Annotated in this window: 53 protein-coding genes (1 of these 53 cut by a window edge); 30 read left to right on the plus strand and 23 right to left on the minus strand. The window is 70.5% G+C overall.

Features of this window, described 5'->3' with window-relative positions; genetic code table 11:
* The first annotated feature begins 44 nt into the window (after window positions 1-44).
* The 7 genes from T9R20_RS03550 (at window position 45) to T9R20_RS03580 (ending at window position 5,190) form a co-directional block, all read left to right on the plus strand.
* Window positions 45-572, plus strand: a complete 528-nt coding sequence (locus tag T9R20_RS03550) for a hypothetical protein (protein WP_322411167.1) — start codon at window positions 45-47, stop codon at window positions 570-572.
* Between the two features lie 83 nt (window positions 573-655).
* Window positions 656-1,045, plus strand: coding sequence for an ImmA/IrrE family metallo-endopeptidase (locus T9R20_RS03555; RefSeq protein ID WP_322411168.1), 390 nt, complete (start codon window positions 656-658; stop codon window positions 1,043-1,045).
* Window positions 1,042-2,049, plus strand: coding sequence for a hypothetical protein (locus tag T9R20_RS03560; protein ID WP_322411169.1), 1,008 nt, complete (start codon window positions 1,042-1,044; stop codon window positions 2,047-2,049). Before T9R20_RS03555 ends, T9R20_RS03560 begins: the two co-directional genes overlap by 4 nt.
* 17 nt (window positions 2,050-2,066) lie before the next feature.
* Window positions 2,067-3,203, plus strand: coding sequence for an alpha/beta hydrolase family protein (locus T9R20_RS03565; protein WP_322411170.1), 1,137 nt, complete (start codon window positions 2,067-2,069; stop codon window positions 3,201-3,203).
* A gap of 263 nt (window positions 3,204-3,466) precedes the next feature.
* Window positions 3,467-4,360: a hypothetical protein gene (locus T9R20_RS03570; RefSeq protein WP_322411171.1), complete on the plus strand. Its 894-nt coding sequence runs from the start codon at window positions 3,467-3,469 to the stop codon at window positions 4,358-4,360.
* Window positions 4,361-4,507: 147 nt separating this feature from the next.
* Complete coding sequence (locus tag T9R20_RS03575) at window positions 4,508-4,735, plus strand: hypothetical protein (protein ID WP_322411172.1); 228 nt, start codon at window positions 4,508-4,510, stop codon at window positions 4,733-4,735.
* Window positions 4,702-5,190 (plus strand): hypothetical protein, encoded by a 489-nt coding sequence (locus tag T9R20_RS03580; protein ID WP_322411173.1) that lies wholly within the window; start codon window positions 4,702-4,704, stop codon window positions 5,188-5,190. The genes T9R20_RS03575 and T9R20_RS03580 overlap by 34 nt, the downstream gene beginning before the upstream one ends.
* 112 nt (window positions 5,191-5,302) lie before the next feature.
* Here T9R20_RS03580 and T9R20_RS03585 read toward each other — a convergent pair whose 3' ends face one another.
* From T9R20_RS03585 to T9R20_RS03600, 4 genes are all read right to left on the minus strand, one after another.
* The gene (locus T9R20_RS03585) at window positions 5,303-5,653 is read right to left on the minus strand and encodes a hypothetical protein (protein WP_322411174.1); all 351 of its coding nucleotides are present in this window, start codon (window positions 5,651-5,653) and stop codon (window positions 5,303-5,305) included.
* Window positions 5,654-5,668: 15 nt separating this feature from the next.
* On the minus strand, window positions 5,669-5,932 hold the full coding sequence (locus T9R20_RS03590) for a hypothetical protein (protein WP_322411175.1): 264 nt from the start codon (window positions 5,930-5,932) through the stop codon (window positions 5,669-5,671).
* Between the two features lie 10 nt (window positions 5,933-5,942).
* Window positions 5,943-6,353 carry an integrase core domain-containing protein gene (locus T9R20_RS03595; RefSeq protein ID WP_322411176.1) on the minus strand — a complete coding sequence of 137 codons (411 nt, stop codon included), beginning with the start codon at window positions 6,351-6,353 and terminating at the stop codon, window positions 5,943-5,945.
* Window positions 6,354-7,063: 710 nt separating this feature from the next.
* Window positions 7,064-8,758: a DEAD/DEAH box helicase gene (locus T9R20_RS03600; RefSeq protein WP_322412096.1), complete on the minus strand. Its 1,695-nt coding sequence runs from the start codon at window positions 8,756-8,758 to the stop codon at window positions 7,064-7,066.
* 187 nt (window positions 8,759-8,945) lie between these two features.
* Here T9R20_RS03600 and T9R20_RS03605 point away from each other — a divergent pair, with 187 nt between their 5' ends.
* On the plus strand, window positions 8,946-9,602 hold the full coding sequence (locus T9R20_RS03605) for a hypothetical protein (RefSeq protein ID WP_322411177.1): 657 nt from the start codon (window positions 8,946-8,948) through the stop codon (window positions 9,600-9,602).
* Window positions 9,603-9,619: 17 nt separating this feature from the next.
* Window positions 9,620-10,333, plus strand: a complete 714-nt coding sequence (locus tag T9R20_RS03610) for a hypothetical protein (protein WP_322411178.1) — start codon at window positions 9,620-9,622, stop codon at window positions 10,331-10,333.
* Here T9R20_RS03610 and T9R20_RS03615 read toward each other — a convergent pair whose 3' ends face one another.
* The 7 genes from T9R20_RS03615 to T9R20_RS03645 form a co-directional block, all read right to left on the minus strand.
* Window positions 10,334-12,013, minus strand: coding sequence for a thiamine pyrophosphate-binding protein (locus T9R20_RS03615; RefSeq protein WP_322411179.1), 1,680 nt, complete (start codon window positions 12,011-12,013; stop codon window positions 10,334-10,336). It lies immediately after the preceding gene.
* 184 nt (window positions 12,014-12,197) lie between these two features.
* On the minus strand, window positions 12,198-13,004 hold the full coding sequence (locus T9R20_RS03620) for an HpcH/HpaI aldolase/citrate lyase family protein (protein ID WP_322411180.1): 807 nt from the start codon (window positions 13,002-13,004) through the stop codon (window positions 12,198-12,200).
* On the minus strand, window positions 12,989-13,774 hold the full coding sequence (locus T9R20_RS03625; protein ID WP_322411181.1) for a 2-keto-4-pentenoate hydratase: 786 nt from the start codon (window positions 13,772-13,774) through the stop codon (window positions 12,989-12,991). The genes T9R20_RS03620 and T9R20_RS03625 overlap by 16 nt, the downstream gene beginning before the upstream one ends.
* Before the next feature lie 18 nt (window positions 13,775-13,792).
* On the minus strand, window positions 13,793-14,938 hold the full coding sequence (gene hpaD / locus T9R20_RS03630) for a 3,4-dihydroxyphenylacetate 2,3-dioxygenase (RefSeq protein WP_322411182.1): 1,146 nt from the start codon (window positions 14,936-14,938) through the stop codon (window positions 13,793-13,795).
* A 1-nt stretch (window position 14,939) separates the two neighbouring features.
* Window positions 14,940-16,460 carry a 5-carboxymethyl-2-hydroxymuconate semialdehyde dehydrogenase gene (hpaE, locus tag T9R20_RS03635; RefSeq protein WP_322411183.1) on the minus strand — a complete coding sequence of 507 codons (1,521 nt, stop codon included), beginning with the start codon at window positions 16,458-16,460 and terminating at the stop codon, window positions 14,940-14,942.
* Window positions 16,461-16,478: 18 nt separating this feature from the next.
* On the minus strand, window positions 16,479-17,180 hold the full coding sequence (locus T9R20_RS03640) for a GntR family transcriptional regulator (RefSeq protein ID WP_322411184.1): 702 nt from the start codon (window positions 17,178-17,180) through the stop codon (window positions 16,479-16,481).
* Complete coding sequence (locus T9R20_RS03645; protein ID WP_322411185.1) at window positions 17,162-18,661, minus strand: fumarylacetoacetate hydrolase family protein; 1,500 nt, start codon at window positions 18,659-18,661, stop codon at window positions 17,162-17,164. The genes T9R20_RS03640 and T9R20_RS03645 overlap by 19 nt, the downstream gene beginning before the upstream one ends.
* 112 nt (window positions 18,662-18,773) lie before the next feature.
* Here T9R20_RS03645 and T9R20_RS03650 point away from each other — a divergent pair, with 112 nt between their 5' ends.
* Window positions 18,774-20,156, plus strand: coding sequence for an MFS transporter (locus T9R20_RS03650; RefSeq protein ID WP_322411186.1), 1,383 nt, complete (start codon window positions 18,774-18,776; stop codon window positions 20,154-20,156).
* A gap of 28 nt (window positions 20,157-20,184) precedes the next feature.
* On the opposite strand, the gene T9R20_RS03655 is transcribed toward T9R20_RS03650, so the two are convergent.
* Window positions 20,185-21,690, minus strand: coding sequence for a sodium:solute symporter family protein (locus T9R20_RS03655; protein ID WP_322411187.1), 1,506 nt, complete (start codon window positions 21,688-21,690; stop codon window positions 20,185-20,187).
* A 154-nt stretch (window positions 21,691-21,844) separates the two neighbouring features.
* Window positions 21,845-22,504: a TetR/AcrR family transcriptional regulator gene (locus tag T9R20_RS03660; RefSeq protein WP_322411188.1), complete on the minus strand. Its 660-nt coding sequence runs from the start codon at window positions 22,502-22,504 to the stop codon at window positions 21,845-21,847.
* 100 nt (window positions 22,505-22,604) lie between these two features.
* Between T9R20_RS03660 and T9R20_RS03665 the strand changes: the two genes are divergently transcribed.
* From T9R20_RS03665 to T9R20_RS03700, 8 genes are all read left to right on the plus strand, one after another.
* Window positions 22,605-23,444, plus strand: a complete 840-nt coding sequence (locus tag T9R20_RS03665) for an urea amidolyase associated protein UAAP1 (protein WP_322411189.1) — start codon at window positions 22,605-22,607, stop codon at window positions 23,442-23,444.
* Between the two features lie 24 nt (window positions 23,445-23,468).
* Window positions 23,469-24,137 carry an urea amidolyase associated protein UAAP2 gene (locus T9R20_RS03670; RefSeq protein WP_322411190.1) on the plus strand — a complete coding sequence of 223 codons (669 nt, stop codon included), beginning with the start codon at window positions 23,469-23,471 and terminating at the stop codon, window positions 24,135-24,137.
* A complete protein-coding gene (gene uca, locus T9R20_RS03675) occupies window positions 24,134-27,718 on the plus strand; it encodes an urea carboxylase (RefSeq protein ID WP_322411191.1) in 3,585 nt (1,194 codons plus the stop codon). The genes T9R20_RS03670 and uca overlap by 4 nt, the downstream gene beginning before the upstream one ends.
* A complete protein-coding gene (locus tag T9R20_RS03680) occupies window positions 27,715-29,382 on the plus strand; it encodes an allophanate hydrolase (protein ID WP_322411192.1) in 1,668 nt (555 codons plus the stop codon). Before uca ends, T9R20_RS03680 begins: the two co-directional genes overlap by 4 nt.
* Before the next feature lie 9 nt (window positions 29,383-29,391).
* Complete coding sequence (locus T9R20_RS03685; RefSeq protein WP_322411193.1) at window positions 29,392-29,619, plus strand: RNA-binding S4 domain-containing protein; 228 nt, start codon at window positions 29,392-29,394, stop codon at window positions 29,617-29,619.
* A 64-nt stretch (window positions 29,620-29,683) separates the two neighbouring features.
* On the plus strand, window positions 29,684-30,895 hold the full coding sequence (locus T9R20_RS03690) for an FAD-binding domain-containing protein (protein ID WP_322411194.1): 1,212 nt from the start codon (window positions 29,684-29,686) through the stop codon (window positions 30,893-30,895).
* A 2-nt stretch (window positions 30,896-30,897) separates the two neighbouring features.
* Entirely contained in the window at window positions 30,898-31,737 is an 840-nt protein-coding gene (locus tag T9R20_RS03695) for a DUF2207 domain-containing protein (protein WP_322411195.1), read from the plus strand.
* 4 nt (window positions 31,738-31,741) lie between these two features.
* On the plus strand, window positions 31,742-32,605 hold the full coding sequence (locus T9R20_RS03700) for an aldo/keto reductase (RefSeq protein ID WP_322411196.1): 864 nt from the start codon (window positions 31,742-31,744) through the stop codon (window positions 32,603-32,605).
* Window positions 32,606-32,645: 40 nt separating this feature from the next.
* On the opposite strand, the gene T9R20_RS03705 is transcribed toward T9R20_RS03700, so the two are convergent.
* Window positions 32,646-33,536 (minus strand): SDR family oxidoreductase, encoded by an 891-nt coding sequence (locus tag T9R20_RS03705; protein WP_322411197.1) that lies wholly within the window; start codon window positions 33,534-33,536, stop codon window positions 32,646-32,648.
* 137 nt (window positions 33,537-33,673) lie between these two features.
* Here T9R20_RS03705 and T9R20_RS03710 point away from each other — a divergent pair, with 137 nt between their 5' ends.
* Entirely contained in the window at window positions 33,674-35,485 is a 1,812-nt protein-coding gene (locus T9R20_RS03710; RefSeq protein ID WP_322411198.1) for a glycoside hydrolase family 15 protein, read from the plus strand.
* A 16-nt stretch (window positions 35,486-35,501) separates the two neighbouring features.
* Here the strand turns inward: T9R20_RS03710 and T9R20_RS03715 are convergent, their stop codons facing one another.
* From T9R20_RS03715 to T9R20_RS03740, 6 genes are all read right to left on the minus strand, one after another.
* Window positions 35,502-37,055, minus strand: a complete 1,554-nt coding sequence (locus T9R20_RS03715; protein WP_322411199.1) for a GMC family oxidoreductase — start codon at window positions 37,053-37,055, stop codon at window positions 35,502-35,504.
* Window positions 37,052-38,425 carry an alpha/beta hydrolase gene (locus tag T9R20_RS03720; protein ID WP_322411200.1) on the minus strand — a complete coding sequence of 458 codons (1,374 nt, stop codon included), beginning with the start codon at window positions 38,423-38,425 and terminating at the stop codon, window positions 37,052-37,054. Before T9R20_RS03720 ends, T9R20_RS03715 begins: the two co-directional genes overlap by 4 nt.
* A complete protein-coding gene (locus tag T9R20_RS03725) occupies window positions 38,422-39,321 on the minus strand; it encodes an SDR family oxidoreductase (RefSeq protein WP_322411201.1) in 900 nt (299 codons plus the stop codon). The genes T9R20_RS03720 and T9R20_RS03725 overlap by 4 nt, the downstream gene beginning before the upstream one ends.
* 61 nt (window positions 39,322-39,382) lie before the next feature.
* Complete coding sequence (locus tag T9R20_RS03730) at window positions 39,383-40,684, minus strand: glycosyltransferase family 2 protein (RefSeq protein ID WP_322411202.1); 1,302 nt, start codon at window positions 40,682-40,684, stop codon at window positions 39,383-39,385.
* Entirely contained in the window at window positions 40,681-41,652 is a 972-nt protein-coding gene (locus T9R20_RS03735) for a hypothetical protein (protein WP_322411203.1), read from the minus strand. The genes T9R20_RS03730 and T9R20_RS03735 overlap by 4 nt, the downstream gene beginning before the upstream one ends.
* A 112-nt stretch (window positions 41,653-41,764) precedes the next feature.
* A complete protein-coding gene (locus T9R20_RS03740; protein WP_322411204.1) occupies window positions 41,765-42,694 on the minus strand; it encodes a WcbI family polysaccharide biosynthesis putative acetyltransferase in 930 nt (309 codons plus the stop codon).
* Window positions 42,695-42,840: 146 nt separating this feature from the next.
* Here T9R20_RS03740 and T9R20_RS03745 point away from each other — a divergent pair, with 146 nt between their 5' ends.
* The 4 genes from T9R20_RS03745 to T9R20_RS03760 are packed head-to-tail and all read left to right on the plus strand — an operon-like array spanning window position 42,841 to window position 46,977.
* Window positions 42,841-43,932 (plus strand): glycosyltransferase, encoded by a 1,092-nt coding sequence (locus tag T9R20_RS03745; protein WP_322411205.1) that lies wholly within the window; start codon window positions 42,841-42,843, stop codon window positions 43,930-43,932.
* Entirely contained in the window at window positions 43,929-45,083 is a 1,155-nt protein-coding gene (locus tag T9R20_RS03750) for a glycosyltransferase (RefSeq protein ID WP_322411206.1), read from the plus strand. The genes T9R20_RS03745 and T9R20_RS03750 overlap by 4 nt, the downstream gene beginning before the upstream one ends.
* Window positions 45,080-46,156, plus strand: a complete 1,077-nt coding sequence (locus T9R20_RS03755; RefSeq protein ID WP_322411207.1) for a glycosyltransferase — start codon at window positions 45,080-45,082, stop codon at window positions 46,154-46,156. The genes T9R20_RS03750 and T9R20_RS03755 overlap by 4 nt, the downstream gene beginning before the upstream one ends.
* The gene (locus tag T9R20_RS03760; protein ID WP_322411208.1) at window positions 46,153-46,977 is read left to right on the plus strand and encodes a glycosyltransferase family 2 protein; all 825 of its coding nucleotides are present in this window, start codon (window positions 46,153-46,155) and stop codon (window positions 46,975-46,977) included. Before T9R20_RS03755 ends, T9R20_RS03760 begins: the two co-directional genes overlap by 4 nt.
* 21 nt (window positions 46,978-46,998) lie before the next feature.
* On the opposite strand, the gene T9R20_RS03765 is transcribed toward T9R20_RS03760, so the two are convergent.
* Window positions 46,999-47,268, minus strand: a complete 270-nt coding sequence (locus T9R20_RS03765; RefSeq protein ID WP_322411209.1) for a hypothetical protein — start codon at window positions 47,266-47,268, stop codon at window positions 46,999-47,001.
* A 61-nt stretch (window positions 47,269-47,329) separates the two neighbouring features.
* On the opposite strand from T9R20_RS03765, the gene T9R20_RS03770 reads away from it, so the two are divergent.
* Both T9R20_RS03770 and T9R20_RS03775 read left to right on the plus strand, forming a co-directional pair.
* The gene (locus T9R20_RS03770) at window positions 47,330-47,806 is read left to right on the plus strand and encodes a GNAT family N-acetyltransferase (protein WP_322411210.1); all 477 of its coding nucleotides are present in this window, start codon (window positions 47,330-47,332) and stop codon (window positions 47,804-47,806) included.
* 83 nt (window positions 47,807-47,889) lie between these two features.
* Window positions 47,890-49,599: an alpha-keto acid decarboxylase family protein gene (locus T9R20_RS03775; protein WP_322411211.1), complete on the plus strand. Its 1,710-nt coding sequence runs from the start codon at window positions 47,890-47,892 to the stop codon at window positions 49,597-49,599.
* 4 nt (window positions 49,600-49,603) lie between these two features.
* Here T9R20_RS03775 and T9R20_RS03780 read toward each other — a convergent pair whose 3' ends face one another.
* Window positions 49,604-50,818, minus strand: a complete 1,215-nt coding sequence (locus T9R20_RS03780; protein ID WP_322411212.1) for a CynX/NimT family MFS transporter — start codon at window positions 50,816-50,818, stop codon at window positions 49,604-49,606.
* Window positions 50,819-50,950: 132 nt separating this feature from the next.
* Between T9R20_RS03780 and T9R20_RS03785 the strand changes: the two genes are divergently transcribed.
* Window positions 50,951-51,601 (plus strand): GntR family transcriptional regulator, encoded by a 651-nt coding sequence (locus T9R20_RS03785; protein ID WP_322411213.1) that lies wholly within the window; start codon window positions 50,951-50,953, stop codon window positions 51,599-51,601.
* A gap of 29 nt (window positions 51,602-51,630) precedes the next feature.
* Window positions 51,631-52,221, plus strand: coding sequence for a 3-isopropylmalate dehydratase small subunit (gene leuD / locus T9R20_RS03790; RefSeq protein ID WP_322411214.1), 591 nt, complete (start codon window positions 51,631-51,633; stop codon window positions 52,219-52,221).
* Here leuD and T9R20_RS03795 read toward each other — a convergent pair.
* Window positions 52,218-53,099 carry a hydroxymethylglutaryl-CoA lyase gene (locus T9R20_RS03795; protein WP_322411215.1) on the minus strand — a complete coding sequence of 294 codons (882 nt, stop codon included), beginning with the start codon at window positions 53,097-53,099 and terminating at the stop codon, window positions 52,218-52,220. The genes leuD and T9R20_RS03795 overlap by 4 nt on opposite strands.
* Before the next feature lie 168 nt (window positions 53,100-53,267).
* On the opposite strand from T9R20_RS03795, the gene T9R20_RS03800 reads away from it, so the two are divergent.
* The 3 genes in view from T9R20_RS03800 to T9R20_RS03810 are tightly spaced (at most 10 nt apart) and all read left to right on the plus strand, a layout consistent with a single transcriptional unit that may run on beyond the window.
* On the plus strand, window positions 53,268-54,521 hold the full coding sequence (locus tag T9R20_RS03800; protein ID WP_322411216.1) for a CaiB/BaiF CoA-transferase family protein: 1,254 nt from the start codon (window positions 53,268-53,270) through the stop codon (window positions 54,519-54,521).
* 10 nt (window positions 54,522-54,531) lie between these two features.
* Window positions 54,532-56,592 (plus strand): hydantoinase/oxoprolinase family protein, encoded by a 2,061-nt coding sequence (locus T9R20_RS03805; RefSeq protein ID WP_322411217.1) that lies wholly within the window; start codon window positions 54,532-54,534, stop codon window positions 56,590-56,592.
* Between the two features lie 5 nt (window positions 56,593-56,597).
* Window positions 56,598-57,289: the start of a hydantoinase B/oxoprolinase family protein gene (locus T9R20_RS03810; protein ID WP_322411218.1), read on the plus strand. The gene runs 1,180 nt beyond the window's last position; only the first 692 of its 1,872 coding nucleotides appear in the window; its start codon is at window positions 56,598-56,600; its stop codon lies beyond the right edge, outside the window.

Below are 57,289 nucleotides of genomic sequence, written 5' to 3' on the forward strand. Positions count from 1 at the left end.
ATGCCCAACGAGTAGTTTGAGCATCCTCAATTGGGTCGTTGGGCATGCCCAACGAAGTCCCTTCCCTGCCCGAGGCGAAGGATGGTCGTGAAGACATGACGGAAGACGAGAGCAAGATGGCAGCAGAAGAACTGGCGAAGCGCCTTCGTCTGCTGCTCGACGTATCGATCGCGGAGTCCGGCGAGGAGCCGACGTATTCGCAGATCGCCGCGTTCCTTCAGACGCGGGGCGTCAGCCTGTCCCGGTCGCGGTGGACGTATATGGTCAACGGCCATCGCTTCGTGCAGGATCGCCCGCTGTTTGAGGGGCTCGCGGAGTACTTCGACGTGGATCCCGAATTTCTCGCTGGCGGCGCCGATGCGCCGATGCCGGCGAAGGTTGCCGCGCAGCTCGATCTCGTCCGAGCCATGCGAGCTGCGAAGGTCAAGTCCTACGCAGCGCGCACGTTGGGCGACATCTCTCCCGACGCGCTCCAGGCAATCACCCGATTCCTCGACAACGAATCGAACGAGGAGTCGGCCGCACGCGGTCCGCGGACGGTGATCACGGCCGACGGCTCTGGAGGGAAGTGACGGACACAGTGAAGGTCGCAATGCGTGCGCCGGAGGCGCTACAGGAACTCGAGCTCGGAGATTCCTTCTCATTCGATGAGCTGGTGAGCGCGGTGCAGCGCCGGCGCGGACGGCCGCTGCGGATCGTCGAGCTGGCTGACCTCAGTGACCGCGACGGGATCTGTGCTCTGTGGCTCGTCCGGGACACGGAGGACTTGGTCATCCACGCCCGGAGCGAGTCGACGCTTCACCGGCAGCAGTTCGTGCTGCACGAGCTGGCGCACATCATCCTCGACCACGGCCGCGACGACGCCGCGGATTGCGCCGACCCTCTCCTCCCCGATATCGCGCCGTCGACCCGGCGCCGTCTGCTTCGGCGACAAGACCTCGTCACAGCGGACGAGATCGCGGCCGAGTCGCTCGCAGATCACCTTGCCGCAGCCATCCGTGGGTCGGTGATGCACGAGTCGAGGTTCCTGGAGATCTTCGGGTGACCCAGATTCTCGTCTCCGCGCTACTGTGGCTGCTCGTTCTGAGCCTGCTCATCCTGCGACGCGGTCGCGCTGATCGAAGCATCCTGTGGTCGGCCCTGACCATTGCCGTGGCGATGACGCTCAACATCGATGGCCTCTACCGCTGGGCCGATCGCCTGCTCGGCGGCACCAACCTCGTCACACTGGTAGCCGATCTCGCGCTGATGCTGGGCATCTTCTTCCTCGGGCGAGCCGTGGCCAAGGCGACGGAGTTCCGGCCGGCGATCGTGCGGTTCGCCCTGGGTCGGACCGTCCTCGCGGTGGCACTGGTGTGCACGGTCCTCGCGTTCGTGTTCATCGAGCGCGGGGTAACGACCACGACGTTCATGCTGGACTACGGGGCGCAGCCCGCGGCTGCCGCCTATTCGATGACGCAGTTCGCGTACGACGGGATCGTGCTGACAGCGATGGCGGCGGTCACGACTCGGCAGATCCGCCGTGGCAGGGGAGCGGACCGTTTGCCGGCCGTCGCCCTCCTCATCGGAAGTGCGCTCGGTCTCGTGTTGGCCGCCGTCGTCATCGGGATGGACATCGCTCACCTTGCAGGCGACGTCCCGCTGATGCTCGGTCTTGGCACTGCGTACAGTCCGCTGTTCCTGTCGACGTTCCTCTTCCTCTGTCTGGGGCTGGCCAGCCAGCCGGCGATGCGTTGGCTTCGTGCCCGTGCTCGAGCCAACGCGATGCGCAGACTTGTCACGCAGACAACGCCGATCTGGCAGCGGGCGAACCTCGCTCGGCCAGGCATGAGCCAGCAGGACGCGGCTGGCTTCAGCGCGGCCGACGCGGAGACGCGGCTGCACCGGCAACTCGTCGAGATCCGGGACGCTGCTGTCGACCCACGCGTTGCGTTCGAATTGAGCGATGCTGAGAGTGTGATCGTTGATGCGGCTGAGGCACACCTCCTTGGGCGCGGTGCCGACACGAACGCAACCAGTGCCCAAGCTGCGACGGGTGCCACACCTTGAAAGCGGGTGCAGGGTTCATGGCGGCCGCGGGACTTGGCCTGGCGGTCGCGGCCGGCGCCGCGGGCCTCGGATTCGCGATAGCGCGCAAGCTCACGGCGCCGCTGTCGGGGCGGATCTTCAGCCTCACTATTCGGGACATCCTGCGGCGCGCGGATGGCGATGCAGTGGTCCTCGATCTGACTCCCGCGACAGCGGCACCGGGTATCTACAACCTCTGGCTCGAGGACGGTGGGTGGGTGCGCCTCGGCCGAGTCATTGATCAGGACGCCGCGACCGTGACACGACTGGTGGAATCCGCTGCGCCGAACGGCGCGCTACGTGTGGGCCGGCACGCGTCGTGGAGCGGAATCTACTATCGCGATCCTGAAGACGCTGGTCTCGAGGCGGAGGACGTGATCGTGGAGACGCCGGTCGGCCCTGCGCCGGCCTGGCTGATCCGCCCGGCCGGCAACGCGACGAACGACTGGGCGATCCACATCCATGGACTGGCTAGCCCCCGCGCGGGCACGCTCCGCGGAGTGAAAGTCGCGACTGACGTCGGTCTCGTCTCACTCGTCGTCACGTATCGCAATGACGGTGAAGGGCCGAGACTCGGATCGGGGCGCTCCACGCTCGGCGCGTCGGAAGCCGAAGACGTTCGTGCCGCGGTGAGGTTCGCGATCGCGCACGGAGCCGAGCGGATCGTGCTGTTCGGGTGGTCGATGGGCGGAGCGATCGCATTGCAGGTGGCCGCCGACCGCGAGTTCGATCACGTCATAGACCGGCTCATCCTCGACTCGCCCGTGCTTGATTGGCACGAGACGATCGCAGCGAACTGCGCCCGTGTTGGCCTTCCGCGACAGGTCGGCGTGCTTGCGTCCCCGTGGCTGCAATTGAATCTGCTTGCATGCGCTATCGGGTTGAGTTCATCCGTACCGCTGGACACCTTCAACTGGATCGCGCGGGCGCCGGCCCTCTCGGTCCCCGCGTTGGTAATCCACGGCACGGCCGACACATCGTCCCCGCCCGTGGCGGCTCGTCGACTCGCGCAACTGCGTCCCGACATGGTCCAACTGGAGACATTCCTAGCGGAACACACGCTCGCGTGGAATTCAGATCCGGAGCGGTGGGCGCGTCTGGCCAACGAGTGGCTCGCTGCGATGAGAGCTGCGTAGCCGCAGCGTGGGGTTATGAACACGCCGCGCGGGTGTACCTCGCGCGTTCGCTTGAGGTCCCGCCGCGGGGCTCTTCACCGGGCAGGGTATTTGGTGCGGCGACCGAAGCGGTGTGTGGCAGCTCTCGACGACCGCTTTTTGGGTGCAGAAGAGGGACCGCGTACCGTACGTGTCCCGTGTACGTGTCCCGACGTTTCCGTGAACTGGCCTTGCCTACACGCTTAGGCCAGATAGGGCTGTCCGCCTCTGCCAAGATCGTGGCTATGAGGTTGCTTCAGCGTCTGTTCGGCAAGACCGAGACGAAGCCCGAGGGACGTGCGCCAGTGCCTGTAGAGACTCGGGAGGAAGCGTCGCGGGACAATCGCGCGTTCCACGTCGACATCGAGATCGTTTCCGGCGGCGAACCCGACCTCGTCAAGCTGTCCGGCGCGACCACGTTCGCGAAGGAAGCCATCACACGCCTCGCCGAGCGCCATGGCGCGACCGACCGCGGCTGTCTGGAGCTGACCGGTATTCTGCAGCGCGAACCCCACAACAAGGTCGACCCATCGGCGGTCGCCGTACACGTCGAGGGGGAGCGGGTCGGGTACCTGCCCGGCTACGTCGCAGCGCGAGTCGACCTCTCTGCAGGTGGTGCGCGGGCGGTTGCTGTCCAGATCTTCACTGAGCTGCTACCAAAAGGGCTACGGGTGGAGGCCTGGGCGTGGCTCCCGGACACCGCGCCGGAGTGGAAGTGGTCGCCGACCAACCGACCGCCCCTGTCATCGGAAGCGAAGGTTGCGACACACCAGGCGAACATCGACAAGATGGTGGCCGACGCACTCGCTGGAGGTGGCTCGCGAGGTGCCTCCTTCGCGGAGGGCATGGTCAACGGCGTCCACTACCTGCAATTAGTTGAGCCGATCAAGCAGCTCAAGCGCGGGGGCCGGCTTGAAGATGCGCTGGTGCTCTGCACCGCGGCGATCCAGGGAGCCGAGGCCGCGCGTGAAGGCCGAGAACCCGCGCCGTGGTACACCGAACAGGCCGCAATCATCTACCGCAAGCTCGGGCGACGTGACGATGAGATCGCGGTGCTACAGCGCTGGCTGGCCGTGTGCCCGCCGGAACGCCGTCCGGGTAGCCGAATTATGGAGCGGCTCGACAAGCTAGCTGACTAAGCGCCCGCGGGCACCTATCGTTCACCTTGCGTCGATCGAGCGGTGCACGCAACGGCAGCGGCCCGCGACCGCTCGGGGATTGATGTGCGGGGCTGGGCAGCGTGTACGCCCTGGCGTGTGGCGTGGGTGTTCGGTCAGGATGGCGTCATGCAGTTCGCTGGAGTTCTTCCCGAGGATGCGCCTGACCCGCGGCTCGAACGTGAAGCGCGCCTGAAGGACATGCCGGTCCCGATTGTCGACCTCGTTCCTCAGCCATCGGTGGAGTTCGCGGACTTCGGTGTCTCCACCAGCCGTGGCGGTAGCGGCGTCGACGCGATGACCGTCAGCGTGTCGGCGACGCTGTGGCGAACCCGGCCGACAAGTCCGATCCGGTGAACCTCGCGGACCTCGACGAGGCTACGCGCCGTGCGATCGAGGAGGTTCCGCCCTGGCCGCGCCCGGCCTGGTTGGTCCAGTCAGTTGAACGGATGCGGTACCCGATGCTCTGGGAGGCGGTGCAGACGGCCTGGCGCCGTGAGGAGACCGAGTACAGCACTCTCGATTCGTTGCTGGTGCAGCACACGAACTACATCCTCATGAACCACTTCCGGGAGCAACTCGGGCTTGGTGTGCGGGACTGGTCGTCGCCCGCCCTTGCCTCTGTGCGGGTTGTGCGCCGCGGCGTCGATGTGTCGATCGATGGGGCCGTCATCTCGGGTTCGGAGATCGACACCGACCCATTCGTTTACGCAGTGGGTGCGAGACTCCCCAGCGGCGGCACCCTTACCGCCGTCATCCCGCGAGATCACCTGCCGTATCTCACACTTGCGTTCGTGCACCGCGCCCGCTGACTCCCACGTCATGCAGAGCGCCCGCAGTTCGAGCGAGCGCGTGCGCTGATGTACGCGCGGGGTCGGTTCGGCCCAGGTTTCCCTGGCCGGCGCGGATCGGCTCGCGTCGCTGTCAATCTCGCGCGTCGGCCGCTAGGAACTCGGGTCTGACTTCGGCGATGCCTTCGAGTTCCTTCTGCAGCAGTTGGAGGAGTTTGAAGCCGCGCGCCCGCCAGCCATCAGGGTTCGGGAGGGGCTGATCCTCAGCCCGGTCCAGCCATTCCTCGTTCCAGTCGAACAGGTCGCGACCCAGCTCCGGCGTGATCGGCAGGGACCCGTTGTCGAGACGATACTCGTCGGTGGAGCTCTCCCATAGCGGCCATCCGCTGACCCACTCCGGGAAGACACGGATCAGGCGAAGCCCGTTCGGAAGCAGTAGCGCCTGCCCTGTCCTGCTCTTCGCCATGAGGTACCGGTCCTGCATCTGCCGGCGGAGCTTTCACTCGCTCGCAGTCACCGGGCGATCGTTGTAGTCCATCCCCGACAACCAGACCAGACCCCGGCTACCGCGAGAGTCATCGTCGACGAGAGCCAGCGACCAGAGAAGCTCGTCGGCCTTGGACAGCGCCCGCGCCGACTCCAGGGCGTCCTCGATCGTCGCGTCGACGATGTCCACCACGGTCGTCGCGTTCCCCGGGCCTTCGAACACGAAGACACGGAAGCGGGGATCGCTCCGCTCCCAGGCCGAATCCCTTTCGTCCACATGTCCCGCGTCAAGTAGTTGGCAGGAGTTCTTCTCTTTCAAAGGTGGGGATGGTGGGGTCGGCCAGTCCCAGGTGCACCTCCATCGGCCGGTTCCAGGCGATCGCCTCGTGCGGGCGCTCGGTGTTGTACTCGGCGCGGTAGTCCTCTGCCCGCTCGATCAGCGTCAACGCGTCGGGGATCTCGTCGAGGCACAGCCGCTCGTACTTCAGCGTCCCGAACCCGCGTTCGCGTGACCCGTTCTGCCCGGGAGAGCGCACCCTTGTGCGGACATGTCGCAGCTCGGGGTGGCGCATGATGAACAGCTCGAAGTTCAGCGACCGGAACGGGCCGCCGTTGTCGGTGACGATCGTCAGCACCGGCAGCAGCTCACCGGTGTCGAGGTCGACCTGACATTCGTCGACGAGCGGGTGCCCGAACATCTGCTCGTAGTCGGCGAGGGCGAGTTCGATCGCGGCGATCGCGTCGTACTGGTTCGCGGTCGGCGAGACATGGAACGGATGCTCGAGCTTGGAGTACCAGTCCCGACATCCCGCGATCCGCCAGGTCCCGCCCTGGGTGGTTTCGAACTCGCTGAAGTCCAGCTGCCAGTCCTGGTTCGGGCCTGTCGGGTTCTTCGCGGAGTGCCGTCAGGAGCCCCTATCCCGAGTGACCCGTGGCACGTCTGGGTCCCCCAGGGGTCCCCGAGCATGCCGCGACTGCCGATCATCGCGATTCAACGGAGGATAGAGTGCGTCGCGAGCGAGGCCTATCGCTGAGGGATCTGCCAGATCAACCCGGAATTCCGCGGAATCACCCGGTGCGACTCGTCGCGGAACTGGTGAGCGGATTCACCTTCTCTCACCCTGCTAAGGTGGAGTCCCCTTACGGGGACCGAGGGTTCAAATCCCTCCGTCTCCGCCACGACCGACTGTCAGCTCGCGCAACGTGCACGCTATTCGGACAGTGCCTCGTCCACCCGGTCGGCGCGGTTCAGAAGCGAGGCGACGCAATGACCTTCGAGCACATCGTCGATCGTCATTGGCGCACGCGACGTCAGGCTTCCGACATGCACCCGAGCCGGCTGCAGAGGGGTGATGTCTGATCCGCCGGTGAGCGTCGCGTGCTACGACTCCAGTGCGTGGGGGCCCTGTCACGCGCGCGGTGAGCGCCGCGGCCTGTCGTCATCGCGGCGGGGCCGGCGTCCCGGGCCGCCCGTGTCGAGTCGGAGTTCGATGAGCCTGCCCGAGATGCGAGTGCTCTCGAGTCTGCTGAGCGTCTCGCGGGACAGATCGGCGGGGAGCTCGACGAGGGAGAAGTCCGGTCGGATCTGAATGGCCCCGAAGTCGTCGCGCTTGAGGCCGCCCTCGTTGGCCAGCGCGCCGACGATCTGGCGCGGCTCGACACGGTGGCGTTTTCCGACGGCGATGCGATAGGTCGCCATCCCCTCCCGTGCGGGGCGAGGCCGTCGTTCGGCGCCGCCCTGCTCGCCGTCCCCACGCCCCGGACGCTCTCCGCGCTCGCGGCGCGCGGGTTCGGGATCGGGCTCGAGCAGCAGCGGCGACTCGCCCTGGGCGACCACCGCGAGGGCAGCCGCGACATCCACCTCGGGCACGTCGTTGTGACGGACGTAGTGGGCGACGATGTCGCGGAAGCGTGCGATGCGTTCGGTCTCGCCGAGGGCTGCCGTGATGCGGTCGTCGAACCGGGCCAGTCGCGTCACGTTGACCTCGTCGACGCTCGGGAGCGGAATCTCGGTCAGCGACTGACGCGTGGCACGCTCGATCGCACGCACGAGCCCGCGCTCGCGCGGGGTGACGAAGCTGATCGCGTCGCCTGACCGCCCGGCCCGCCCGGTGCGTCCGATGCGATGCACGTACGACTCGGTGTCGGTGGGGATGTCGAAGTTCACGACGTGCGAGATGCGCTCGACGTCGAGGCCGCGGGCGGCCACGTCGGTCGCGACGAGGATGTCGAGCTTGCCCGACTTCAGCTGGTTGATGGTCTTCTCGCGGACGGGCTGGGCGACGTCCCCGTTGATCGCCGCCGCCGAGTAGCCGCGCGCTCGAAGCTTCTCGGCGATCTCCTCGGTCACGCTCTTCGTGCGACCGAAGACGATCAACCCGTCGAAGTTCTCCGTCTCGAGGATGCGGGTGAGAGCGTCCATCTTCTGCTGGAACGACACGATGAGGTAGCGCTGGGTGATCGTCGACGACGTCGTCGTCTTGGTCTTGATCGTGATCTCTTCGGGGTCGTGCAGGTATTGCTGCGAGATGCGCCGGATGGCGGCGGGCATCGTCGCCGAGAAGAGGGCCACCTGCTTCGAGTCGGGCGTGTCGGCGAGGATCGTCTCGACGTCTTCGGCGAAGCCCATCTTCAGCATCTCGTCGGCCTCGTCGAGCACGAGGTACTTCAGCTCGCTCAGGTCGAGCGTCCCCTTGTCGAGGTGGTCCATGATGCGCCCGGGGGTTCCGACGATGATGTGCACGCCCCGCCGGAGGGCCGACAGCTGCACACCGTAGCCCTGGCCGCCGTAGACGGGCAGCACGTGCACACCGCGCCGGTGCGATGCGTACTTCTCGAACGCCTCGCACACCTGCAGCGCGAGCTCACGCGTGGGAGCGAGCACCAGGGCCTGCGGTGTCTTCTGCGACACGTCGAGTCGATCCAGAATCGGCAGTGCGAATGCGGCGGTCTTGCCCGTCCCCGTCTGTGCGAGCCCGACCACGTCGCGGCCCGCGAGAAGGGTGGGGATCGTCGCCGCCTGGATCGCCGACGGCGTCTCGTAGCCGACGTCGCGCAGCCCCGCGAGCATCGCATCACCGAGCCCCAGGTCGGCGAAGGTCATCGAGGCGGACTCCTTCGGAGCCTCTTCCTCGATCGGGGCGTCGGGCGTGGTCACCCTTCAGAGTATTGCGGACTCTCCTCGCCCCGGCAGGGTCCCACCCGCACGATCCCCTTCTCGGACGGCGACCTGACGCTGCGTGATCAGTCCGTGACCCACGAACGGGGCCACCACCGCCATGATGAGCCGTATGACAGACCAGGGCGACTCTTCCGAACTGGCGGCGCTCAGAGACCGCGTCCGCGCGCTGGAGAACGAGAACTCCGCACTCGCGGCCGCGGCGAAGCCGGTCCGTGCGGCCGAGGGGTCGCGGTGGCGGGCCGTCGCGTCCGCCCTCCTCATCGTCGTCGCCTCTCTCCTCCTCCCGGTGACGATCGTCGCCGCGTGGGCCCGGATCCAGCTGGTGGACGAGGATGCTTTCGTGCAGACCCTCGCGCCGCTGGTCGACGACCCCGCGGTCCAGCAGCTCATCATCGACGAGACGCTCGACGCCATCGGCGAGCAGGTCGACTTCGAGGCGTTGACGGCGGATGTCTTCGAGGGCATCGCGGACCTCGGCCTCCCGCCGCGGGCCGAGGCGGCGCTCGGGGTGCTTCAGGCGCCGGCGGCGAGCGGGCTGGAGAGTCTGGTCGCGGGAGCGGTGACGACGGTCGTCGAGTCGGATGCCTTCTCGGACGTGTGGGCGACCGCGACGCGGGCCGCACACCGGGCGCTGACGGTCTCTGCCACCTCCGATGGCGGGGGCGTGGTCGTCCGCACCGACGACGGCGTAGGAATTCAGCTCGGAGCGGTCGTCGAGCGCGTCCAGCAGGTGCTCTCGACCGGGATGTCGCGATCGCCCAGCTGATCCCCGAGGTGGACCGGGTGATCATCGTCGGCGAGGGGCAGGGGCTGGAAGCCGTTCGTCTCGGATACGCCCTGGCCGTGACGGTGGGGACGTGGCTGCCGATCGTGACCCTCGCCGTGGCGGCGGGCGGCATCGTGCTCGCCCGCCGGCGCAGCACAGCGATCATCGGCGTCGGGATCGGCTTCGCGCTCGGAGCGGGAAGCCTGGCGGTGTCGTTCCTCGTCGGACGTGCCGCCGTCGGGATCGTCGCCGAACGCCTCGACCTCTCTCCCTCGGCACTGGAGGTGATCTACGGACGCTTCGTCGACGCGATGACCGAGACCGCGGTCGTCTTCACTCTGATCGGCGTGCTCCTCATCGTCGCGGGCTGGCTCGCCGGACGCTCGACCTCTGCGGTCCGTGTGCGGGGCAGCATCCACGGCCTCGATTCCGCCGCGAGACGCGGCCTTCAGGAACGAGGACTGAACACCGGGGGATTCGGGTCGTGGCTCGCCGAGCGGAGGAGGCTCGTCCGGGGCATCGTCGCCGTCCTCGCCGTCATCTGGCTGTTCCTTATCCGACCGATCGGACTCGGTGACGTCTTCCTCGTCGTGGTGACCGCGCTCGTCGTCGCGTGGATCCTGGAGCTTCTTCAGCGCCGGCCGGAGGAGGAGCCGCCGGCCGACGGCGATGCGCCGGATTCTTCACTCGCAGGCGTCGCCGACGCGCCTGCAGCCTCGTCGTCTCGCTGATCAGGCCCCTGCCGTCGCCGACAGGGTCACGCCGTTCACCCGCAGGATCTCCTCCTGGTACGGCGCGATGACGGTGCCCGAGATCCGGCAGTCGAGCACGAGGAAGCGGCGCTCGTCTGCGGGTGTCGCCGCCCACGAGGCGAGGCGGTCGAGGTCGTCCATCCGCTCGACGACGACACCCTCCGCCCCCACTCCGGAGGCGAGCGCGGCGAAGTCGACCTGAGGGATGAGCATCGGCCCGCGGGCGAGGCCCTTCAGCCCGTACAGGTTGATCTCCGCCCCGTAGGCGGCGTCGTTCCAGACCACGGCGAGGCCGCGGCCCTGCGCGACCCGCACGGCGGACTCGAGGTCGGCGAGGGCCATCAGGCCGCCGCCGTCGCCGGTGGTGAGGACGACGGTGGCCTCCGGATGCGCGAGCGCGGCGCCCGGCACGGAGGGCCAGCCGAGGCCGATCGACTGGTAGGCCGTGCCGACCATCATCATCCGATCCGGTGAGGCGACCGGCCAGTACATGTTCGCCCAGCCGATGAAGTGCCCGCCGTCGGAGACGACGACCCGATCGGCGGGCAGGAGCTCGCCGATGCGGGCGGCGACCGAGCGCGGGTCGAGCCGGCTGTCGGGAGCGACGCCGTCGCCCTCGTCGTACCGGCGCAGCGGCGCGAGATCGACCGACTCGCGCCAGCCGCTCGGCGAACCGCCGAGCCGGGCGAGCTCGGCGACGAGCTCCTCGGCGACGAGCCCCGCGTCTGCCCGGACGTAGCCGCCGACATGCGGATGGGTGGCCGTGGGTGCGAGGTCGACCTGGAAGATGCGGGCGCCCGGCGCGAAGAGTTCGCCGAACCGCATCGTGAACTGGTTGAGCGACGCGCCGAACACGACGGCCACATCGGCCTCGCGCACGAGCTCCATCGCGCCTTCGGCGCCGAAGCCCCCGGTCACGCCGAGGTCGTGCTCGCCACGGGGGAAGATCCCGCGGGCCAGGGACGAGCTGGCGGTGATCGCCCCGGTCGCGTCGGCCAGAGCGCCGAGCGCCTCGGCTGCGCCGGCGATCCAGGCGCCGCGACCGGCCAGCAGGAGGGGGCGCTCGGCGTCGCGGAGCGCTTGGGCGATGTCGCGGACGGCGGCTCGGGCGAAAGCGCTGGCCGGTGCCTGCGGCTCGGGCAGGCGCGGCGTCGGTGCATCGGGCACGGGGCCCGCCTCACGCGTCACGACGTCGTAGGGGATGGCCAGCACCACGGGCACCCGGTAGGTCAGCGCGTGCTCGATCGCGATCACGGTGGTGGCGGCGGCATCGGCCCGACCCACGGTGTAGGTGCGGACGCCGACCCCGGCCGCCAGTGCGATCTGGTCGACGTCCCAGGCCCGGGGGCCCGACGTGGGAGCGTCTCCGACGACCAGCACGAGCGGCACGCGTGCCTGGGCGGCCTCGGCCAGGGGCGTGAGGGTGTTGGTGAAACCGGCGCCGTACGTGGCGGTGGCGGCGGCCAATCGTCCGGACGCGCGGTGGTAGGCATCGGCGGCGACGACGGCACCGGCCTCGTGACGGACCGCCGTGAAGGTCGTGGCACCCTCGCGCTCGAGCGCGTCGAGGAAGTAGGCGTTGCCGTTGCCCATCACCCCGAAGACATGCTCGATGTGGCGGGCGAGGGTGGCGGCGACGTGTGCGGAGACGGTGGGCATGACAGAGCCTTTCGGCCCTCACGAGGGTGAGGACGACGTACGGATGCGGGAACCGTATGTGTCTCACACGTGCTGCGCACGGCTGCGTGCCCTTTTTTCGAGCACCGGCCCGATCGTGCGGGTCGGACGGTCAGATCATATACGGAGTGGATGTCGCCGACCAGGCGGGGCCACGCTGTCGGCGTCAGTAGCTCGAGCGGTCGGGCTCCGCGGTATCCGCAGGCGACCACCGCGACGCGAGGGCCTCGGACGTGCGGGCGAGGATCGCCACATCGGCGGCCACGAGCACGAAGGTGGCGCCCCGGTCGACGTAGGCCTGCGCGGCCTCGGGGTCGAAGGCGTTGACTCCGACCGGCCTTCCCGCCGCCCGGACCGCGGCGAACGCACGATGCACGGCAGCGATGACCTCGGGATGCGTCTGCTGCCCGAGCAGCCCGAGCGAGGCGGCGAGATCGCTCGGTCCGACGAACACGCCGTCGACGCCGTCCACGGCGGCGATCTCTCCGGCGGACGCCACCCCCACCACCGTCTCGACCTGGACGAAGAGCGACACGTGCTCGTCGGCGCCGGTGAGGTAGCCGTCGACCCGGTTCCACCGGGCGGAGCGCCCCAGCGCCGACCCGACACCGCGCTGTCCGCGCGGGGGGTAGCGGACGGCCGCTACCGCCGCTTCGGCGTCAGCCGCCGACGAGACCATCGGCACGAGGATGTTCTGCGCACCGAGGTCGAGCACCTGCTTGAGGACGACCGGGTCGTTGCTCGGCACGCGGACGACGGGGGTGATGGGGTAGGCGGCGACGGCCTGCAGCTGTCCGAGCACCGACTCCAGACCGTTCGGGGCGTGCTCCATGTCGATGAGCATCCAGTCCAGGCCCGATCCTGCGCAGATCTCGGCCACGAGGGGTGAGCCCGAGCACACCCACATCCCTGCGAGAGGTCGATCGGATGCCGCGAGCGCGGCGCGCAAGGTCGGACTCAGACGAAGCGGCATGTGATCTTTCCCATCGGTCCGTAATCGCACAGCACCTCGTCGCCGGCTGCCACCCACATAGGCCGGGTGAACGATCCGGCGAGGATGATCTCTCCCGCCTCCAGGCGCGCGCCGTGCTGGTGGAACTTGTTCGCAAGCCACGCGACGCCGGTGGCGGGATGCCCGAGCACGCCGGCGGCGACGCCGGTCTCGACGATCTCGCCGTTTCGCGAGAGCACCCCGGGCACCCACCGCAGGTCGATCTCATCGGGGCGCTTGTGCACGTCGCCGAGCACCATCGCCCCGTAGGCGGCGTTGTCCGAGATCGTGTCGACGATCGTCCGGCCCTCCAGCTCGATGTGGGAGTTCAGTACCTCGAGGGCGGGGACGGCGTAGTCGATCGCGGCGAGCGCGTCGTCGAGCGTGCAGTCGGGCCCTTCCAGCGACCGGCCGAGGACGAAGGCGAGCTCGACCTCGATGCGCACGTTGGAGAACCGGGAGGCGTCGATCTCGTCGCCCGATCGGTAGACGGTGTCGTCGAACATGACACCGTAGTCGGGTTCGCTGATGCCTGTCGCCTCCTGCATCGCCTTGGAGGTGAGACCGATCTTGCGACCGACGAGCCGGCGCCCTTCGGCGATGTTGCGATCCCGCCACACGCCCTGGATCGCGTAGGAGTCCTCGACGGTGGCGTCGGGATAGCGTGCAGTGATCCGGGGGATCACGCCGTTCGTGCGGTCGGCCTCGGCGAGCTCCGCGGCGATCGTCGCGATGGTGTCAGCAGGCAGCATCCGGTGTCCTCCTCTCGCTCAGAGCTGGTTGCCGAGCTTGAACTCGCCGTCGCTCCGCTCCGGCGCCCGGGTGTACGAGAACCCGTCGGCCCCGATGGTCACCGCCATCTCGCTGGAGTCGGTGCGGGCGAGCACCGGCTGGGGATTGCCGTCGAGGTCGAGCACGAGCGAGGCCTCGGTGTACCAGGACGGCACGACGGGGTTCCCCCACCAGTCTCGACGCTGGTTGTCGTGCACGTCCCAGGTGATCACGGGGTTGTCGGGGTCGCCGGTGTAGTAGTCCTGCGTGTAGACCTCGACGCGGTGCCCGTCGGGGTCGCGCAGGTAGAGGTAGAAGGCGTTGGAGACCCCGTGACGGCCGGGCCCGCGCTCGATCGCGTCTGAGCGGCGAAGTGCCCCCAGCTTGTCGCAGATCGCCAGGATGTTGTGCTTCTCGTGCGTGGCGAAGCAGACGTGGTGCATGCGCGGGCCGTCGCCGCCGGTCATCGCCGTGTCGTGAACCGTGGGCTTGCGGCGCATCCACGCGGCATAGACCGTGCCCTCCTCGTCCTGGATGTCCTCGGTCACGCGGAAGCCCAGCGACTGCATGAAGTTCACCGCCCGCGGCACGTCGGGGGTCACCTGGTTGAAGTGGTCCAGCCGCACCAGCTCGCCGGGGCTGTACAGGTCGTACCGCCACGACAGCCGCTCGACGTGCTCGGTGGCGAAGAAGAACTCGTACGGGAACCCGAGCGGGTCGACCACTCGGACCGAATCGCCGATGCCCGTGGTGAACCCGTTCGGCTCGCGCCGCACCTCGCACCCGAGCTCGGTGTAGAACGCCACCGCCCTGTCGAGGTCTTCGGCCGAGCGCACGCGGTACGAGAATGCGGCGACGGCCGCGATCGGGCCCTGGCGCAGCACGAGGTTGTGGTGGATGAACTCCTCGGTCGAGCGGAGGTAGATCACCTCGTCGTCCTCCTCGGTGACGTGCAGACCGAGCACGTCGACGTAGAACTCCCGCGAGGCCGCGAGGTCGGTGACGACGAGTTCCATGTACGCGCAGCGGAGGATGTCGGGCGCCGGGGCGGTCGGGGTGGGGATCGGGTTCGCCGACTGGATCGGCGCCTCCTGGCTCACCCAGAAGCCGGAGGAGGTCGGGGTCATCGTGTCGCGGTGGCTCATGTCAGTCCTCCTTGCCGAACGTGGGGTTGTGCACCGCGCCGAGCGTGATGTGCACGGCCTGCTGGTCGGTATAGAAGTCGATCGACCGGTAGCCGCCCTCGTGACCCAGGCCAGAGGCCTTCACGCCGCCGAAGGGGGTGCGGAGGTCGCGGACGTTGTTGGAATTCAGCCACACCATGCCCGCCTCGATGGACTGCGCGAAATTGTGGGCGCGCTTCAGGTCGTTCGTCCAGACGTACGCCGCCAGTCCGTACTTCACACCGTTCGCGAGCTCGAGCGCCTCTTCCTCGGTGTCGAAGGGGGTGATCGCGACGACCGGGCCGAAGATCTCCTCCTGGAAGATCCGCGCGTCGGGTGCGACATCGGCGAACACCGTCGGCTCGACGAAGTTGCCGGTCTCAAACCCATCGGGGCGGCCCCCGCCGGCCACGAGGCGTCCCTCGGACTTCCCGATCTCGATGTAGCTCATCACCTTCTCGAAGTGCTCGGGGTGCACGAGCGCGCCGACCTCGGTGGCGGGATCGTGCGGATAGCCGACCCGGACCCGCTTCGCCTGGGCGGCGTACCGCTCGACGAAGTCGTCATAGACCTCGCGCTGCACGAGGATGCGGCTCCCCGCCGTGCAGCGCTCGCCGTTGAGCGAGAAGACCCCGAAGATCGTCGCATCGATCGCCGCGGCGAGGTCGGCGTCGGCGAAGACGACCGCCGGCGACTTGCCGCCGAGCTCCATCGACAGGCCTTTGAGGTGCGGCGCGGCGTTGGCGAAGATGGTCTGTCCGGTGCGACTCTCGCCGGTGAAGGAGATCAGCGGCACGTCAGGGTGCTTCACCAGGGCGTCTCCGGCCTCTTCACCGAGGCCGTTGACGAGGTTGAACACGCCCTCGGGCAGGCCTGCCTCCTCGAAGATGCCCGCCCACAGCGACGCCGAGAGCGGTGTGAACTCGGCGGGCTTGAGCACGACGGTGTTTCCGGTCGCGAGAGCCGGACCCAGCTTCCACGACTCGAGCATGAAGGGGGTGTTCCACGGTGTGATGAGGCCGGCGACGCCGATCGGCTTGCGATTGACGTAGTTGATCTGCCGGCCCGGCACCTTGTAGGTGTCGTCTGCCTGAGCGACGATCAGGTCGGCGAAGAAGCGGAAGTTCTCCGCCGCACGTCGGGCCTGCCCGAGGGCCTGGGTGATCGGCAGCCCCGAATCGAACGACTCCAGCTCGGCGAGTCGGGCGTCACGAGACTCGACGATGTCGGCGATGCGGTGGAGGATGCGGGATCGCTCGCGCGGCAGCATCCTCGGCCACGGCCCCTCGGTGAACGCGATCCGCGCGGCGGCGACGGCGCGGTCGATGTCGGCCTTCTTGCCGGCTGCGGCGGTCAGGTAGGTCTCGTTCGAGACCGGGTCGAGGACGTCGAAGGTCGCGCCGTCGACGGAATCGACGAACGTGCCGCCGATGTAGTGCTGGATGTGGTCGGGAAGGTCGGCGGGCATGTGGCGCGCCGTCGCGCGGGTGGCGGTGTCGGTCATGGTTCTCCTTCGCGAGGGTCAAAAGGCCGGGAGGCCGAGGGTCTCGTCGGGGTGCTCGTGGATCATGTAGGCATCGAGCGTGGCCGAGCGGTGGCGCCGGGCGGCCTTCTCGATCTCGCCGAGCGGCGCGCTCGTCTCGATGAGGCGGAGGATGTTCTCGTGCTCCTGCACCGACTCCTGGGCGCGGCCGGGGACGAAGCTGAAGGTCGAGTCGCGGAGGTGGCCGAGGCGCCCCCACTCGGCCTCGACGAGCTCGAGCATCCTCGGGTTCGCGCACTTGCCGTAGAGGGTGGCGTGGAACTCCTGGTTAAGGCGTGTGAACGACCGCGGATCGAAGTCGGCGAGCGACGCGATCATCCGCTCGTTGACCTGGCGCGCGTGACGGATGTCCTCGACGCTCAGCCGCCGGGCGGCCAGGGCCGTGGCGGCCCCCTCGAGGATCGAGAGGGCCTGCATGCTGAAGCGGTACTGCGTGTCGTCGACCATCGACACCCGCGCGCCGACGTTGCGCTCGAAGGTCACGAGCCCTTCCGCCTCGAGCTGGCGGATGGCTTCGCGCACCGGCACCACGCTCATGTCGAGATCGGCGGCGATCGTGCCGAGCACCAGCCGGTAGCCCGGCGTGAACTCCTGCGACGCGATGCGCTCCTTCACCCAGTGGTAGGCGCGCTGCGACTTGCTGAGGCTCGATGCCTGTGCGGTCACCTCTCCGCTCGCCATGCGCGATACCGTTCCTTCCACTCCCCGGCGAGGGGGAACAAGCCCTCCACCGGATGACCCTGGGCGACCTGCTCGGCGATCCAGCCGTCTTCGATCTCCTGCTCGAGGGCCGCGTCGACGACCTCTTCGACCAGCGACGGTGGGATCACGATGACGCCGTCCGCGTCGCCGACGAGGATGTCGCCGGGCTGGACGGTCGTTCCGCCGCAGGCGATGGTGAGGTCGGCATCCCACGGCACGTGGCGGCGTCCGAGGACGGCGGGGTGTGCGCCGGCGGTGTAGACCGGAATGCCGACCGCCGTCACGGCGTCGATGTCGCGAACACCGCCGTCGGTGACGATGCCGGTGGCGCCGCGCGCGTGCGCGCGAATCGCGAGGATGTCGCCGAGCGTGCCCGACCCGGTCTCGCCGCGCGCCTCGATGACGAGCACCTCGCCGTCGCGGACGGCGTCGAACGCCCGCTTCTGCGCGTTGTACCCGCCGCCGTGGCTGTCGAAGAGGTCTTCACGGTTCGGCAGGAAGCGCAGGGTGCGGGCGAGCCCGACAAGCTTCTTGCCGGGGTGGAGAGGCCGGACGCCGTCGATCGTAACGTTGTTCAGGCCGCGCTTGCGCAGCTGCTGCGAGAGCCCCGCGACGGGGGCGCGTTCGAGCTTGTCGCGAAGATCGGCCGAAAGACCCGGGGCGGACTCGGGGGGAAGCCCCGCGGCCTCGCGGGAACCCCACGCCTCGGTGCGTTGGTCGTCGTCGACGGCGGGGAGGGAGCCGACACCCGGGTCGAAGCCCGTCTCGCCCTGCACGACCGTCGTCGTGAGGCGGCCGGACGAGGGCGCGCCGGGCGCGTTCGGCGCATCGACCTCGATCTCGACGACGTCGCCGGGAACGACGACCGACGACCCCGCCGGCGTCCCGGTGAGGATGACGTCACCACGCTCCAGGGTCATGTGCTGGGACAGGTCGGCGACGATCTGCGCGAAGGGGAAGATCATCCCGTCCGTGGCGTCGTCCTGGGCGGGTTCACCGTTCACCCAGGCACGCACGCGGAGATCGGCGGGGTCGATCTCGCGGGCGTCGATCAGACGGGGGCCGAGCGGGGTGTAGCCGTCGCGGCCCTTGGACCGGACGTTGGATCCCTTGTCGAGCGCGCGGAGGTCGTAGAGCCCGAAGTCGTTCGACGCCGTGACCCAGCCGACGTGCGCCCAGGCCCCGTCGACGCCCACGCTGCGGACGTCCCTGCCGATGACGAGGGCGACTTCTGCCTCGAAGGCGAGCAGCTCGGTGCCGGCGGGGCGCTCGATGGTGTCACCGGAGCGGGCCAGGGAGCTGGACGGTTTGAAGAAGTAGGACGGTGCACTCGGGCGCCGACCCCGCTGGTCGGCGCGGGAGGCGTAGCTGAGATGGACCGCGACGATCTTCCCGGGGCGCTGGGGGAGCGCGGAGAACCGCGGATCAGCGGCATCCCCCCTGGTGGTGTGTTCGCTCATGAGCTCCCTCGCGCTTGCGCCATATTCCAAATCGTATATTATCGGGGCAGCCCCGGCAAGGAACCCGCCGTGGGATCGCCGGAGACGACGTCGTCACGAGGAGTCAGAGAAGATGAGCGAGACATCGCAGCGGGGGTTCACCCCCACGGGCACCATCAGCACACCGAAGGATCGGCGCCGCGTCGTGTTCGCGACGGTGGTGGGCACCACGGTGGAGTGGTACGACTTCTTCATCTACGCCCAGGCGGCGGGGCTCGTCTTCGCCCAGCTCTTCTTCGCGCCCCTCGGGGAGTCCATGGGCATCATCCTGTCGTTCCTCACGGTGGGCATCAGCTTCCTGTTCCGTCCGCTCGGAGCCTTCCTCGCCGGACACTTCGGCGACAAATACGGTCGCCGCATCGTCCTCGTGATCACCCTCATCCTCATGGGCGTCGCGACGACGCTCGTCGGGCTGCTCCCCACGTACGCGGCCATCGGGGTCGCTGCGCCCATCCTCCTGATCGTTCTGCGCATCCTGCAGGGTGTCTCGGCGGGCGGCGAATGGGGCGGCGCCGTCCTCATGGCCGTCGAGCATGCACCCAAGCGCAAGCGCGGGCTCTTCGGCGCATCGCCGCAGATCGGAGTGCCGATCGGACTGCTGCTCGCCTCGGGGATGATGGCGCTGATGTCGGTGCTCGCTCCCGGGGACGCCTTCCTCGAGTGGGGCTGGCGTGTGCCGTTCCTCTTCTCGATCGTCCTCATCCTCGTCGGCTACTACATCCGGCGCCGCGTGGAAGAAAGCCCCGTATTCGTCGAGCTGGCCGAGCGCAAGGAGCGCACCCGCACCCCGATCGCGCAGCTGTTCCGCAAGCACGCCCTGCTGGTCTTCATCGCCGCCCTGGTCTTCGCAGGCAACAACGCCGTCGGGTACATGACGACGGGTGGCTACATCCAGAACTACGCCACCAACCCCGAGGGACCTCTCGCGCTCGAGCGCAGCAGCGTGCTGCTGGCCGTCACCGGTTCGGCGGTGTTCTGGCTCGCCTCGACGTGGGTCGCCGGCTGGATCAGCGACCGGATCGGTCGTCGCACCACCTACATCGGCGGCTGGCTGCTGCAGCTGGTCGGTGTGTTCACGCTGTTCCCCCTCGTGAACACCGGCGAGATCGGGCTCCTCTTCACCGGGCTGGCGATCCTCGCCGTCGGCCTCGGGTTCACCTACGGGCAGCAGGCGGCGTACTACGCCGAGCTGTTCCCGGCCTCCATCCGATTCTCGGGGGTATCGATCTCGTACGCGATCGGCGCGATCCTCGGCGGCGCGTTCGCACCCACGATCGCGACGGCGCTCGTGCAGGCGACGGGTTCGACCTGGTCGGTCGCCCTGTACCTCGCGGGCATGACAGTGCTGGGCCTCGCCGCAACCCTGGTGTTGCGTGATCGCACCGGCATCCCCCTTGGTCCCGACCACGAGGCGGAGCAGGCGAAGAGCCCCATCTACGGGATGGCGCGGGCCTGAGCGTCGGGGTGGGGCGGATCCTGGTCTTCTAACCCACGGCCACCGGCTCGGCCGCCGTCCGCTCGGCGTCCAGCCCCGCACGGACCGTCTTCTCCGACTCCACTTCGGCCGGCTTCCTGCCCGAGATCAGCGAGGCGATGATGAAGGTGCCGAAGCCGATCGCGGCCGCGAGTAGCGTCGCCCAGCCGTCGAACTCGGGGCCCACCAGCGTATTCGGGATGTAGAAGATGTCATTCGGCACCCCGTAGAGGGTGGGGGTGAGGGCGAGGAAGGTCATCCGCACGACGAACCCGACGCCGATCGCCGTCAGCGCCGCGATCGCTCCGGGCCGCTTCCAGAAGACGCCGAAGAGGAACGGCGCCGCAAGACACGCGAGCATCAGGTCGAACGCCAGGGTCAGCAGGATGCCGGTCTGGCTCACACGGATCGCGAGGAAGGCGCCGGCCATGACGAACGGGATCATCGCGATGCGGGTCCACCGCAGCAGCGGGTCCGGGCCGTCGCCGCTCCGACGGCGGACTGTGAAGATGTTGCGGACCGCGATCGCGGAGGTCGCGAGCATCGCGCCCGAGGCGGTGGAGAAGGATGCCGCCACGATTCCCGACAGGACGAGGATGGCGACGATCGGCGGTGCGAAGTCGCCGAGGAGCGTGTAGAGGATCGGACCGTCGTCGACCGAGATCCCGAGCGTCGCCGAGGCGCTGAGTGCGACGATGGCGAAGACGGTGCCGATGGCGGCGGTGAGTCCGGCCGCCCAGAAGCACGAACGCTGGGCGACGGTGGGGCTCTTGGCGCCGAAGATGCGCTGCATGAAGTCGATCGCGACGATGTCGCCGATCGCGAGCGAGATGAGGGTCGCCCAGTTGATCGGGGCGCCGACGGCAGGGTCGGTGAGCTGCTCGAACGCGAACGGCCCCATGCCCTCGGGGATGACGATGCCGAGCGTCGTCGCCACCCACAGCAGCAGGACGACGGCGGCGACGATCGTTATCGCGGTCTGGATCACAGCGGTGTAGGCGTCGGAGAAGAGTCCGCCCGCGATGGTGTACGCCAGGACCAGCAGCACGGCGAGCACCACGCCCCACGCGTAGGGGATCCCTGCGAAGTGCTCCAGAAGGAACCCGCAGGCGACCATGTTGCCTGCCAGGAGCACGGTGAACGACACGACCATCAGCACCGACGCCGCGACCTCGGTCGGGCGGTTGTAGCGCAGCCGGAAGAAGTCGCCGAGGGTGAACAGCTTCATCGCATTCATCCGCTTCGCCAGAACCAGGCCGGTGAGGAGAAGACACAGTGCCAGGCCGATCGCGAGGGACGCTCCCGACCAGAAGCCGAACTGCGACGTGAGGTCGGTATTGCCGACCGTGGCATTGGCGTCGACGGCCGCGGCGGTCAAGGACACTGCGACCAGGGGCACGCCGAGGCGACGTCCGGCGACGAGGTAGTTGCTGCTGTCGCCGTCGATCTTTCGACCGACGGCGATGCCGACGACGAGGACGAGGACGACGCTGATCGCGACTCCGATGATGATCATGCGGACTCCCAGGCGGTGGGTGGGGCGTGACGGATGAGTTTCTGTTGCTTGACAGAAAGAATCGCGACGTGGCCGCTCCAGGTGGTTTCCGCTGTGTAACGGTCCTGTGAAGAAGGCGGCGGAGCCCGGGTTCGTCAGCTGAGCCCCGTGTTCGTCAACGGAGCGAGGTCACCAGGCGGGCGCCGTCGACGGCTGCCCGCGCGCGTACCTCGGGCGCGAGGTCGAGCACCCGGAGGGCGGCGTCGGCGATCTCGGCCGCGAGGAGATCGGTCGGCTCCACGCCGCGCTTGCGCTGGAGGATGACGTTCTCGACGAGTGCCAGGACCAGCGTGCTCCCGATCTCGATCCGGTCGGGCGGCACTGCGCAGGCGGTCACCAGTGTGCGGTAGGTGGTCTCCAGCTCGCTGCGACGCTCGCGGAACGGAAGGAAGTGCTCGTCCGAGACCTCGGGCAGAAGGTACAGCGCCCCGACGTTGTGCGGGCCTGCGGCCAGGAGCCGGACGTCCGCGACGCACAGTGCCCACAACCGGGCCGCGGCGTCTTCGTCGGCGGCGAGCAGTTCGGCGGCGACGTCGAGCGAGGGCTGCACGGTACCCAACAGCAGGGCCAGCAGCACGTCCTGCTTGCGCGCGAAGTGGTGGTAGAGGGATGCCTGGCGGATGCCCGCGGCTTCGGCGATCGCGTGAGTGCTCGCCGAGGCGTACCCGCGCGTGCAGAACAGCTCGGCCGCCGCGGCGAGGACGTCGGCCCGGGTGCCCTGTCCGGTGGGGGAGGAACCCGAGGCGCGGGGCCGTCCGGTCCGTGTCGACGCCATGTTCACACCGTACCCGGCTGCCTGTAACGCGCAGGAAACGCCGGCGTGGTCAGATACCTGTCGATCGATAGAAAGACCAGTCGGCAGGGAGCGGGTCGCGATGAGCGGACGGATGCAGGACCTCGGCGATGTCGGCCGGGCGCGGGCCGATGCGCGGGCGCGCGCGGCGGTGTCGGAGTGGATGCCGTTCCTCCCGCCGTCCGACGCGCCCTTCCTCCCCGCCGATGTCCCGTCGGCAGACCTCAGATGGGCCGAGGTGGTCGCGCCGGGCGGCTACACGCATCTACGTGTCGCTCGGGGAACCCGCATCCGACTGAGCGATCCGACCGGTGACGCGAGTGCCGGTGTGCTCCTGTTCAATGCACTCGCCCCCCACGAGCGCCTCAATGTCGCCGACACCCAGAAGATCCCGTGGCAGGCATATCTCGGCGCGGGGCATCCGCTTCTCTCCGGCGATGGCCGGGTTCTCGCGACGATCGCCGCCGACGGCTCCGGCCACCACGACGCCTTCTGCGGGGTCACCTCCGATGCCTGGAACGAGGAGCGCTACGGCGACGCGGCCCCCGAAGGTGCGTCGCCCTCGGGGCACGGACTGCTGCGGCTCGCCGCGAGCAAGCACGGCCTGACTGCGCGCGACCTCCCACCGGCCGTCACGTTCTTCCAGGGGGTGAGGGTCGCCCCGGACGGCGCCCTCGACTGGATCGGCTCCGCGGGTCCGGGCACTTCCGTCGATCTCGTCGCCGAGCTGCCGCTGATCGTCCTGATCGCCAACACGCCGCACCCGATCGACCCGCGCGAGGACTACATCGTCGGGCCGCTGCAGGTCGTCGCCTGGGCCTCTCGCCCCACCGGTCACGGCGACCCCGTCTTCTCGGCCACTCCCGAGCGGGAGCGTGCCTACCGCAACACCATCGCCTACGCCGAACTCGCCGGACTCTGAGGAGAGCGAACTGTGAAGACAACCGTGCCCCCGCGTCCGGTCCACGCCCCCGACGTTCCGCTCGATCCGTCCGAGCCGCTCGTGCCAGGCGACATCGTGCTCGACGAGATCGTCGCCCCGCGCGCACCCTGGTCGGCCGTCATCCGAGCCGGTGACGTCCTCACCATCGTCGACGTGGGGGGCAATCAGTCCGCGGACTTCCTGGCCTACGCGGCGGATGACCCGGAGGAGCGGTACAGCGCGGCGGACACGATCGCGTGGCAGCGGAACGTCTATGTCCGCACCGGCACGGTGCTGCGGAGCAACCTGGGACGCCCGATGATGACGGTGGTCGGCAACGAGGTCGATCGGCAGGACACCATCGGCGGCGCCTGCAGCAAAGAGTCCAACACCCTGCGTTACGGCCACCACACCCTCTACCAGCACGGGTGTCGTGAGAACTTCCTCGCCGAAGCGACCCGGCATGGGCTCGGTGCCCGGGATCTGGTGTCGAACCTCAACTGGTTCATGAACGTGCCGGTCGAGGCCGACGGATCGCTCGGCATCGTCGACGGCATGTCGGCGCCGGGGAAGCGCGTGGCACTGCGCGCGGAACGGGACGTGCGGGTGATCGTGTCGAACTGTCCTCAGATGAACAACCCGTGCAACGACTTCAGCTGCACCCCGCTGCGCATGATCGTGACGCGCCCATGACCGGCTTCGACACCGTCCTCATCGCCAACCGCGGAGAGATCGCTCGCCGCATCATCCGCACTGCCCGCGCGCAGGGGCTTCGCACCGTCGCGGTGTACTCCGACGCCGACCGCGCAGCCCCCCACGTGCGCGAAGCCGATGTCGCGATCCGCCTCGGACCGGCCCCGGCCGCCGAGTCGTACCTCCGCACGGATGCCCTCCTCGAGGCGGCGGCGCGCACCGGCGCCGGCGCTGTCCACCCGGGGTACGGGTTCCTGGCCGAGAACGCCGACGCCGCGCGTTCGGTCGAGGCGGCGGGCCTCGCCTGGGTGGGGCCGACGCCCGACCAGCTCGAGGCGTTCGGACTGAAGCACCGGGCCCGCGCGCTCGCCGAGGCGGCGGGGGTGCCGCTTCTTCCCGGCACCGGGGTCCTCTCCTCGCTCGCCGAGGCCGAAGCCGCGGCCGACGCGATCGGGTACCCCGTCATCCTCAAAGCCACCGGCGGCGGCGGCGGCATCGGCATGCGCGCTTGCGCCGACCGCGCCGAGCTCCGTGCCGCCTGGGATGCCGTCAGCCGGCAGGCGGCCGCCAGCTTCGCCGCCGCGGGGCTGTTCCTGGAGAAGCTCGTCCGCCCGGCCCGCCACGTCGAGGTGCAGCTCTTCGGCGACGGCGCGGGACGCGTCGCGGTCCTCGGCGACCGGGACTGCTCGCTGCAGCGTCGCAACCAGAAGGTCATCGAAGAGGCGCCGGCGCCCGGACTTCCCGACGACGTGCGGGCGACGCTCCATGCGTCCGCGTCGGCGCTCGCCGCCGGCATCCGCTACCGGTCGGCCGGAACGGCCGAATTCGTGTACGACCCCGTCGCCGAGCGCGCCTACTTCCTCGAGGTCAACGCGCGTCTGCAGGTGGAGCACCCGGTGACCGAGGCGGTGTTCGGTGTCGATCTCGTCGCCCTCATGCTCGATCTCGCCGCGGGCAACGCCGTGCCGGACGCGCTGTTCGACGAACCGCTCGCGCCCACCGGTCACGCCGTCGAGGCTCGCGTCTACGCCGAGGACCCCGACCGCGACAACACTCCGTCGACGGGACTCGTGACGGCGGTGCGGATGCCGGAGGGCGAGGGCATCCGGGTGGACACGTGGATCGAGCCGGGCCTGGAGGTCACCCCCTTCTACGATCCGCTGCTGGCGAAGGTCATCGCCTTCGGCGCGGATCGCGACACCGCCTTCGACAGGCTGAGCGTCGCGCTCGCCGAGACCCGCGTGGACGGCATCGTCACCGGAGCCGGGATGCTGCGCACGCTCGCCGTCGACCCCGTCGTGCGGTCGGTCGCGCACTCCACCGGCACGGTCGACGGCGCACGCGACCCCGATCCGCGCATCGAGGTCGTCGATCCGGGGATGATGACCACCGTGCAGGACCTGCCGGGCCGCATCGGCTACTGGCAGGTGGGCGTGCCGCCGTCCGGTCCGATGGACTCCGTGTCGTTCCGTGCCGCCAACCTCGCCGTCGGCAATCCCGAGGAGGCACCGGCCCTCGAGGCCACGCTCAGCGGGCCCGTCCTGCGCTTCACGGCCGAAACGGTCGTCGCGGTCACCGGGGCGGCGACGCCGGTCTTCATCGACGACGTGCCCGCGCCGATGTGGGAGCCGGTCCTCGTGCCCGCCGGCGGCGTCCTGCGGATCGGCGCGACGGAGGGTCCGGGAATCCGGGTGTACGTCGGCGTTCGCGGCGGACTCGATGTGCCGCCCTATCTCGGAAGCGCGTCGACCTTCACGCTGGGCGGCTTCGGCGGTCACGGCGGGCGGGCGCTGGTGGCGGGCGACGTCCTGCGCCGAGGCGACATGGCGGACACGACCCCTTCGCCGATCGACCCGGGCCGGCGGCCTCACCTGACCGCGTCGTGGCAGCTCGCCGTCACCGAGGGTCCCCACGCCGCGCCGGAGTTCTTCACCCGCGAGGACATCGACGAGTTGTACGCCGCCGAGTACCGGGTCCAGGTGAACTCGGCGCGCACCGGCGTGCGGCTGAGCGGGCCGCGACCGCGCTGGGCGCGCACCGACGGCGGCGAGGCGGGACTTCACCCGTCGAACATCCACGACACGCCCTACGCGGTCGGGGCGCTCGACTTCACCGGCGACACCCCGGTGCTCCTCGGACCCGATGGCCCCAGCCTCGGCGGATTCGTGTGCCCCGTCGTGGTCGCCTCGGGCGACCTGTGGAAGCTCGGACAGCTGCGCCCGGGCGACGTCGTGCGCTTCGTGCCGGTCCGCGAGGCGGACGCGGCGGCACTCGATCCCGCAGCACCGACCCTCCTCCGCCACGGAGGCGACGGGGATGACGGCATCCTGTTCCGGCGTGAATCGGATGACACGGCTGGTCGTCCGGGGACGACGTATCGCCGGGACGGTGACGACAACGTGCTGGTCGAGTTCGGCGACCAGACCCTCGATCTCGGACTGCGCATGCGGGTGCACGCGCTGCAGGCGGCGCTCGCCGAGGCGGCGCCCGCCGGCATCCTCGATGTGACCCCGGGCATCCGCTCGCTGCAGATTCACACGGATGCCGCGACTCTGCGGGCATCGACGCTCGTCGGACTCCTGCGCGAGCTCGATGACGCACTGCCGCCGACGTCCGCCCTGACCGTGCCCTCCCGCGAGGTGCACCTGCCGCTGTCGTGGGACGACCCGGTGACCAGGCTCGCCATCGAGCGCTACATGGCCGGCGTGCGGGATGACGCTCCGTGGACGCCGTCGAACATCGAGTTCATCCGGCGCATCAACGGGCTCGACAGCATCGACGACGTATACCGGACCGTCTTCGATGCTCAGTACCTGGTGATGGGCCTCGGCGACGTCTACCTCGGTGCCCCGGTGGCGACGCCCCTCGACCCCCGCCATCGCCTGGTCACCACGAAGTACAACCCCGCGCGCACGTGGACCGCCGAGAACTCCGTCGGCATCGGCGGCGCCTACCTCTGCATCTACGGGATGGAGGGCCCGGGCGGCTACCAGTTCGTGGGGCGTACGGTGCAGATCTGGAACCGGTTCCGCCGTGGTGGCCTGTTCGCGGAGAATCCCTGGGCGCTGCGCTTCTTCGATCGCATCCGGTGGTACCCGGTCTCGGCCGAAGAGCTTCTCGAGCTGCGCGCCGAGACAGACGCCGGTCGCGCGGAATTCCGAACCGAAGAGGGCACGTTCGCGCTCGCCGAGCACGAGAGGTTCCTCGCCGACAACGCCGACGACATCGCGCGTTTCCGTGCGAGCCAGGGCGAGGCCTTCGCCGCCGAACGGGATCGGTGGCGCGCGTCGGGCGAGTTCGACAGGCCGATGCAGGCGGATGCCGCCGCAGAGACGCCGACGCAGGAACTGCCGCCGGGAGCGGTCGGGGTGCGCGCGCCCTTCGCGGCGACCGTGTGGAAGGTCGAGGCCGAGCCCGGCACGGCCGTGACGGAAGGAGACCGGGTGGTGGTGCTCGAAGCGATGAAGATGGAGTCGCCGGTGACGGCGGCGGCCGCGGGGTCCATCGTCGAGGTGTACGTCCGGCCCGGTGAGCGGGTCGCCGCCGGGCAGCTGCTGGCCGCCGTCGGAGTCGACCGGTGAGCGCGGTCGCCCGGGTGCGGGACGCGTACGCACGGATCGGCGAGGTCGACCGACCCGAGATCTGGATCTCGCTGCGCAGGGAGGCCGACGCCGTCGCCGAGGCGGAGAGGGTGGATGAGCGGGTCGAGGGCGGGGACGTCCTTCCGCTGGCCGGCCTCGTCGCCGCGGTGAAGGACAACATCGACGTCGCGGGGCTCTCCACGACGGCGGGGAGCCGCGCCTTCTCGTACGACCCCGATGTGGACGCGCCTGCTGTCGCCCGGCTGCGGGACGCCGGCGTCATCGTCATCGGCAAGACCAACCTCGACCAGTTCGCCACGGGCCTCGTCGGCACCCGCAGCCCCTACGGTGCCGTCCGCAACGCCTGGGATCCCGTTCGGATCTCGGGGGGATCGAGCTCCGGCTCCGCGGTGGCCACCGCGCTCGGGATCGTCGACATCGCCCTGGGCACCGACACGGCGGGATCGGGGCGCGTGCCCGCCGCGCTGAACGGGATCGTGGGTGTCAAGCCCACCATCGGCCTCATCCCCACGACCGGTGTGGTGCCCGCCTGCCGCACACTCGACTGCGTCACCGTCTTCGCGCGCGACCTTCTACTCGCCCGGCACGCGGTGGAGACGATGACCGGACCGGACGGAGCCGATCCGCTCGCGCGCGCCGACAACCCCGCTCCGCCGCTGGCGGCGCGACCGGTCGTGGCCGTTCCGACGGCGGAGCATCTCGAGGGCCTCGCGGACGGATGGAAAGAGGCCTTCGCGCGCGTGGTCGCCGGACTCCCGGCATCCGGAATCGACGTCGTCGAAGTCGACATCGCCCCGCTCCTCGAGGCGGCGTCGCTCCTCTACGGCGGTGCCTTCGTGGCCGAGCGCACCGCGGCCGTCGGAGACTTCATCCAGGCCCACCCCGAGCTCGTCGGCGGCGACCTCGACCCGACGGTGGCGGGCATCATCCTCGCGGGCGCCGACGCGCGGGCCGCCGACTACTTCCGCGACCGCGAGAGGCTCGATCGCCTCGGCCTCGAGGGGCTCGGTCGGCTCGCCGGGACGGTCGCGCTCCTCACCCCCACGACCACGTGGCATCCGACTCTCGAGGAGGTCGCGGCCGATCCGATCGGCGCCAACGCGAGGATGGGCCGATACACGAACTTCGCGAACCTGCTCGACCTGAGCGCGCTGGCCGTTCCCGCCGGCTTCGTCGACGGGCGACCCTTCGGGGTGATGCTCACCGGCGCGCCCTTCGCCGATCGGACCCTCGCTCAGCTCGCCGAACGACTGACCGCGCCGCCGGTGGAGCTCTTCGTCGTGGGAGCGCACCTGCGCGGCCAGCCCCTCAACCCCCAGCTCGTCGCCGCCGGCGGGACGTTCGTCGAGGAGGCCACCACCGCGGAGGCGTACTCGCTGTACGCACTGGACACCGTCCCCCCGAAGCCCGGTCTCGCCCAGGCCGCCGAGGGCGGGGCGGCGATCGTGGGGGAGGTGTGGCGCCTGCCGGCGGCGGGCTTCGGGCGCTTCGTCGCCGAGCTGCCGCAACCGATGGGGATCGGTCGCGTCGTCCTCGCCGACGGTCGCGCGGTCGCCGGCTTTCTCTGCGAGGCGGTCGCCCTGGAGGGAGCGACCGATATCACGCATTTCGGCGGGTGGCGGGCCTATCGGGCGGCGAGCTAGCATCCCAGGATGACCACGCCGACCCCGATCACCGATGTCTCGATCGGCGGAGAAGGCATCCGCCTCGGGCAGTTCCTGAAGTTCGCCGGCGTGCTGGACTCCGGCGGTGACGTCAAAGAGGCCATCATCGACGGATTCGTGACGGTCAACGACGAGGTGGAACGTCGCCGGGGCCGCCAGCTCCAGCTCGGCGACGTCGTGTCCTTCGACGGTCGCCGGGTGCGCGTCTGCGCGTGACCGACGGGGTCTCGGGCATCTGCTGACGACCCTCGCGCCCTCCGGGGCGGCACATAATGGCGGCATGTTCGATCCCACCCGGACGGCCGGCCTCGAAACCCTGAGGGACTTCGTGCCGAGAGCGGGATCCGTCTACGCACGCCAGCGCAACATCGACACCGCTCCCCACCGCACCAACGTGTCGACGCTGTCGCCCTACATCCGGCACCGGCTGGTGACCGAGCGCGAGGTGGTGGCGGCGGTGCTCGAGGTGCACAGCCTGTCGGCGGCCGAGAAGTTCGTGCAGGAGGTGATGTGGCGCACCTACTGGAAGGGGTGGCTCGAGCAGAATCCGGAGGTGTGGCGACGCTATCGTCGTGACGTCTCGGCGCTGATCGACGGCGGCGCGACAGACGCGGCCGACTACCGCGACGCGGTCTCCGGGCGCACCGGCATCGACGCGATGGATGCGTGGGTCGGCGAGCTCGTCGAGACGGGCTACCTCCACAACCACACCCGCATGTGGTTCGCGAGCATCTGGATCTTCACCCTGCGCCTGCCGTGGCAGCTCGGGGCCGACTTCTTCTACCGGCACCTGCTCGACGGGGATGCCGCGTCGAACACCCTCTCGTGGCGGTGGGTCGCAGGGCTTCAGACCGTCGGGAAGACCTACCTCGCCACCGCCTCGAACATCGCCCGCTACACCGAGGGTCGCTTCCACCCCGAGGGGCTCGCCACCGCGGCTCATCCGCTCACCGAGGATCCCCTTCCCGCGCGGACGCCCATCCCCGAGCCCGAGCCCGCCACGCCCTCGACACGCGTGGGCGTGCTGCTCCATGAGGAGGACCTCGACCTCGGAAGCCTCGCCCGCGAGCACCCGTGGCTCGATGACGGCCGGGTCGTCGCGATCGCTGCGTCCCAGGATGCCGCCGGGCGCTCGCCGTCGGGCGTGTCCGACGCCGTGGACGCCTTCACGACCGGGGCGGTGGAAGACGCCGTCGCGCGAGCGACGCACGACGTGACGGTTCGCACGCTCGCCGGCACGCCCGCTGCAGCGGGCGCGTGGGCGGCATCCGAGAATCTCGACGCGGTCGTCGTGCCGTACGCGCCCGTCGGCCCCGTGGCCGAGCGGATGACCGGGCTGCGCACGTCCCTGCGCGACGAGGGCATCGCCCTGTCGACGCTTCGCCGAGACTGGGACACGCTGGCGTGGCCGCATGCCCGGCGCGGCTTCTTCCCCTTCCGCACCCGGATCCCGACGCTCCTCGCGGAGCAGGGCATACCCGGGCCGAGGTGAGGGTGCGTCGTCCGCCCGCGGTCGCGCTGATCGTCGCTGCCGGAGTGGCCGTCCTGAGCGATCCCGCGGCCGCGTCGATCTCGACGGACCCGGAAGGCGTCGTCGTCCAGAGCCTCTCGGCCGACCTCACGCTCGGTCGTGGGCAGGACGGAGTCAGCGCGCTCACGGTGGCCGAGACCTATGTCGTCGACCTGTCCGACTCCGGCCGGGGCGGCGAGATCCGGCGCGAGGTATCGGAGTCCTTCGAGGGTGCACCGCGGCATCCGCGCGTCATATCGATCACCGACGCCGACGGTGGTGAGCGACCACGTGAGGCCGCCAGCGCCGGCGGTGTGTACTCGATGACCGCACGGGCGGACGAGGCGGAACGCGGCGATCAGACCTTCGTCTTCACCTACACGGTGGACGGCGTCGTCTCCGTCGGCGACGAGAACGAGGGGCAGGAGCTCGCCTGGGCCGTCACGGGGGCCGATCGATCGCCGGCGATCGGCGAGGTGGGCGCGACGTTCCGGGTGCCAGCCCCTCTCGTGCCCTCGCTCTCGGGGGAGCACCGCTGCGTGCTCCGATCCGCGGGATCGGAGCAGGCCTGCGATCTCGAGGTCACCCCTGGTCAGCTCGGCGCGGTGCTCTTCGAGGCGTCGATCGATGAACTGACGGCCGATGAGACGATGACGCTCTTCGTCGGGTTCGCGCCCGGCACCTTCACCGCCGCGGACGAGGCGTCGGGGGCGTGGGTCGCGGTAGTTCTCGTCGTCGTGTGCGCTACCGCGGTCGGCGCCGCTGTGTGGGTCGTCGTGGCTCGGAGACGCACGCCCCGGACGGGACCGGAGCTCGTACCATGATCCTGTGAGCGCTTCGCAGTCGAACGTCTCGACCACCGGGGGCATCGGAACCGACCCGACGGTCCCGCTCAATGACGGACATCGGATGCCGCGCGTCGGCCTGGGCGTCTACAAGATGACCGATGAGGAGGCCGGCGCCGCCGTCGAAACCGCGCTCGCGGCGGGCTACCGGGGCATCGACACGGCGGCGATGTACGACAACGAAGCCGGTGTGGGCGCGGGCCTGAGGAGAAGCGGGGTACCGCGAAGCGAGGTTTTCGTCGCCACCAAGGTGCGCTTCGAGGACAACGGCTACGACTCCACCCTGCGGGCGTTCGACGACAGTGTCCGCAAGCTCGGCACCGACACCGTCGACCTCTACCTGATCCACTGGCCGGCGCCGCTGCGCGACCGGTACGTCGACGCGTGGCGTGCGCTGATCCGGCTGCGCGACGAGGGGCGAGCCCGCTCCATCGGGGTGAGCAACTTCCACAGCGACCACCTCGACCGCATCATCGCCGAAACCGGGGTGATCCCCGCGGTTCATCAGATCGAGCTGCATCCGCGCTTCCCGCAGCACCGGATGCGGGCGTACGACGCCAATCTCGGCATCATCACGCAGGCCTGGTCGCCGCTCGCGCGAGGACGACTCCTCGACGAGCCGGCGCTGGTGAAGATCGCGCGGGCACGCGGCGTGACCCCCGCCCAGGTCGTCCTCCGATGGCACCTCGAGAACGACGTCACGGTGATCCCCAAGTCGGTGAACCCCAAGCGCATTCGCGAGAACCACGATCTCTTCCGGTTCTCGCTGACGGCATCCGACCATCGCGTGATCGCCGATCTCGAGACCGGCGAGCGCACCGGTGTCGACCCGAACGATCGCAACTGATCGGGTCGGCACCGGTGCTGCGAGGACGATGCCGCTGCGGTCAGTGCACCGGCATCCCGCCCGTCACCGCGATGGTCTCGCCCACGACGTAGCTGGACTCCTGCGAGGCGAGGAAGACGAACGCCGGGGCGAGCTCGACCGGCTGGCCCGCTCGGCCCATCGGGGTCTGCGACCCGAACTCCTCGATCTTCTCGTTCGGCACGAACGCCGGCTGGAGCGGCGTCCAGATGGGGCCGGGCGCGACGCCGTTCACCCGGATGCCGCGCTCGATGAGCTGCTGCGACAGGGCACGGGTCCAGTTCGCGATCCCGGCCTTCGACACCGCGTACTCCGCCAGGGACGGCGAGGGCTGGAACCCCTGGACGCTGGAGGTCGTGATGATCGAGGCGCCGGGCTTCAGGTGGGGTGATGCGGCCTTGGTCAGCCAGAAGAGCGGGTAGATGTTGGCCTTCACGACGTGGTCGAGCGTCGCGGTCTCGAAGTCGTCGATGCTGTCGACGGTCGGCATCGTGCCGGCGTTGATCACGAGGATGTCGAGCCCGCCGAGCCCCTCGACGGCCTTCTCGACGATCGCGATGTTCGTCTTCTCCTCTTGCAGGTCGCCCGGCAGGAGGACGGCGACCCGACCCTCCTTCTCGATGAGGGCGGCCACCTCCTCGGCCTGGGCCTGCTCCTCCGCGAGGTAGCTGAGGGCGACGTCCGCGCCCTCGCGGGCGAAGGCGATCGCGACGGCGCGGCCGATACCCGAGTCGGCGCCGGTGACGAGCGCCTTCCGGCCGGGGAGCCGCCCGAAGCCGACGTAGGTCGTCTCACCGTGGTCGGGTGCAGGGTCCATCTTGTGGATGTCGCCGGGCGCGCTCTGCTGCTGCGGCGGGAAGGGAGGGCGCGGGAACTGCGTCGTGGGGTCCTGAGGGGTGTACATGTTCGCCATGTCCGCCACGCTAGGCGGGAGGACGGATGCCGGGGCCCGGGGTTGCGCGCGGGCCGAGACCGCGATACGTCGCTACCCTCCGCCGCCGGCTGGCGCAACCCTGCGGCGAATGCCTCCACCCTTCGTAGCCTGAGGGCGTGACCCCGGCATCCCCCTCGCCCAGCGACCTGCGCGACTACGCGCCCATCGGCGACGGCCGGACGATCGCCCTGGTGGGTCTGCGGGGGCAGATCGACTGGCTCCCGCTGCCGAACCTCGACTCTCCGCCGGTGTTCGCCCGCATCCTCGACGACGCCACGGGCGGATGCATCGAGCTCGAGCCGGTCGGCGAGTACACCGTGCGACGCCGCTACATCGCGCGGACGAACGTGCTGCAGACGACCTTCACAACCCCGACGGGCCGCGCCCGCATCACCGACGCGCTGGTGACCGGGGTGGCGGGGCGTCTGCCGTGGGCCGAACTCGCACGTCGCGTCGAGGGCGTGGACGGCGAGGTCGAGTTCCAGTGGGCGGTTCAGCCCGGGTCGCGCCTGCAGACCGCGGCGCCGTGGATCGAACAGCACGAGGGCGCCGCGGTGCTCCGCGTCGGGGGGATCTCGCTCGCCGTGGTCGGCAGTGCGCACGGACCCGACGATCCCGACCCCGACGGGGTCCGCGGGCCGCTCCTGCGCGGGTCGTTCACCACGGCCAGCGATTCGCGGCACATCCTTGTGATCGTCGCCACTGACGGCGAACCCCTCCACCTCCCCGTTCCCGATAACGTCGACCGCAGCATCGACCGCACGATCGACGGCTGGCGCGCGTGGTCGCGGGAATTCTCCTACGAGGGACCGTGGCAGGACGCCGTGCAGCGCAGCGCCCTGGCGCTGAAGCTCCTCGTCTACTCGCCGACCGGCGCCATCGCCGCGGCGGCGACGACCTCCCTTCCCGAGAATCCGAGGGGAGGGAAGAACTGGGACTACCGCTTCGCGTGGGTGCGCGACCTGGCCTACACCGCCCACGCCCTCGTGCGCTTCGGACTGCGGGAGGAGACGCACGCGGCGATCTCGTGGCTCTTGCGCACGATCCGAGAGAACGGCCCCGACCTGCACGTGCTGTATTCGTTGACCGGCGAGATCACCTCGGGGGTGGAGGAGTTCGACGTCGACGGCTGGAAGGGCATCGGCCCCGTGGTCTCAGGCAACCCAGCCCGCGATCAGCTCCAGCTGGGGGTCTACGGGGACCTCTTCGCGATCTGCCGCACGTACGTCGACGCCGGCAACATCCTGGATGTCGCGACCGGACGCATGCTCGCCGACATGGCCGACCGCACGTGCGACCTGTGGCGCAACCCCGACTCGGGGATGTGGGAGCTTCCGGAGATCCGGCACTACACCTCGTCGAAGATGGGGTGCTGGCAGGCGCTGAACGACGCCGCGTGGCTGGCCGAGCGCGGCTCGATCCCCGGCAACGCCGACCGGTGGCGCGCCGAGCGCGAGCGCATCCGGCAGTGGGTGGCCGAGTTCGGCTGGTCGGGCGACGCCGGCAGCTACGTGATGTACCCGGGGTCGACCGATCTCGACACCTCCGTGATCCTGCACGCCGAGAGCGGCTTCGACCGGGGCGAGCGGATGTCGGCGACGATCGACGCGCTCACCGCGGCGCTCGGCGCCGGTGACGGACTGCTCTACCGGTACACCGGGATGGCGGCCGAGGAGCACACCTTCGTCGCGTCGGCGTTCTGGCGGGCGGGCGCCCTGGCGTGCGTCGGACGACACGATGAGGCGCTCGCCGCGATGGACGCGCTGGTCGACGCGGCCAATGACGTGGGGATCTACGCCGAGATGATCTCCGCCGATGACGGCGCGTTCTGGGGCAACCTGCCCCAGGCCCTCAGCCACCTCGCGCTCGTCAGCGCCGCGCTGACCATTCGCCAGCTCGTGTCGGACGACGAGCTCGAGGGGCACTGACCGCCCGTTCGCGCGCTCAGGCGGCGCGGGAGCGCAGCATCCGGTCGGCCGTCCGCAGCGACAGAGCCATCTGCGCCAGGCACGGATTGGCCGCCAGGGCGCTGGGGTAGGTGGAGTTGTCGCACACCCAGAGATTCGGGATGTCGTGGCTGCGGCCCTCGGCATCGACGACGCCGTCCGCGGGATCGTCGCTCATCCGGCAGGTGCCGAGCGTGTGCGCCGAGCGCGCGAGCACCCGGATGTCGCGGGCCCCGATCGCCTCGAGGATTCCGGTGAGCGTCCGCGTCGCGTGATCGTCGATGGCCTTCTCGTTGGTGCCCGGGGTGAAGGTGATCTCGGCGCGGGGCACGCCGAACTCGTCTTTCTCGTCCGAGAGCACCAGTCGGTTCCGGTCGGCGGGCAGGCACTCGGCGTTGATGCCGATCCCGACGGAGTATCGCCAGGCGTCGAGGGCGTCCATGAGCTCCCGGCCCCACAGGTCGCCGCCGCGCACGAGCATCGTGGCCTGGGTGACCGGCATCACCCCGAGGCTCTGGATGAGGTAGCCGCCGGCGAAGTCGGCGTCGGCGGGGCGCACGAAGTCCTCGCTGATGAGCGCGGACGGGTAGCCGCGGTAGCCGCGGACCTGCGCGTCGACGCGACCCCATGCCTGCAGGGCGCCGTGCGCCACGAAGTTGCGCCCCACCATGCCGCTGGAGTTGGCAAGCCCCGTGTGCAGGAGCAGGCGCGGGGTCTCGATCCCGCCTGCGGCGAGGACGAGGGCGGCGCAGCGCTGACGCACCTCGCGCCCGTCCCGGGTGTAGACGACGGCACTGACCCGCCCGGCCTCGTCGAGCTCGATGCCGTGCACGAGGCTGTCCGGACGGATCTCGGCCCCGGCGGCGACCGCCGCCGGGAGGTAGGTGTTCGCCGTCGTCGCCTTGGCGTCGCTGCGATCCCCCTGGTGAATGCTGCCGAGGTTGAGGTTCCTCGACCGACGGCCGTAGTGCGGCTGATCGTGGTCGCGGGTGAGGATCGCCGCGGGAGCGGTGGCTGTGCGGATCCCCGTCTTCTCTGCGCCGACAGCGACGAGATCGGCCGGGGCGTTCCGCTCGACGGCGGGCCAGTGGTAGGTCCGCCCCCGGTCCCACGGGTACGGCGTCGGACCCGAGACGCCGACGGTGCGCTCGACCTCCTCGATGTAGGCGGTGAGCTCATCCGGGTCGATCGGCCAGTCCGCACCCACGCCGAACTCGCTGCGAAGGGTGAGGTCGCGCGCATCGGGCCGCGGAGTGAACGCCCCCCAGTGCAGGGTGCCACCCCCGACACCGCGGCCGCTGTTGTTCGGCCCGAACGCGGTGGGGGCCTCGCCGCCGCTGATCCGCTCCGCCATCCAGTTGACTCGCCGCCCCTCGACCTCGTCGGGGATCAGCTGCTCGGGGTCGAGGTTCGGACCCGCCTCGAGGGCGACGACGCGCAGGCCGTTGCCCGCCAGGCGGGCGAGGAGAGGGCCGCCCCCGGCGCCGGTGCCCACGACGACGACGTCGACGATCTCGTCGGTGGGGTAGGTGCGCATGTCGGTGAGGTTCATTCGTCTTCTTCCGCTGCAACGGTGCCGAGGGTGTCGGGCTCCCAGGCGGCGCGGCGGTCGGCGCGGAGCTCGGAGAAGCCGGGGTCTGGGGAGTCGATCGCGGTGATGAAGCCGTCGAATCCGAGCCGAGCGGAGGTCGCGGGATGCGACACCCACGCCTGTGCGAGGTCGGCGCGGACGTCCTCGAACCACCGCTGCGTCGTCTTGTCGTCCCACGGCGAGCCCGCGAAGCCCTCTCCGGCGATGATGTCGGCGATGAGGTGGTCCCGGCTCGTGGTGTCGCCGGGCCAGGCGCCGGCGAGCGCATCGAGTCCGAGCCGATAGGCCTCGGCGTCGTGGGGGAGGCCCGGTGGCCGCCAGCCGTCGCCCCGGCCGGCGGCGAGTTCGCGGTCGACGACCCGCGCGAGGTCGAACCGATCATCGGGGCTGCGCGGCATGAGGCGTTCCGCGACCGCCCCGAGGAGGACGAGCTGCGCGCGGGAGAGCGCCTTCGGTTCGGCATCCGGGTCGTCGGCGAGATGGCGGCGGGCGAGGATGCCGCGGGTCTCGGCATCGGTCCGGTCGGAGGCGATGACACAGCCCCAGCTCTCGGGAACGCGGGTCGATCCCGTCGAGATGGCGGCCCACAGTCCTTCGATCGCCGCGGCGACCTCGGCGGGGCGCTCGAACAGGAGCAGATGGCCGGCGCCGGGCAATGACATGATCGTCGCGTTCGGCAGGGTGCGGGCGACGAGGCCGGGCTGAGCGTCGGCGCCGAGGTCGGCATCCTCCTCGCCCGCGACGACGACCGCGGGGACGGCGGCGATGTCGAGGCCGCCGCTGACGTCTTCGCGGCTGCCCGTCTGGAGCCAGCGACGCCAGGCCTGCGGCGACATCGTCTGCACCTGGGCGATCGCCGCCCCCTCTTCGGCCGGATCCAGCGATGCCCCGACGTTGTCGGCGACGAATCGGCGCGCGTGAGCCTCGGAGATCGGCCCGTCGGCCGCCCACGACAGCATCTCCTCGCGCTTGTCGTCGGACATCGGCTCCGGTGTGGCAGGAGAGGGCGCGAGCAGCACCAGGCCCGCCAGGCCGAACAGGGGCGCATCGCCACGGAGGACGCGGTCGGCGACGACGGCGGCGACCTTGCCTCCCATGCTGTGGCCGCACAGGAGCCACGGCCCGCCGGTCGCGGTCTGCGCGATCGCCGCGATCACGGCGTCGGCGAGGGCGGAGACGCCGTCGCCGTCGGCATCCGGAGCCCCGCCGTGGCCGGGAAGGTCGACACCGACGGCCGCGAGGGCGGGAGACAGATGTGCGGCGAGGGGTGCGACGGCCTCGGCCGAGAGCCCGAGCCCGGGCAGCACGTAGACCGTGCCCTCGGCTTTCACGGGGTGATCATCCCGCCGTTGACGTTGAGCGTGGCACCGGAGACGTAGCTCGACTCCGATGAGGCGAGGAAGACGTACGCCGGGGCGAGCTCGGCCGGCTGGCCGGAGCGCTGGTAGGTGTTCTCGTCGTCGAAGGCCTTCATCTGCTCGTCCGACACGCCGTCCGAGACCTGCAGGGCCGTCCAGACCGGACCGGGCGCGACGACGTTCACGCGGATGCCGCGCTCGGCGAGCTGGACGGCGAGGCCCTTGGACAGGTTGTTGATCGCCGCCTTCGTCGAGGCGTAGTCGAGCCGGTCGGGTGCGGGCTTGTACGCCTCGAGGGAGGCGGTGTTGATGATGCTCGAGCCCGCGGGAAGGTGGGCGAGGGCGGCCTTGGTCAGCCAGAAGGGTGCGAAGACGTTGGTGCGGAAGGTGAGCTCGAACTGCTCGTCGCTGAGGTCTTCCACCCGGTCCACAGCGATCTGGCGTCCGGCGTTGTTGACGAGGATGTCGAGGCCGCCGAGCGCCTCGACCGCCTCGTCGATGACGGCGCGGCAGCGGGCGGCGTCGGAGATGTCGGCGACGATCGCGTGGCCTCGCGTCCCGGCATCCGCGATCTGGTCCAGGATGTGCGCGGCATCCTCGGCCTCGCCCGGGAGGTGCACGATCGCGACGTCCGCGCCCTCACGCGCGAAAGCGATGGCCACGGCGCCGCCGATGCCCGAGTCGCCGCCGGTGATGAGCGCCTTCCGGCCGGCGAGGCGCCCGGTGCCGCGGTAGGTCTTCTCCCCGAGGTCGGGGACCGGCTGCATCCGTGCCTGCACACCCGGTTCGGGCTGGTGCTGCAGGGGCGGCTCGACGCGGGCGTAGCGCGTCACCGGGTTGTCGAACGTGTACTGGTCCCGAGTGCTCATGCGGTCACGATAGGTGGCGGATCTGCCGGAAAGTCGGGGTTGCGTGAACGCCGCTTTTGGGTCATTGGAAGGAGGCCGGGCCGCCCCAGCCGCCGACCCACGCCTCGATCCGCGGTTCGTCGCCCACCGCCGACACGCCGGAGGCGACGACGGATGCCACGCGGAACCCGGCCTCGGTGCCCCAGCGTTGCGCGCGCCGTGTCGCGCGGCGGGAGCGCAGCACCCCGAGGGGGGAGCCCGCCGGGTCGGTGAGGTGCACGGTGCCGACCTCGCCCGTAGCGAGCCGATCGACGAGGTCGATGATCCAGGCGGGGTCGGTGATGACGAGGGCGCGCTCGAGGTGCAGTACAACCCGCGCATCGGGCACGTCGCCCGAGATCACGCGGGGGTCTGCAAGCGGGGGATCGACGTCGTCCCCGAGCACCACGCGCGCCTGAGGGAACGCGGCCAGCACCGAGTCGACGGTGAGGAAGAGGGCCGCCGCCGACGGGGAGGCGGACAGGTGGACCGCGATGTCGGGTGCGGTCGGCAGCAGGCCGCGGGGGGCTGACCCGCGCACCGGGATGTCGCGTGCGAGTCGCAGGGACTGCGCGTTGGCGCGCGCGGTGCCCGACCCGTCGCGGGCCGACCATTCCGGACCGTCGTGCCAGGCGACCGCGTCGGGCACATGGGCGAAGACCGCCCCGGCCTGCCAGGCGCGATGGGCGAACTCCCAGTCCTCGCCGCCGTAGGCGGTGAACGACTCGTCGAAGCCGCCGACCTCGTCGAAGAGCCGCCGCGAGCACGCCAGGACGGCTCCGATGACGAAGCGGTACGACCGATCGTCCGCGTCGCGGAGGTTGCCGCTGTGCGCGTAGGCATCTCGCAGCCACGCGGGGTCGGTGAGCTCCCGGCCCGCGGTCGCCGCCGGCAGGGGCGCATCGGGCGGGAGTCCGGCGAAGTCGGCGTGGCGGCGCCGGCCGACGGTCACCGCCTCGGCGAGGAGGGCCGGCAACCGGGTGAGCGCCCGCAGGTACCCCGGCTCGGGCGCGGTGTCGGCGTCGAGGAAGCACAGCACATCGCCCGTGCTCGCGCGCACCCCGAGGTTGCGGACGGCGGAGAGCCGGAACCCGCGATCATCCTGCCTCACCAGACCCACCCCCGGCGGGGTCCGGACCTCGCCGGGGCTGCCGTCGTCGGCGACGATGACCTCGACGAGCTCGGTCGGGTAGTCCTGTGCCGCGAGGGCGTGGAGGGTGCGGGCGAGTTCAGCGGGCTGGTCGAAGTGGGCGACGATCACCGAGACCCGGGGGAGCGGGTCGGGAACGACGCCGTCCAGGGTGTCCCAGGTGTTTCCGACGACCCACGGCTCGCGAGCGGTCATCCGATCTCCTCCCACCACGACAGGTACGCCTCGGCCACGTCGCGGATCGAGAACGGCACACGGTCCAGGCCGTGCCAGGTCGAGGCCGGCGTCGCGGCTGCGCGGCGGATCGCAGCCGCGAGATCGGCGGGCTCGACCGGGCTCAGCGTGCCGGGGCGAAGCCGCGCCATCTCGTCGACGTAGCGGTTGCGTTCGGTGACGGGGCGACGGCCCCACCCGATCCACGTCGCGAGCGATCCCGACGCCGACACGTGCCGGTGCGCCACCACCGGCACCGCGACGCTTCGCCCGCGCGCCGCGAGATCGGCATCGTCGAGCCATCCCGTCACCTCGACGTCGAGGCCGAGCGCCTCGGCGCGACCGACGAAGGCCTCGAGGTCGGCGGCATGGCCGTCGGACGCCCGGCCGAGCACGGTCATCCGCGCGAGCCCGGCTGCGGCCGCCGCCCGGGCGACCTCGTCGTGTCCCTTCCCGGGGTAGAAGAAGCCGAGCACCCCGACCGCGCCGTCGGACGCGTGCGGCGTGACGTCCGGATCGATGTCGACGGGGAGCGGGATGCTGCGCACCGACCGCGGGGCGATGTCGGCCTCCCGCAGCAGGGCGAGCTCGTGGTCGCTGTTGACCGCGACCGCGCGCGCCGTGGCGGCGACGGCGGCATACGCGGCCCGGCGCCGGGGGAGGTTCCGCGGGCCGTCCGAAGGTTGGGGCACGTCGTGCAGGGTGACCGTGACGGGGCGCCGCGCGGCGAGCGCGACGAAGCGCTCGGCGGCCGCCTCGGGCGAGTCGGCCCAAAGCCGGTCGGTGAACTGCACGTGCACGGGGCTTGCCGCGAGAAGGTCGGGCTCATCGGCCGCGTCGACGGTGAGGACGCCGGTGCGCCGCGCGGCGACGGCCTCTGCGACCTGGCGCCCGTACGCGGCCACCCCGTGGTCGCCCGGGTGCACGACGAGGACCGGCGCGCCGCTCACGCGCACCCCCCTGCCCGCCCGCCTGTCCGCCCGCCTGCCCGCGAGAGTGCGACGGCGCGCCGAGAATGCGGCGAGACCCCGCACCCTCGGCGCCCAGATGCACTCTCGCGGTTCATCGGTGCTGCCAGCGCGAGAGGAGGGGAGCCAGGCGCGTCAGCGCGGCGTCGACGAAGGCGGGGTGGGCGGCGTACCAGCGGCGGTGGGCGTCGCGCACCTCGGCATCGTCGACCGCGCGGCCCTCGACCACCCAGTGCGCGCGCGGCTCCTCCGGCAGCGACCACGCCTCGATGACCTCGGGGGCCAGGGGGCTCCGCACCGAGGCGAGCAGCGGGCGCCCCGGGTCGGTCACCTCGCCCGCCAGGCCGAGGGCGTCGATCAGCCGGGCGCCGAGCGGCATCCAGATGGCGTTGCCCGGGTGATTGACCGTCCGGGCGTGGTCGGCGGTGGGGGCTGCGTAGAGGTCGGACACCGGCACGTCGATGTGCTGCTCGCGGGTACGGAGCTCGTCGAGCGAGTCCCCGGCGATGTCGCGGACGTCGTCGGGACGGAGTGCGGACCGGGCGGGAACTCCGGCTGCCGCCGCAAGCGTGCGGACATCGTGGTACGCCACGATCGGGGGGTCCTCCTCCACGCCCGGCACGCGGATCGCGGCCTGGAAGGGCTGCAGCCCCGAGAAGCGGACCGAGGGCACGGTCAGCACGGCGCCCGACGTCGCCGACGAGAGCTGAGCGGTGCCGAGCGGGAGGCCGCGGTAGTCGGCGCGGATGGGCTGGGTGACGACCACGGCCGCGCCGGCGACGAGGACCTGCAGCCGCCCCGCCTCCTCGGCGGTCATCTCGTGCACCGGCGGCACCCGCACGAATCGCCGATCCGGGGCATCCAGCACGATCCGCAGGGATTCCGCCTGGCAGTTGCCGACCACGACCCCGTAGCGGTCGGGCAGCGGGGAGAGGCCGAAGAACTCCCCGTAGTGCTCACGGCGCTGTACCACCGAAGCGTCTTCCGGCGCAACGGCGGCGAGCACATTCGGAGCACCGTTCATGATGTGAACGTATCTCGGCGATCACGTCGCGCTCCTCTCGCCCCCTTGCATTGCGACGTCTTCGCAAGTCTGGTATCGCGAAGCGTTCCACGGGCAGAGGGAGAGTAGACATAACCACCGACACCCCGCGCATCCGCGTCGCCTCCGTGCCGTCCGCACACCCCTACGTCCAGGCCGTCACCGATCGGCGGCTGGTCGACCTGGCGCCCGATCCCCCCGTGCCCGGGGCCACGGACGGCCGCTGGTGGCCTCCCGTCGCGCTCACGGCGCCGTGGATCGATGACAACGCGCCCCGGCTCGACGTGCTGCACGTGCACTTCGGGTTGGAATCGTCGGCCCCCGATGATCTCGTCGCCGCGCTCACCGCCGCGCGCGAGCGCGGACTCGCGGTCGTTTACACGGTGCACGACCTCGACAATCCCCAGCTCACCGATCAGTCCCCCTATCTGGCGCTGCTGGACGTGATCATCCCCGCAGCCGACCGACTGGTCACCCTCACCGCCGACGCGGCCTCGGAGGTCGAGCGCCGGTGGGGTCGCACCTGCGAGGTACTGCCGCACCCCCTCCTCACGGCCGACTCGGGCGAAAGCGGTGTCCCCGCCCCGAGCGACCCCGCCCCGCGTCGCGTCGGTCTGCACCTGCGCGACCTCCGCCCTAACATCGACGCCGCCGCCGCCGTAGCGGTGGCGGTCGCGGCCGCCGACCTCCTGACGACCGCGGGAACCCGCGTGCTCTTCGACATCCTGCTGAACGAGAGGGCGCGCGACGCCGACCTCGCCGCGCGACTCCAGGCGATCGCGGCGTCGCACCCGTCGGTGCAGCTGCGGCGCACACCCCGGATGACCGATGCCGCGGTCGAGGCGTGGCTCGCCGGGCTCGACCTCTTCGTCCTGCCCTACCGGCATGGCACCCATTCGGGCTGGGTCGAACTCTGCTTCGATCTGGGTGTCCCCGTGGCCGGCACCCCGGTGGGACACATCGCGGCGCAGCATCCGTCGTCTTTCGCCACCCTCGATCTCGACGATCCGTCCACGATCGTCGATGCCGTGGAGCGGGCCAGGGCCGCCCGACAGGCGGCCGACCGACCCACGGCCCGACGGGAGCGGCGTCGCGCCCGGATGAGGGAACGAGACGAGGTGCGGGCCGCGCACGCGGCGCTGTATCGCGGAGCGATGGAGGACGTGGCGCGCGCGCGGCGGGCCGGAGAACTCTTGCGGGTAGGGGAGGGACGCCGATGAGCGCGGTCGAACGGCTCCGGGTGCTCGTGGTGGCCCCCGAGCGGCACGCGCTCCGCCAGCCCCACGCGGGCGGGCTCGAGGCGGTGGTGTGGAATCGGGTCCGATGGCTCCGCCGGCAGGGCCACACGGTCTTCCTCTGCGCGGCGGACGGATCGGACTTCCTCGGACCGCGGCCCGAGCTGCGACTTCCCCGTCCGCGGTGGGGCCGGCCCCAGGACGCCTCCGACAGCACCAGTCCCGACGGCCACGACCGCCGGATGGCAGGGGCTTTCGATCGGCTGCGCGATCTCCTGGACGCCCGGATGCTGCCGGTCGACGTCGTCGACAACCACAGCCTCCACGGCGATCCGATCCTGTGGAGCTGCGACCTCGGACTGCCGGTGGTGACGACGCTGCACACGCCGCCGCTTCCCGGAATGGTGCGCGCGGCGCGCATGCTGCCGGGGCGGGCGCCGCACCGGTTCCTCGCGGTGAGCCAGTTCACGGCGCGGGCGTGGTCGGATGCCGGGGTCGACTCGTTCGTTTTCCCCAATGGTGTCGATGCCGACCAGTGGCATCTGGGCGCGGGGGGACCCGGGTGGGTGTGGTTCGGGCGGATCGTTCCCGAGAAGGCGCCGCACCTCGCGATCCGCGCGGCGCAGCGGGCCGGGGCGCGCCTGCGCATCGCGGGCAGGATCGGCGACGCCGCGTACTTCGCGCGGGAGGTCGAGCCCCTGCTCGGCGGGCGGATCGAGTACCTCGGGCCGCTCGGCCTCCCCGCGCTGAGCGATGTGATCGGTGCGTCGGCCGTGGCGCTGGTGACCCCGGTGTGGGACGAGCCGTTCGGCCTCGTCGCCGCCGAGGCGCTCATGACCGGCACCCCGGTCGCGGCGTTCGACGCGGGCGGCATCGGCGAGGTGCTCGCGGGCATGCCCGCCACGACGGTGGTGCCGACGGGTGACGTCGGCGCGCTCGGTCGCGCCGCCGCGGGTCTCGCCGCGCTCTCGCGCTGGGGTCTTCCGCGCGGTCGGATCCGGGATGCCGCCGAGGCGCGCTACTCGCTGGAGCAGCGTCACCGCGAGATCGAGCGGGTGCTGTCGGTCGCCGCGAACGGGGCTGCCCTTCCCGCGCTGGTGACGGCGGATGCCGTGGGCTCGGCGGTCGGGGCGTGATCGGCTGGTACGTCCACCATCACGGATGGGGGCATGCCACGCGCGTTCGCGCGATCCTTCCCCACCTCGACGATGAGGTCACCGTGTTCTCCTCGCTGCCCGCGCCGCCGGGGCTGCCCTCCCACGCGCGGTGGGAGACGCTTCCCTTCGACGCGGACGACATCGTCGACCCCAGCGGCGCGCGGCACGCCCCGAGCCACTTCGGCGACGAGACCGCTCGCGGCGCACTCCACTGGGCGCCCATCGCGCATCCCGGGCACCGAGCCCGCCTCGCCCTCATCGCCGACTGGGCCGCGACCACCGCGGTGTCGGCGTTCGTCATCGACGTGAGCGCGGAGGTCACGGCGTTCGTGCGGCTGCTGGGGGTGCCGACCGTGGTGGTCGCTCAGCCGGGCTGTCGCACCGACCGGCCGCACCGGATGGCCTACGAGATGGCCGATCGCATTCTCGCGCCATGGGCGGAGGGCACCATCCCGGCTGCGGGACTCGACGACTTCCGCGATCGCGTCCGTCGCGTCGGAGGCGTGTCGCGGTACGACGGGCGTTATGCGGTTGACGGGCGCGGCGCTGGTGACGGGCGTGACGCTGGCGGCGGGCGTGACGCGGGCGCCGGGCGCGGCGCGGACCATGCAGCGGGGCGGCGGGTGCTGTTCCTCGGAAGGACGCTGCCGGAATCCGTGCGACACCGCACGGCGATGCTGCTCGGTGAGGCCGGGTGGACGGTCGAGACGGCCGGGACCGGGGACGGTGACCGCATCGACGACGTGTGGCCGATGATCACCCGGGCGCAGGTCGTCGTCAGCGCGGCCGGACAGAACAGCGTCGCCGATCTCGCTGCAGCGAACGCGCGCGCTGTCGTCGTCCCGCAGGAGCGGCCCTTCGGCGAACAGGAGGAGACGGCCGGCGTGCTCGCCGCCGGGGGATGGGCGGAGGTCGCGCCGGCGTCGGCCGAGGCCGACGAGGTCGCGGCGCTCGTCGAGCGTGCAGCGGTGCGGACGCCGGACTGGCGCGGCTGGCAGGTGCGGGGAGCCGCGGAGCGTGCGGCGGCCGTCATCGAGGAGGTGCGGGTGTGACGGGGCGCGTCGCGGTCATCACCGCGTGGTCGCGGAACCGCGAGGATCACCTGCGCCGTCAGCGTGCGTTCCTCGAAGGCGTTCGCGCCCCGGGCGCCGAGGTGGTCCGGGTCGAGGTGGGACTCGACGCCGAGGCGGCCCCGGCTCCGCCGGGCATCGTCGGCGCGCACGTCCCGCCGGGGCACCACGGAGTCCGGGTCGGGGCGGCGCGAAACGAGGGGGCGCGCATCGCCCTCGCCCAGGGCGCCGACGCGCTGGTGTTCCTCGACGTGGACTGTCTGCCCGGGCCGACGCTGCTCACCCGGTACCTCGAGGCTCTCCGCCGTCATCCGTCCGATCTCGCCTGCGGGCCGGTCACTTATCTCGTGAGTGCGCAGCGTCCGAGGAGCATCGGCGAGCTCGACGCGATGACGCGGCCGCACCCCGCGCGGCCGAATCCGGCTGCGGGCGACACCCGATCCGCGGCGAGCGATGAGTACGACCTCTTCTGGTCGCTCTCCTTCGCTGTCACCGCCGAGACGTGGCGCCGACTCGACGGGTTCGACGAGGCCTACGAGGGCTACGGGGCGGAGGACACCGATTTCGCGCGCCGCGCCCGCGCTGCGGGAGTGGGGCTGCAGTGGGTGGGCGGCGCGCACGCCTACCACCAGTGGCATCCGGCGGGCGCGCCGCCCTGGCGTCACCTCGATGACATCCTGCGAAACGGCGCGCGGTTCGCCCGCACGTGGGGAGAATGGCCGATGCGGGGCTGGATCGACGCCTTCGTCGCCGCCGGCGCGGTCGAGCCGCACGGCGACGGCTTCCGCCGGGTCGTCGCCTGACGGCTCAGCGTCGGTCGCGGGTCACCAGATGGTGCCGCCGCCGATCGAGATGCCGCCCCACGTGAGCAGCACGAAGATCGCCGCGAACACCACGGGGGCGATGCCCTTGCCGCTGCGCGCGAGGCCTTTCAGCAGGGCGATGACGACGAGGACCGCGGCGACGAGCGACAGGCCTCCGCCGAGGATCAGCCCGATGAAGAGGGGGATCGGCATGAGGATGAGGCCGGCGAGCCCCACCCAGAAGGCGGCCCAGGCGGTGGGATTGCGGGTGCGTGCGGCGGCGTTGGACATGCCTCGATACTGTCAGAGCGGGGCCGCCGATGCGCCGGGGCCTGTGACTCGAGGGGGAACGATGGGCGAAGAGCGGTGGCTGCCGGAGGACTTCGAGCACCCCAGTTCGGTGCCGCTCGTGGACGGCGTGCACCTGCGCCCGATCCGCGCGAGCGACGTCGATATCGACATGGTCACGGTGATGGCCAATCGCGACATGCTGTGGCGGATGTACGGCGAGGCGTGGGGGTGGCCGCCCGCGTCGATGACGCACGAGGAGGACGAGGAGGACCTCGCCCACCACGCCGCCGACATGGAGGCCCACGCGTCGTTCAACTACGCGGTGCTCACCGACGACGAGACGAGGCTGCTCGGCTGCGTCTACATCGACCCGCTCCCGGCGGGACCCGACGGGGCCGCCGCGGAAGTGTCGTGGTGGATCGCCGAGGACGCCCCCGATGCCTGGCGCGAGGCGCTCGACGCCTTCGTCCCCCGATGGATCTCCCAGGCGTGGCCGTTCGCCCACGTGAGCACCCCGTTCCAGCTGCCGCGTCCGTAACTCCTGCCCCGTCAGGTGTCGGAGGGTGATCGCCGCTAGCGTGTCACCGACGACTCCTCCCCGGGGTCGAGGATGGGGGCGGCGTGGCACTTCAGGCAGGGGCGACGTCGGAAGGCGTGTACACCGTCGGCGACTACCTGCTCGATCGGCTCGCGGGCGCCGGTGTGCGGCACCTCTTCGGTGTCCCCGGCGATTTCACCCTCGCCTTCCTCGACCACGTGCAGGCCCACCCCGACATCGAGTGGGTCGGCTGCGCGAACGAACTGGGCGCCGGCTACGCCGCCGACGGATATGCCCGACTGCACGGGCTGGGAGCGCTGTGCACCACCTTCGGCGTCGGCGAGCTGTCGGCGCTCGCCGCCCTCGCGGGCAGCCGCGCCGAGCACGTGCCCGTCGTCCACGTCGTGGGCGCCCCGACCACCGCCACCCAGGCCGCGGGCCGGGCGACGCACCACACGCTGGGAGACGGCGACTTCGGGCACTTCGCGCGAATGACCGCCGAGGTCGCCGCCGCGCACGCGACCGTCACCGCCGAGGGATACGCCGCCGAGATCGACCGCGTCCTCACCGAGGCTCGCGACCGCCGCCTCCCGGGCTACCTGGTGCTGCCGGCCGACGTTGCCGCGGCACCCGCCGTTCCGCCTGCGGCGCCGCTTCCCGAGCATCCCGGGGTCACCGACCCCGCCGTCGCGGCAGACTTCCGCGACGTGCTCACGGAGAGGATGACGCAGGCGTCGACCGTGACGCTGCTCGCCGACATCCTCGTCTCGCGCCTCGGTGCCGAGGATCACCTGCATCGGGTGACCGCCCTCGGCGTGCCGCACGCGACGCTGCTCTGGGGTCGGCGGGTGGTCGACGAGTCGGCGCCGGGATACCTCGGCTCGTACCTGGGAGCCTCGAGCGCCGAGGACGTCCGTGCCGCCGTCGAGGACGCCGACCTGCTCGTCATGGCCGGGGTGCAGTTCACCGACCTCACCAGCGGCTTCTTCTCGCAGCGCATCGATCCCGACCAGGCGGTCGAGATCGGTGGCGAGGCCGTGTCGTGGGACGGACGCATCTTCTCGCCTTTGGCGATGGCCAACGCGCTGGACATCGTCGCCGGGGTGCTTTCCGAGACGGGCGCGGGCGGGCGTGGGATGACGTCGGCGCATCCGACCGATCCGACCACCGACCCCACGGTTATCGCAGTCGCCCCCGGCTCCCCGCTCGGTCAGGAGTCACTCTGGCGCGAGGTCGCCGACTTCCTCCGACCCGGCGACATCGTCTTCGCGGATCAGGGCACCTCGTTCTACGGCATGGCCGACCACCGTCTCCCCGGCGGCGTGACCTTCGTCGGCCAGCCGCTCTGGGCCTCGATCGGATACACCCTGCCGGCGGTGCTGGGTGCGGCGCTCGCCGCCCCCGAGCGGCGCCCCGTGCTTCTCATCGGCGACGGCGCCGCCCAGATGACCGTGGCTGAGCTCGGCACGCTCCTGCGCCGCGGCATCCCGGCGGTGGTCATCGTCGTCGACAACGGCGGCTACACCGTCGAACGCGTCATCCACGGCGCGAACGAGGCCTACAACGACATCGGCACGTGGGACTGGGTGATGCTGATGAGGGCGATGGATGCCGCGGGGTCGGCCCGCGGCATCCGTGTCGATACCGCCGCGGGGTTGCGGGCCGCGCTCTCCGAGGCGCGCGAGTCTGCCGTGCTGACACTCATCCAGGCCGTCGTGCCGCCCCAGGACGTGCCGCCGGTCCTCCGGACGATCGCCGCTGCCGCGGCGAACGCGAACCGGCCGAAGGACTGACGACTCAGGTCGTCCGGGGACGGCACGCGTGCGCGAGCAGCGCGGCCAGAGCCGCGACGGCCGCGACGGCGGCGGCGACGATCCAGCCGACGGAGGTCCCGAGAATATCGAAGGCGAAGCCGAACACGAAGGGCCCCAGCGCGCTGCCGGCGTAGGCGCCGGACTGGACGACACCCGTCGCACGGGCGCTGTGCGGGTGAGTCGTATGTGAGACCACGTAATGGATGAGGCCGCTCCATCCCCAGCCGAATCCGAACGCCAGGACGCATCCGATCACGAACGCGACAGGCGAGAAGGCGGCGATTCCGGCGATTCCGACTGCTCCGATACCGAGCATGAGACTCACCGTGGCCAGCGTGCCGCCGACACCGCGGTCGGCCAGCCACCCGACGAGGGGTCGGGCCACGGCTCCGGCGACGCTGCCGATACCGAGGATCAGACCGGCGACGCCGGGTGCGACACCGAGGTCAACTCCCGCGCTGACGGTGAACGCGCCGACGACATTCGCCTGCGCCGAACCCAGGCCGCTGGCCAGCGACACGAGCACGAGGAACGGCACGAGTCGTCGCGGCAGCGCACTGCGTTCTCGAGTGCGCGCGCGACGTCGCCGCGGTGCCGCCGGCACGACGGCGCGAAGGAGGGGCAGGACAAGCAGTCCGCAGGCGGCAGCGAGCGCGAACGTCCATCGCCAGCCCACCGTGAGAGCGAGGGTCGGCACGGCGAGACCGGCGAGGAGGGTCGACAGGGGGATCGCCGCCTGTTTGACGCCGTACGCCAGGGCTCGCCGCCGCCGTCCCACCTGCTGCGCGATGAGCGCGTTGGAGGGAGGATGCCCCAGGGCGTTGCCGAAGCCGGCGACGCCGAGCCAGACGATCAGCCACCACCACACGTCTGGTGCCAGAGCGATACCGGCCAGCGCGCCGCTCCCGAGGAGGGTGGCGAGCATCATCGACCGGCGTTCACCGAGCCGCGGCGCGAGGGCGCCGGCCACCGGGGAGAAGAGGGCCGACGCCGACCAGTAGGCGGCGATCACGACACCCAGCCGGCTGATCGTGAGCCCGACGTCGGCGGACATCTGCACGCTCACACCGGCGACGAGGAACACCGGCAGTACCGTCATCACCGTCGTCGAGATCGCCGCGACAACCGCGACGCGGCCCGGGCGACGACGCGCGCGTGACACGATGGGCGCACGGCGGACGATGACGGCAGAGGGCACTGCGAATCCTCTCGGCAGGGGCGTTGGGGGAGGCGCAGGCCATTCTGCATACAGCTCACCGATTGCTTGGCACAACTACGGCGAACTTTTCACCATCTACTCTATTCTGTATGCAGATCGGGGGGAGCGCGGATGGCAGCGCAGTTTGAGGAGGCCGTCGAACGGCTGCGTCAATGGATCCTCGACGGCACATACGGCCCGGGTGCCAAGCTCGGTGCGGCAGAGGTGGCGTCGGCGCTGGGGATGTCGCGGACACCGGTGCGCGAGGCGTTCCGCATCCTGTCGATGGAGGGACTCGTCGAGCTCACCTCCAACCGGGGCGCGCGCGTGGCGATCTGGGAGGATCAGGAGCTCGACACCGTCTTCGAGACGCGGATCGCGCTCGAAGGGCTCGCCTGCCGCCTCGCCGCGGATCGCATCACCGCTGCACAGGTCGATCAGCTCGCCGAGATCGCCCAGCGCATCGTCGAGCTCGGGATGCCGCAGAGCGAAGAGGACATGCAGCAGATCCATCGCCTCAACGGCGAGTTCCACGGGGCGATCATCGCCATCGCCGGCAGCGATGCGCTCGGAACCGCCATGGGCGGCATCGTTCATGCCGCGATCCTCACCCGCACCCGCGAGTCGTACGACGAGACCGATCAGACCCGAAGCGCGCAGCACCATGTCGAACTCGTCGCCGCACTCCGCGCCGGCGACGGTCGGTGGGCGCAGTCGGTCATGACGAGCCATCTTCTCGCCGCGCGCGCCTCCCTTCTCGGGCCGCGACGAACCCCGGCCTGATGCCCGCGTCCGCCACCGACAGGAGAACCATGGAGCCCCTCACGAGCCACACCGGCGTTGCCGCGCCGCTCGACGTGTCGAACATCGACACCGATCAACTGCTCCCCGGCGAGTACCTCAAGCGCATCACCCGAACCGGGTTCGAGGACGGTCTGTTCGCATCGTGGCGAGCCGACCCAGGCTTCGTCCTGAACAGACCGGAGTACGCCCGCGCGTCGATCCTCGTGGCGGGTCCCGACTTCGGCACCGGGTCGTCGCGGGAGCACGCCGTGTGGGCCCTGCAGGACTGGGGGTTCCGGGTCGTCATCTCGTCGCGCTTCGCCGACATCTTCCGCTCGAATGCGGGCAAGTCCGGGCTTCTGGCGGCGCGGGTGGCACAGCCCGAGGTCTCGCGCATCCTGGCGGCACTCGACGACGCACCGGGGATGGAGCTCACCGTCGACCTGGCGGCGCGGACGGTGGCAGGTGACGGGCTCGGCGCGGTCCCCTTCGAGATCGACGACTACACCGCCTGGCGGCTGCTGAACGGCTTCGACGACATCGCCATCACTTTGCAGAGCGCGGGCGAGATCGCGGAGTTCGAAGCGCAGCGCCCTGCCTTCACCCCCCGGGTCCGCTAGGAGGGGAAGTCGCCCGCGCGTCCGAGGAGGGCCGGCGGGAGGATGCCGAGGGCCTCGGTGATGAACCGCGTCGCCGCGAGGACGCCGTCCAGGCTCTGGCTGACCTCGTGACCGCTGCGCTTCAGTGCGTACAGGAGGTCTTCGGTGGCGATGTTCCCCGTCGCCGCCGGCGCGAACGGACACCCCCCGATGCCGCCGGTCGACGCGTCGAGCACCTCGACGCCCATCTCGACCGCGGTCAGCGCGTTGGCGTACCCGGTGTTGCGCGTGTTGTGAAGATGCAGCCGCATCGGAACGTCGATCTCGTCGCGCGCGGCAGTCACGCGGTCTCGCACATCACGGGGAACGCCCACACCGATCGTGTCGGCCAGAGCGAGCTCTGAGATCGGCAGGTCGCTCACAGCGCGCGTCAGTTCGGCGATCCGCGCGACGGGTACCTCGCCCTCGAAGGGGCACCCGAAGGCGGCGCCGATCGTCACGGTCGTCGGGATCCCCGCATCGACCAATCGCTCGACCATCTTCGGCAGCACGGCCAGGCTCTCTGCGACGGTCATCCCCTGATTCCGTCGCGAGAACTCATCCGTGGCCACGAGCACGATGTTGGCCTCGTCGATGCCCGCGGCGATCGCGCGATCCACGCCTCGGGGATTCATGACCAGGCCGCTGTAGGCGACCCCCTCGACCCGGGGAACCGCTGCCATGACCTCTTCGGCTCCCGCCATCTGAGGAACGCGATCGGGTCGCGCGAAGCTCACCGCCTCGATGCGCCGCGCGCCTGAGGCGACCACGTGCTCGATGTACCGGACGCGCGTCCGGACGTCGAGGACGACCTTCTCGTTCTGCAGGCCGTCCCGCGGCCCGACCTCCACGATCTGCACGTTCGCCTCCCGGCATCCATTGTTACGTGAAAATGCGCCTGTGTTTCGGATAAGTATGCATCCTGTAAATAAGTGCATGCAGAGTTGGCGAAAACCCTGGACACAACCCCAGGATGTGAGTAGAACTGAATGCAATCAGTTCGAAGACGAGCGGAGGTGTGTGCATCCATGAAGCCCCAGGATGTTCCCACGGGTTCGGCCAACGCACCCGACGAGAATGACCGCAGCGGCATGCCGCTGGCCGATCTTCGCGTCATCGAGATGGGTCAACTGCTCGCGGGCCCGTTCTGCGCCCAGCTGCTCGGCGACTTCGGTGCCGACGTCATCAAGATCGAGCAGCCCACCGTCGGAGACCCCATCCGCGAGTGGGGACAGGCGAAGGCCGATGGTGCGTCTCTGTGGTGGCCTGTGCTCGGACGGAACAAGCGCACGATCACCTGCAACCTGAGGGTCGCCGAGGGGCAGGATCTCGTGCGGCGGCTCGTCGCCGATGCCGACGTCCTGCTGGAGAACTTCCGCCCGGGCACCCTGGAGAAGTGGGGTCTCTCGCCCGAGGAGCTGTGGGCCATCAATCCCCGGCTCGTGATCACCCGCGTGAGCGGCTACGGGCAGACCGGCCCCTACTCCAGCCGCGCCGGCTACGGCTCGATCGGTGAGGCGATGGGGGGCCTGCGCCACGTCACGGGCGACCCGTCCACACCCCCCTCGCGCGCCGGCATCTCGATCGGCGACGAGCTGGCAGCGGTCTTCGCGACCATCGGCACCCTCGTGGCGCTCCACCACCGCGAGCGCACCGGGCGCGGACAGGTCGTCGATTCCGCCATCTACGAGGCCGTGCTGGCCATGATGGAATCCCTCATCCCGGAGTGGCAGGTCGCCGGGTACGTCCGCGAACGCACCGGCGCGACCCTCCCGGGGGTGGCGCCCAGCAACATCTACCCGACGCGCTCGGGGGCGATGGTGCTCGTCGCCGCCAACCAGGACTCCGTCTTCCGCCGCCTCACCGAGGTGATGGGGCGGCCCGAGCTCGCCGAGGACCCCCGGTTCGTCGACCACGCATCACGCGGCGAGAACATGACCGAGCTCGACGGCCTCATCGCGGGGTGGACGGCCGCGCACGCCACCGACGACCTGCTCGCGAAACTGCACGCGGCCGGCATCCCGGCGGGACTCATCTACACGGCGCCCGACATGCTCGCCGACCCTCACTTCGCCGCGCGTGAAGCCATCACGCGCGTGTGGTCACCCGAGCTCGGTCGTGACCTGTCGATGCAGAACGTCTTCCCTCGGCTCTCCGAGACCCCCGGCCGCGTCCGGCACGTGGGTCGCCCGCGGGGAGCCGACAACACCAGCGTGTACGGCGAGCTACTGGGACTGAGCGCCCAGAAGATCGCCGAACTACGAGCCAGCGGAGTCATCTAGGAGGAATGGAATGACCTATCGGGTCGGAGTGGATGTCGGCGGAACCTTCACCGACGTGCTCCTCATCAACGCGGAAACAGGCGAGACGTGGCGCTCCAAGGTGCCCTCGACGCCCGAGGACCAGTCGATCGGCGTGCTGCGCGGCATCGAGAAGGCGTGCGAGGAGGCCGGAATCGCCCGGGGCGATGTGACTCACGTGCAGCACGGCACGACGGTGGCCACGAACGCCGTGCTCGAGGGGAAGGGGGCCAAGGTCGGACTCATCACGACGGCCGGCTTCCGGCAGGTGCTCCAGATCGCGCGGTCGTATGTGCCGGGCGGTCTCGCGGGCTGGATCGTGTGGCCCAAGCCCGAGCCCCTCGCGAAGCTCGAGAACACCATCGAGGTCTCGGAGCGGGTGAGCACGAAGGGTGAGATCGTCGACGCGCTCGATGAGGACGACGCCCGGGCGCAGATCGCCAAGCTCCGCGCCGAGGGCGTCGGGACGGTCTGTGTGAGCCTCATCAACTCCTTCGCCAACGACGCCCACGAGCGACGCCTCGTCGAGATCCTCGCCGAGGAGATGCCCGGGGTCCCGGTGTCGATCTCGAGTGACGTCCTCCCCGAGATGCGCGAGTACGAGCGCACCCTCACGACCGTCGCCAACGGCTACGTGCAGGTTCAGGTGGGCGACTACGTCCGCAACCTCGAGCACAAGATGCACGACGGCGGCCTGGATGCCGAACTCGCCGTCCTCCGTTCGGATGGCGGGCTGTCGTCGCCGGCCGCAGCGATCGATCGGCCGGTGACGCTCCTGATGTCCGGCCCCGCCGGTGGCGTGACCGGTGCGACCTGGGCGGCGAAAGCGGCCGAGCAGGGCGACTTCCTGGCCTTCGACATGGGCGGGACGTCCACCGACGTCGCGCTCGTGCAGGGGTATCAGCCCAAGATCGCCAAGGACACCGAGGTCGGGGATCTGAAGATCCGCGTGAGCTCGGTCGATGTGCGCACCGTCGGCGCCGGCGGCGGGTCCATCGCCCACGTGCCCGAGCTGACCCGCGCGCTTCGCGTCGGCCCGGAGTCGGCCGGCGCGGTGCCCGGACCCGCGTCCTACGGCAAGGGCGGCACCCTCCCCACCGTCACCGATGCCAATGTCGTGCTCGGCTACCTCCCCGCCGAGCTTGCCGGCGGAGAGATCACGATGGATGTCGCGGCGGCACGCGCCGCCGTGGCCTCGATCCAGGAGGCCACGGGCCTGAACAGCGTCGAGGCCGTGGCCGCCGGCATCATCGACATCGTCAACGAGAACATCCTCGGCGCCATCCGCCTCGTCTCGGTGCAGCAGGGGCACGATCCGCGTGACTTCGCCCTCGTGGCCTTCGGCGGCGCGGGCCCACTCCACGGGAATGCGCTCGGCCGACTTCTCGGCTCATGGCCGGTCATCATCCCGCCGTCCCCGGGCGTGCTCAACGCCTACGGCGACGTCATGACCAGCCATCGCGAGGAGTCCGGCCGCACCATCCTGCGCGAGCTCGGATCCCTCACCCCCGCCGGTCTCGCGCAGGAGTTCGACGAGCTCGCCGCCGTCACCCGTGAGCGTCTCGGCCGTCAGGGGATCGCGGAGGAGACGCTGTCCTTCACCTACGCCGCAGACGTCCGCTACCACGGCCAGGGTTTCGAGTTGACCGTGGAGGTCGATCGGTCCTCGCTGGACGCACCGGACGGTCTCGAGCGGATCGCGGCGACATTCGATGCCGAGCACGAGCGCCTGTTCTCCTTCCTCCTCGACGCCGATCACGAGATCGTCGCCCTCACCGTCACCGCCAAGGGCGCCGAGACGCAGATCCCGCTCATCCGCCTCGAGGAGGGCGACGGCGACGTGTCGCGCGCGCTCCTGCGCACCACCGAGATCTGGGTCGACGGCGGCGTCCACACGGCGGGTCTGTACGACCGTGATCAGCTGCGCGCCGGCGATGTCGTCGTCGGCCCCGCGATCGTCGTGGAAATGGACTCCACCGCCCTCGTCCTCCCCGACCACGCCGCCACCGTGCACTCCAGCGGCGCCCTGCTCATCGAACCTGTGAAGGAGTAGCCGACATGGCAACGATCATCGAGACCAACCCGGAGCCGCTCGCGCCCGTCGAGGTCGACGTCGTCACCCTCGACCTCATCGAGAACAGTCTGCGAAACGCACGATACGAGATGGACGAGGTGCTCTTCCGCACTGCGCTGTCTCCGGGCATCCGCGAACAGCACGACGAGTTCCCGCTCATCGCCGACGCGCAGGGACGCATGGTCGTCGGGCAGTTCGGCCTCTCGGTGCCGGCTCTGCTCGAGCACTTCTCCGGCACGATCGAAGAGGGCGACGTCCTGCTCACGAGCGACCCGTACAGCTGCGGTGCCGCCATCAGCCACGCCAACGACTGGCTGGTGGTCTCGCCCATCTTCCACGACGGCCGGCTCATGGGCTGGGCGGCGATGTTCGGTCACATGACCGATGTCGGCGGCAAGTCCCCGTCCTCGATGCCCACCGATGCGCGCACGATCTACGAAGAGGGCATCGTCATCCCGCCGTTCAAGCTCTACAAGGCGGGTGAGCTCAACACCGACGCGCTCGACATCATCCTCAACCAGGTACGGCAGCCGCAGTGGAACCGCGCCGACCTCAACGGGCTCGTCGCCGCCACGCGCATCGCGGGCAAGCGCGTGGGCGAGATGTGCGAGCGCTTCGGCGCCGACACCTACGCCTCGGGCCTCGACGCGCTCCTGGACCGCAACTACCGCGCGAT

Origin of the sequence: Microbacterium invictum, from assembly GCF_034421375.1 — a bacterium.
Classification (GTDB): domain Bacteria; phylum Actinomycetota; class Actinomycetes; order Actinomycetales; family Microbacteriaceae; genus Microbacterium; species Microbacterium invictum_A.

Bases quoted from the DNA above. Each gene is read 5' to 3' on its own strand.
- T9R20_RS03770 (WP_322411210.1), top strand. From the start codon at position 47,330: ATGGGCGAAGAGCGGTGGCTGCCGGAGGACTTCGAGCACCCCAGTTCG.
- T9R20_RS03800 (WP_322411216.1), top strand. From the start codon at position 53,268: ATGAAGCCCCAGGATGTTCCCACGGGTTCGGCCAACGCACCCGACGAG.
- T9R20_RS03645 (WP_322411185.1), bottom strand. From the start codon at position 18,661: ATGAGCGAACACACCACCAGGGGGGATGCCGCTGATCCGCGGTTCTCC.
- T9R20_RS03690 (WP_322411194.1), top strand. From the start codon at position 29,684: ATGTTCGATCCCACCCGGACGGCCGGCCTCGAAACCCTGAGGGACTTC.
- T9R20_RS03660 (WP_322411188.1), bottom strand. From the start codon at position 22,504: ATGGCGTCGACACGGACCGGACGGCCCCGCGCCTCGGGTTCCTCCCCC.
- T9R20_RS03705 (WP_322411197.1), bottom strand. From the start codon at position 33,536: ATGGCGAACATGTACACCCCTCAGGACCCCACGACGCAGTTCCCGCGC.
- T9R20_RS03625 (WP_322411181.1), bottom strand. From the start codon at position 13,774: ATGCTGCCTGCTGACACCATCGCGACGATCGCCGCGGAGCTCGCCGAG.
- T9R20_RS03715 (WP_322411199.1), bottom strand. From the start codon at position 37,055: ATGAACCTCACCGACATGCGCACCTACCCCACCGACGAGATCGTCGAC.
- T9R20_RS03640 (WP_322411184.1), bottom strand. From the start codon at position 17,180: ATGGCGAGCGGAGAGGTGACCGCACAGGCATCGAGCCTCAGCAAGTCG.
- T9R20_RS03730 (WP_322411202.1), bottom strand. From the start codon at position 40,684: ATGACCGCTCGCGAGCCGTGGGTCGTCGGAAACACCTGGGACACCCTG.
- T9R20_RS03785 (WP_322411213.1), top strand. From the start codon at position 50,951: ATGGCAGCGCAGTTTGAGGAGGCCGTCGAACGGCTGCGTCAATGGATC.
- T9R20_RS03575 (WP_322411172.1), top strand. From the start codon at position 4,508: ATGCAGTTCGCTGGAGTTCTTCCCGAGGATGCGCCTGACCCGCGGCTC.
- T9R20_RS03750 (WP_322411206.1), top strand. From the start codon at position 43,929: ATGAGCGCGGTCGAACGGCTCCGGGTGCTCGTGGTGGCCCCCGAGCGG.
- T9R20_RS03740 (WP_322411204.1), bottom strand. From the start codon at position 42,694: ATGAACGGTGCTCCGAATGTGCTCGCCGCCGTTGCGCCGGAAGACGCT.
- T9R20_RS03605 (WP_322411177.1), top strand. From the start codon at position 8,946: ATGACAGACCAGGGCGACTCTTCCGAACTGGCGGCGCTCAGAGACCGC.
- T9R20_RS03725 (WP_322411201.1), bottom strand. From the start codon at position 39,321: ATGAGCACTCGGGACCAGTACACGTTCGACAACCCGGTGACGCGCTAC.
- T9R20_RS03615 (WP_322411179.1), bottom strand. From the start codon at position 12,013: ATGCCCACCGTCTCCGCACACGTCGCCGCCACCCTCGCCCGCCACATC.
- uca (WP_322411191.1), top strand. From the start codon at position 24,134: ATGACCGGCTTCGACACCGTCCTCATCGCCAACCGCGGAGAGATCGCT.
- T9R20_RS03765 (WP_322411209.1), bottom strand. From the start codon at position 47,268: ATGTCCAACGCCGCCGCACGCACCCGCAATCCCACCGCCTGGGCCGCC.
- T9R20_RS03620 (WP_322411180.1), bottom strand. From the start codon at position 13,004: ATGCCGCTTCGTCTGAGTCCGACCTTGCGCGCCGCGCTCGCGGCATCC.
- T9R20_RS03600 (WP_322412096.1), bottom strand. From the start codon at position 8,758: ATGACCTTCGCCGACCTGGGGCTCGGTGATGCGATGCTCGCGGGGCTG.
- T9R20_RS03570 (WP_322411171.1), top strand. From the start codon at position 3,467: ATGAGGTTGCTTCAGCGTCTGTTCGGCAAGACCGAGACGAAGCCCGAG.
- T9R20_RS03805 (WP_322411217.1), top strand. From the start codon at position 54,532: ATGACCTATCGGGTCGGAGTGGATGTCGGCGGAACCTTCACCGACGTG.
- T9R20_RS03565 (WP_322411170.1), top strand. From the start codon at position 2,067: ATGGCGGCCGCGGGACTTGGCCTGGCGGTCGCGGCCGGCGCCGCGGGC.
- T9R20_RS03550 (WP_322411167.1), top strand. From the start codon at position 45: ATGCCCAACGAAGTCCCTTCCCTGCCCGAGGCGAAGGATGGTCGTGAA.
- T9R20_RS03585 (WP_322411174.1), bottom strand. From the start codon at position 5,653: ATGCAGGACCGGTACCTCATGGCGAAGAGCAGGACAGGGCAGGCGCTA.
- T9R20_RS03650 (WP_322411186.1), top strand. From the start codon at position 18,774: ATGAGCGAGACATCGCAGCGGGGGTTCACCCCCACGGGCACCATCAGC.
- T9R20_RS03685 (WP_322411193.1), top strand. From the start codon at position 29,392: ATGACCACGCCGACCCCGATCACCGATGTCTCGATCGGCGGAGAAGGC.
- T9R20_RS03595 (WP_322411176.1), bottom strand. From the start codon at position 6,353: ATGTTCGGGCACCCGCTCGTCGACGAATGTCAGGTCGACCTCGACACC.
- leuD (WP_322411214.1), top strand. From the start codon at position 51,631: ATGGAGCCCCTCACGAGCCACACCGGCGTTGCCGCGCCGCTCGACGTG.
- hpaE (WP_322411183.1), bottom strand. From the start codon at position 16,460: ATGACCGACACCGCCACCCGCGCGACGGCGCGCCACATGCCCGCCGAC.
- hpaD (WP_322411182.1), bottom strand. From the start codon at position 14,938: ATGAGCCACCGCGACACGATGACCCCGACCTCCTCCGGCTTCTGGGTG.
- T9R20_RS03665 (WP_322411189.1), top strand. From the start codon at position 22,605: ATGAGCGGACGGATGCAGGACCTCGGCGATGTCGGCCGGGCGCGGGCC.
- T9R20_RS03655 (WP_322411187.1), bottom strand. From the start codon at position 21,690: ATGATCATCATCGGAGTCGCGATCAGCGTCGTCCTCGTCCTCGTCGTC.